The organism is Nonomuraea sp. 10N515B (assembly GCF_052245915.1).
Lineage (GTDB): Bacteria > Actinomycetota > Actinomycetes > Streptosporangiales > Streptosporangiaceae > Nonomuraea.
This window is the reverse complement of the sequence record NZ_JBQQBQ010000001.1, coordinates 454,700-512,221: the sequence shown is the minus strand read 5'-3', so window position 1 is coordinate 512,221 and position 57,522 is coordinate 454,700. Positions and strand designations below refer to the sequence as shown.

Below are 57,522 nucleotides of genomic sequence, written 5' to 3'. Positions count from 1 at the left end.
CCTCAGGGAGGCCGGGCCCCCCCTTCGCCTGCCCGCCGCTCCCTGACCTGCCCGCCGCCCGTCCGCCGCTAGGTCGCACCTGCCCTCAAGCGCCCTCAGCCGGTCCGAGAGGCGAGCTCGTCGGCGACCATAGCCTGACGCCTGCGGTCGCCGGGCGCTCCGCTCGAAGGGCCTCAGCCCGCGCCAGGCGCTCTCCCTCGACGCCTAGCGGAGGGGGGTTGGTGCCTTTGGGGTTTTCGCGGCGGAAAGGTGCAGAGCACCATATAGCCTCTCCTGCATGACCGGATCCCTGCTCGAGGTGATCGCGCTCAACGTGCGTGACGCCGTGGCCGCCGAACAGGGCGGAGCCGACCGGCTGGAGGTCGTCGCCGACATGGCGGCCGACGGGCTGACCCCCTCCCCGGAGACGGTGGCCGCGATCGCCGCGGAATGCCCGCTTCCCCAGATGGTGATGCTCCGCTGTGACGCCAACTTCGCCGCCGACCCCGACGTCTTGACGCGGCTGGGTCGCGACGCCAAGGCGCTGGCGCAGGCCGGGGCGGCAGGGTTCGTGTTCGGATTTCTCGACAGCGCGGGAGCCGTCGATCTCGCGGCCACCGAAGCGCTGATCCACGCCGTGTCCCCCCTGCCGTGGACCTTCCACCGAGCCGTCGATCACGCCGCCGACGTCCAGGCGTCCTGGCGCGCCGTGCGCCTGCTGCCCAACCTCGCCACCGTGCTGACGTCCGGATCACCCACCGGCGTCGGTGAGGGCCTGCCGGTGTTAAAAGCCCGGGCCGAGGCGGGTGACGGCTCGATCATCCTGGCCGGTGGCGGACTGCGGCCGGCGCACGTGCCCGTGCTGCTCGACTACGGCGTCCGGGCCTTCCACGTGGGATCCGCGGTCCGGGCCAGTTGGTCGGACCCGGTCGAGTGGCGACTGGTACGCCAATGGCGGGCGATGGTCGAACGCGACTGACCTACTCGGGCAGGGCGGCATCGGCGCGCCGGAGGGCGGCGGCGAGGGTGCGGATCGTGGCGGGCTCGTCCATGACCCCGCCGCCCGCGTCCCGCTGCTCCTCCCACGCGCTCACCCGCTCCCGGTAGGAGTCGTAGTTGGCCAGGTGGAAGGCGTAGAGGGTGGCGAACCGGCTCACCAGGTGCGACGGGTGCATGTCCCAGCCCTGATAGAAGCCGTTCCGCAGCGAGTGCCGTACGAGCTCGGCGTGTCGCCGCCACAACGCGTGCACGTCGGCCGCGCGGTCGGAGGCGGGGGAGGCGGCGAGCGAGCCGTCGGACAGCTCCACGCCCGTGCCGGCGAACGCGGTCTGCATGACGTGCCGGGCGTGGTCGCAGGCCGGATGGTCCAGCCGCTGCTCGTGCGGCGGCAGCCCGAGCGCGGCCGTGTAGTCGAACACGCCGAAATGCGCCGCCGCCAGCCGCCCGCCCAGGGACTCGGCCAGTTCGGCACGCAGGAACGGCAGCGTTTGCGGAGCCTCCACCTGCATCTCGAACCGGAGCGGCCCGCCGGCCTCGGCCTCCAGCTGCTCCAGCACGCCCGCGAACTGCGACAGGTATTCCTCCATCAGCACCTTCGGGAACGTCACCGTGAACCCGGCGGGCAACTCCCCGGCCCGCGCGATCACCCCCGTGACGAACCCGTGGAGCGTGCGCACCGACCGCCCGGGATCCCCGTCCGCGAACGACTTCACCCGCGGCCCCCACCGCCGCGGCAACGCCCCGGCGGTGTGCAGCGCGGCCAGCGCCTCGGCGGCCTGCTCCACGTGGTCGTCCTCGACCGGGTCGGGCCGCACGCCGTAGCCGTCCTCGAAGTCGACGCGCAGGTCCTCGATCGGCTCGTGCGCGAGCTTACGGAGGATCAGTTCCTGTACGGAGGCGGCGAGCCGCCCGGGCACGCCGAACACCTCAGCCAGCTCGTCAGGACCGCCCAGATGCGCCTTGACCAGGGACAACGCCTGATCGCGCCAGTCGGCCACCGTGCGGGCGGAGAACCGGTCGGCGGGCACGTAGACCGTGTGGACCGGCTGCCACCCCGGCTCCGGCATCGGGAACCGGGCCTGCTGAGCCCGGTAGACCTCCGTGAATCCGGGTGGCACGGCACCCGCACTCGTACGCTCGTCAGACACGGCACGCCCGGAGCATGGCCTCCAGCCCGACGAGCTTGACCCGCTCGCCGCGGCCGAGCGACCTGGCCAGCTCGGCTTCGGCCGCCTCGATCGCCAGCCACTCCTGGTAGGTCACCGGTCGTATCCCCCGCTCCGCCAGCAGCACGTCGATCGACTCGCCGTCATCAACACGTTCGCGCCCTTCCAGATCGGCAAGCAGTGTACGGACCGTCTCGGCGGCGTCGGACTTGTTGGTGCCGATCACCCCGGTGGGCCCGCGTTTGAGCCAGCCTGCCACGTATTCGCGGTCGCGTACCCGCCCGGCCTCGTTCGGCACGGTCATGGTCTGCTCGGAGAACGGCACCCCGGGCAGCGGCACGCTCTGGTAGCCGACCGACCGCAACACCATCCCGACCGGCAGTGTCTCGAACTCGCCCGTGCCCACCACGCGGCCCTCCTCCGACAGCCGGGTGCGTTCGAGCTTGAGCCCCTCCACCCGCTCGGTGCCGAGGATCTCCACGGGCCGCAGCCAGAACCGCACGTCGAGGCGGCGCGCCCGGCCGACGGGCTCGCGCGCGGCCCACGACTGCAGAACCTTGATGTTGCCCTGGACCTGGCGCGGGAAGTCGCCGCCGAGCACCACGGCCTCGTCCGGTCGTACGCAGACGTCGGCGTTGGCCAGATCGCCCAGCTCGCGCAGCTCCTTGAGGGTGAACTTGGCGTGCTCGGGGCCCCGCCGGCCCACCATGTGAATGGCCTTCACCTGGCTTTCCGACAGACGCTGGAGCACGTCGTGCGGCACGTCGGTGGAGCGCAGCTCGTCGGCGGTCTTGGCCAGGACGCGGACGACGTCCACGGCCACGTTCCCGACCCCGATCACCGCGATCTCGGAGGTGTCGAGCGTGAACATGCCGGGGTCGACGTCGGGGTGCCCGCAGTACCAATTGACGAAGTCGGTCGCCGCCACGCTCCCCGGCAGGTCCTCGCCGGGGATGCCGAGCTTCCTGTCGACCATCGCCCCTGTGCAGTAGACCACCGCGTCGTAGCGGCCGAGCAGGTCCTCCACGGACACGTGCGGGCCGAGCGTGACGCCGCCGAGGAAGCGGACCTCCGGCAGCTCCAGCACCTTCCGCAGGTAGTTGGCGATCGACTTGATCGACGTGTGGTCGGGCGCGACGCCGTATCTGACCAGCCCGTACGGGGTCGGCAGTCGTTCGAGCACATCGACCCGCACGGCCTCCGAGGACTGCTTGACCAGTGCCTCGGCCGTGTAGATCCCGGCGGGGCCCGACCCGATGACCGCCACACGCAACGCCACGCCGCCTCCTAAGACACGCGTCCCACCAGATGCAACCGGCCGGTGCGATCGATGTATCCCCGGTCGCCCGTGCGCACGAACCCGTCCTTGGCGAAAACCGTTTGCTCGGTCCTGTTGCCAACGTAGCCGCTCATGACCGCGTCCGAGCGGAGAAGCACCTCTCCGTGCGCGTCATGAGGCAGCAGACGGCCGTCCTCGTCCCGGATGGACACGTCCACCCCGCCGCGCGGCCTGCCTACGCTCACCTCCGCGTCCTCGGGCGGGTCGTCGGGCCGCGTGCCGAGCCCCAGCCCGGCCTCGGTGCAGATGTACCGGTTGCAGACCGGCACGCCGTACCTGTCGCGCAACTGCCTGATCAGTTCGGGCGGGGCGGGCGCGCCGCTGGACAGAATGAGGGTCAGGTCGGGCAGATCACCGCCGCAGGCCAGGATGTGCGAGAGCTGGACCGGGCTGCCCTGCAACACGCCGATCCGGTGCTCGCGCAGCACCCGCATCGCGGCGTCCTCGCTCCACGCGGGCAGGACATGGCAGGTCCGCCCGGTCTGGAGGAATATCGGCAGCCGGGTGGCGAACCCGAGCCGCCCGAGCGGATGCGGCACCAGCCGGGCGTCCTGACCGGTGGCCCATCGATCACCGGCCCCGTGGGCGCGGATCGCCTCGAGCTGGCGGTTGCCGAACAACACGGCCTTGGGCGGCCCGGTCCGCCCTGAGGTGAACGTGATCACCACCGGACGGCCGGGGTCGGGCGGAAACGGCGGCGGGGGCGGCTCCGCCCGGCACAGCCCGCCGAGCCGCGCCGGGTCGTAGGGGTCCCGTCCGCGCTCGCCGCGCTCGGCGGGCAGCGTCACCACGTCGAGCCCGGCCAGCGGCGGCAGCACCCGCGGAACGGTGATGACGATGGCCGGATCCAGCAGGGTCAGCAGCTCCACACGATCGGTCCCGATGCCCGCGGTCACCGCCCCGATCTTCGCGGCGGCGACGTAGCAGATCACGAACTCGGGCCCGTCGGGGAGCGCCAGGGCCACGACGTCGCCGACGCGGGCGCCGCGATGGGCGAGGCCGGCGGCCACCTGATCGGAGAGCCGGTCGAGGTCGGCGAAGGTCAGCGTCGTGGCGCCGGTGACGACGGCCGCGCGCGCCCCGAATGTACGTGCGGCCGCCCCGGCCAGCAGGCGCAACATGGCAGCTCCTGGGGCAGTGGGCGCACTTCCAACCTACTCGCCCGGCGCCTGCTTCGCCCGATCACGGAGAGCCAGCTTGTCGATCTTGCCGTTCACGTTGACCGGCAGGGCGTCCACCACGACGACCCGCTTGGGGACCTTGTAGTTGGACATGTTGGCCCGCGCCCACGCGATCAGGCCGCCGGGGTCGACGCTCGCGCCGGGCCGCGGGACCACGTACGCCACACCGGCCTCGCCGGAGGCCGGGTTGGGCACGCCGACGACCGCCGCCTGGGCGAGCGACCCCTCACGCAGCAGGAGCGACTCCACCTCGGCGGGCGAGACGTTGAAGCCGTTGACGATGTAGAGCTCCTTCTTGCGGTCGACGATCGCGAGGTTGCCCTGCTCGTCCAGCACGCCGACGTCGCCCGTGTGCAGCCAGCCGCCGGTGTCCACGGCCTCGGCCGTCCGCGCGGGCTCGTTCCAGTAGCCCCGCATCACGCCGTACCCGCGCTGGAGGACCTCGCCGCGCTCGCCGGTCGCGACCTCCTTGCCGTCGTCATCGACGATCTTGACCTCGATGCCGGGTACGGGCCTGCCCGTGGTGTTGGCGACGACCTCGATGGGGTCGCCGGCCCTGGTCATGGAGACGACCGTGCCTTCCATCAGCCCGTACGCGTTGATCATCCGCTCCAGGCCGACCCGCTCGACCAGCCGTGTGATCAGCGCCGCAGGCACGGCGGCGGCCCCGCAGATGGCCACGCGCAGCGATGACACGTCCCACGGGCCGCGGTCCAGCTCGTCGAGGATCCGGTGGAACAACGTGGGCGGCCCGGCCAGGATGGTGACGCGCTCGGCCGAGATGAGTGACATGAGAGCGTCCGGAGTGAAGATCGGGATCGGCACCATCGTGGCCCGCCGCATGACACAGGCGATGAGCCCGGCGTTGAGCCCGAAGCCGTGGTTGAACGGGGCGATGACCGGATACCGGTCGTCCTCGTTCAGCGTGACGATCTCCGACCAGTCCCAGTAGCCACGCAGGACCTGGGCATGATCCAGCATGACGCCTTTGGGCGTGCCGGTGGTGCCCGACGTGGACATGATCTCGCACAGGTCTCCGGGACCGACGGCGAGCGCCCGGTCCTCGGCCTCCCGCGCGGAGACCCGCGCGGCGAGGGCGCGTAACTCCGATGCCGGAGGGACGATCGTGTGGCGCAGGCCGGGCAGCGGCGGGAGCAGCCCGGCGAGCGGGACCGCCGTGGGCCCCTCGCCGGTGATCAGCACCTTCGCGCCGGTCTTCTCGATGAGCTGGGCGGCCTCGATGCCCTTGAACCGTGACGACAGCGGCACGACGACCGCTCCCGCGTCCCAGATCCCGAACGCGTGCGCCACCCAGTACGCCGAGTTCAGCCCCCACATCGCCACCCGGTCGCCGGGCTCGACGCCGAGGGCGATGAGGCCGCGGGCGACCTCGGCGGCCTTCGCCCGCAGCTCCGGCAGCGTCACCCGGGTGCCGCCCTCGGCGATCACCGTGGCGTCGGGGTGGTGCGCCGCCTGATCGCGCAGCATGCGGGGGAGCGTCCCCCAGTCCGGCGTCATCGGTCCCCCTCAGGTGATGAGAGCTCGATCCCGGCCGAGGTGGTGGCCGCGCAGGTCGTTCACCGTGCCGGGGCGGGGTGTGTCGGAGACGTCCTGGGCGATCTCCACGCCGATCGACACGGGGGTCAGCGCCTGAACGGCTTGCTGGATCCGCGAGCGCCACATGGGGTTGCCAACCAGGCTCTCCCGGTTGAACGTCACGGTGAGGACGGCCGCGTCCAGCGTCCCCTGCCGGCTGATCGCGAGGTCCCAGCCGGCCACGCCGTCGATCTTCGACAGCGCCTTCTCGATCCGGGGCAGCGCCAGCCACACGCCCCTGACCAGCACGTGCTCGCCCACGGTGTGGTCCGGCGCGGGGATGCCCGCGCCGCCCGGCCTGGCCACCTGCCCGGTGCGGAGCACGGCGTCGCCGAGCGTGGAGTGCCCATACGGGGTGACGACCAGCTCGGCCAGCGCGGTCCCAGCGGCGGGGGCCTCGTCCTTGGCCAGGGCGGCCAGGCCGAGCATGCCGTCCGCGAGCGGCGTGAGCGGGTCCTCCTCGGCCGCCCGCCAGGCCAGGGGCGTGCCCCCGAAGGGGCTGGCGTACACCTCGGTGACCCTCGCCCCGAACTCGTCCGCCAGGTAGCCGATCGTCCGTTTGGAGGCGATCTCGCCGGTCAGCACGATGTTCCTGAGCCCGAGGTCCAGCGGGTCCAGGAGGAACTCCAGGTGCAGGCGGGCCAGCAAGTCCATCGCGCCCGTCGGGGTGGCCACCAGCGTGGTGGCGCGCAGCGCGGACAGCGCGTGGTGCAGCCGCATCCGCCCGCGCGGCCCCACGTCGGCGGCGGCCTGCGCCACGTCGGCCGCGGCGGCGCTCCACAGCGCGCCCGCGGGTTCGGCGAGCGCCACCGCGACCCGGTCCCGCTCACCGACCCCGGCCGCCCGCAGCGCCGCCGCGGTCAGCCCGGCGGCGGCCGCGCGGTCATCCTGGCTCAGCGGGAAGGCGCTCGACACGTCAGGGGAGACGAGCAGGAGCCCTTCGGCGGCACGCGCGGCGGCCCCGAGATCGTCGCGGGTCAGCCAGCGGGCCATCAGCGCACCACCTCGGTCATGAACAGCGTCATCGACTCGCACACCCGCTCGTGCGCCAGCCCGCCGACCTGGGCCTGGATGATGAGATCCGTGGCGCCGGCCTCGGCGATCCTGGCCAGGGCCTTGCGCGAGCCCTCCACGTCGTCGACCACCACCATCAGGTGCTCCCGCAGCGTGGCCATGGCCTCATCGGGCGGCAGCCCGGCCGCGAGCTGGCCGAGCACGCGGTGCGTGGCGTGGCGGGCGTCGTAGTAGTCGGGCGGGGTGACGAGGTTGACCTGGCGGCGGATGTACCACAGGACGGCGTCGGCGGCCGTGGCGTTGGCCTCGTCCCGCGTGGGCGCGACGAACCAGGGGATCATGAGGGCGACGCGGCGGCTCGACGGGTCGAAGCCATGCTCGGCGAGACATTCCCGATATTTCGCGATGTCGGCGGCGACGTCGTCGATGCCCTTGAGCATCGTCATGCCGAGCAGGTTGTATCCGTGCTTGGCCGCCGCCAGATACCCCTCCAGCGAGGTGGACGCCACCCACACCGGTGGATGGGGCTCCTGGACCGGCCGCGGGTAGACGGCCACGTCGGGGATCTCGAAGAACTCGTTCGACCGGCTGATCGGCTCGCCGTCGGCCCGCCAGATGGCCAGTGTGGCCTCCAGCGTGTCCTCCCAGATCTGACGGGACTTCTCGAACGGCCGCTGGAACGCCTGGTACTCCAGCGGCGAGGCCCCGCGCCCGGTCCCGAACTCCACCCGGCCGCCGCTCAGCACGTCCAGCGTGGCGACGCGCTCGGCCGTGCGGATCGGGGACTGGAACGGCAGCAGCACCACCCCGAGCCCGAGGTGGATGCGCTCGGTCCGCTGGGAGATGGCGGCCAGGACCAGGTCGGGGGCGGAGGAGTGGGAGAAGCCCCTGGTGAAGTGGTGCTCGACGAACCAGGCGGTGTCGAAGCCCAGGCGGTCGCCCAGAACGACCTGGTCGACCACGTTGTGGAACGCCTTTTGCTCGACTTCGCGGGTGCGCCCGCGGACCTCCAGTTCGTACCCCAGGCTGATCCGTAGGGACGTCATCGCGCCTCCGGCACAGTAGTAAACCAAGCGCTCGCTTGGTAGAGCGTATCAGCAGCGAACACTTGCGGGAAGGGCGCGGGCGCGATCAGAGTGGATGCCTGTGAAGCGAAAGCACGCGCTGAGGCGGCCGAAGAACGCGGCGGTCCCCGACCACGGCGACGACGGCCTCTCGCTCACGAGTGCCCGCCGGTACGAGGCGTTCGGCCGGGTGATGGCCGCTCTGGCGAGCGAGGCGGACTTCATCGAGTCGTGCCGCGACCTGACCTGGTGGCGGGGGTCCGATCACAGCTGGCACATCGAGTGGCGCGACGGGCCCTACGCGTCGGAGGTGGCCTTACTCCTGGCCGAGCAGGTGCGGGACCCCGACTACGAGGGCTCGCTCGTCACCGAGGCGGGTCCGGGCAGCGGCGGCTCGGCCGTGCTCGACGTGATGGGGGTGCTGTTCGAGTTGCGCGCGATCGACCCGATGGGCCGGGCCACCGTACGCTCCCGGCCGGGCTTCTGGCGCCTGGCCGAGGCCCTCGACACGACCCGCCGCACCAACACCCGCCACCCTTGGGAGGAACTCCTGGGCGGCTGACCCGCTCAGGCCGGTGGCGGGATCAGGCGGGTGGCCCGAAGACGTGCGCCGCCAGCCGGGCGCGGTGGACCTGGGGCGGGCAGAAGAGCTGCGCGTCGGACGTGGCCCGCTTGAGGTAGCGGTGCGCCGGATGCTCCCACGTGATCCCGATCCCGCCGTGGACCTGGATGTTCTCGCCCGCCGCCGCCAGATAGGCCTCCGTGCAGTACGACCCCGCGATCGCCGCGAACACCCCGTCCCGCGCCGCCGCCGAGGCCGCCGACCTGGCCGACTCCACGAGCAGCAGCACGTCGGCAAGCTTGTGCTTGATCGCCTGAAACGACCCGATCGGCCGCCCGAACTGGTGCCGCCGCTTGGCGTGCTCGACCGCCATCTCCAGGCAGCGCTGCGCCCCGCCCACCTGTTCGGCGGCCAGCGCCGCGATGCCCAGGTCCCGCACGCGGGTCCACGCTGAGCCGTCGCCGAGCCGCCGTACCGGCACGCCGTCGAAGACCAGCCGCGCCAACGGCCGGCTCTCGTCCATCGTCGTCGGGTACGGTTCCCGCCGCGTGGGCACGGCCTCGACCAGCAGCCCGTCGACGTAGAGCAGCACCAGCTCGCCCTCCAGCGCGTACGGCACCGTCCCCGTGAGCAGCTCCCCCTCCAGCCGCAGCTCGCCGTCACCCGGCAGCACCACGGTCGCGGTCGAGGCCCCTTCGGCCAGCACCTCCAGCAGGTCGGACGCCCCGCACCCGGCGGCCGCCGCGACGGCCATCACCGCCGACTGCAGGAACGGATGCGGCGACAGAACCCGGCCCAGCTCCTCCGCCACGGCCGCCATTTCGGTCGGCCCGCATCCCGCGCCCCCGTGCTCCTCGGCCACGATCAGCCCCGCGACGCCCACGTCCCGCGCGAACTCCGGCCAGGACGCGCCGGGACGGCCGGCGAGGTAGTCGCGGACAACGGCGCGGAGCTCATCGGGTAGCGACACGGACACATGCTAACCAAGCGATTGCTTGTCCTGGTAAAGTCATGACCGAAATTTGCCTTTTCTGTACGGTCGCATAATCTGAGCCCGGTCATCCCTATAAGTCGCCAGGGGAGGGTTTGACCAGGGAATGGAGATGAACAACACCGCCATCGAGTACGCCGACTTCGCCGAATACGACCGTCGGCTGCGCTGCATCGAACGCCATCTGGTCGCGGCCTTCTCAGGAGGGTTGCTGGTCGGCCTCGTCGGCATGCTCATCTCCGGCCGCGGACCCGAATGGCTCGGCCACGTCTACGAGCCGTACGCGTACCTCGCCCTGTCCTTGGTCGTCGGGGTCACCGCGTCGGGGTTCGGATGGGCGTTGCTGACCACGTTCCTGGCGGCCGTGTCCACGCTGGTCGCCGCCTTGGGAGCCGGGGCGCTCGCCGGCGTTGTGGCCTTCGACGTCATCGGCGGCAGCGCCGCCGGGCTCAACTGGATGCTCGCCCTTCTTGTCGGCCTGGGCCTGCTGGCGTACGTCACCCGCAGGGACGACGTCTGGGGCGACCTGGCGGCAGGCGCGGTCGGCGCGGTGCTGATCGCGGACGTCGTGGACCGGGCGACGCCCGGCTTCATCGACGGCGGGCAGTCGTTCTGGCCGCTGCCCGCGCTGGTCATCGGGCTGCTGTCGGTCGCGCTGGTGTTCGTCTTGCGCAGGAACGCCCGCGCCCGGGTCCGCGCGCTCGCCCTGTCGGCGGTCTTCGCCGGCGTTTTCACGGTCTGCCTGGCCGCCTTCGTCGCCGGCTGGATACCCTTGGCGATCTGACGACGCTGGGGCTGAGGTTTAACACCGAGCGAGCGGCTGCCCCGACTCGATAGCCTGTAAGCCTCCATCCAGGTTCGAACAAGGAGTAGCCGTGTTGCTGCGCATGTCGTCGTTGTTTCTTCGCACCCTGCGGGACGACCCGGCAGACGCGGAAGTGCCGAGCCACAAGCTCCTGGTCCGCGCCGGCTACGTCCGCCGCGTGGCGCCTGGCATCTACTCCTGGCTGCCCCTCGGCAAGCTGGTGCTGGAAAACGTCACCAGGATCGTCCGCGAGGAGATGAACCGGATGGGCGCCCAGGAGGTGCTCTTCCCCGCCCTGCTGCCCCGCGAATATTACGAGGCCACCGGCCGCTGGACCGAATACGGCGACACGCTGTTCAGGCTCCAGGACCGCAAGGGCGCCGACTACCTCCTCGGGCCCACGCACGAGGAGCTCTTCACCGACATGGTCAAGGGCGAATACTCCTCCTACAAGGACTATCCGGTCACCCTTTACCAGATCCAGACGAAATACCGCGACGAGGCGCGGCCGCGGGCCGGCATCCTGCGGGGCCGCGAGTTCCTCATGAAGGACTCCTACTCCTTCGACCTCGACGACGACGGGCTCAAGCGCTCCTACGAGCAGCACCGCGAGGCCTACATCCGGACCTTCGCCCGGCTCGGCATCCGCTACAAGATCGTGTTCGCGCAGTCGGGCGCCATGGGCGGGTCGGCCTCGGAGGAGTTCCTCGCGCCCACGCCGACCGGCGAGGACACCTTCGTCGCCTGCCATTCCTGTGGATACGCGGCCAACGCCGAGGCCGTCACCACGCCCGCCCCGGCCGCCCGCTCCTACGAGGACACGCCGGCCCTGCGGGTCATGGACACTCCGGACACCCCGACCATCGAGTCGCTCGTCTCCTATGTCAACGAGCACCACGGCCTGTCCGTCACCGCCGCCGACACCTTGAAGAACGTCGTCGTCAAGGTCGCCACGCCCGGCTCGGACAAGATCGAGACGCTGGTGATCGGCGTGCCCGGCGACCGCGAGGTGGACTTCAAGCGCCTGGAGGCGACGCTGGCGCCCGGCGAGCCCGCCATCTTCGAGGCCGCCGACTTCGCCAGGCACCCCGGGCTCGTCCGCGGCTACATCGGGCCGCAGGTCCTGCGTGAGCTGGGCATCCGTTATCTCGTCGACCCGCGCGTGGTCACCGGCAGCTCGTGGGTGACCGGCGCCAACGAGCCGGGCAAGCACGCCGCCAACGTGGTCGCAGGCCGCGACTTCACCCCTGACGGCACGATCGAGGCCGCCGAGGTGCGCGCCGGCGACCCCTGCCCTCGCTGCGGCGCGGAGCTGTCCATCGACCGGGGCATCGAGATCGGCCACATCTTCCAGCTCGGCCGCAAATACGCCGACGCCGCCGGCCTCGACGCGCTCGGCCCCGACGGCAAGCCCATCCGCATCACGATGGGCTCCTACGGCATCGGCGTCTCGCGTGCCGTGGCGGTCATCGCCGAGCAGGCCCACGACCCGCTCGGCCTGGTGTGGCCCCGTGAGGTCGCGCCCGCCGACGTGCACATCGTCGGCACCGGCAAGGAAAACCAGGTGGAGGCGGCGCTCGAGCTGGCCGGTGAGCTGGCCTCGCGCGGTGTCCGCGTCCTGGTGGACGACCGGCCGCAGGTGTCGCCTGGCGTCAAGTTCAAGGACGCCGAGCTCCTGGGCGTGCCGACCATCGTGGTGGTCGGGCGCGGGCTGTCGCAGGGCCTGGTCGAGCTGCGGGACCGGGTTTCGGGCGAGAGGTCGGAGATCCCGCTGGCCGAGGCCGCCGACCGCGTCACCGCCGCCATCGCCTGACACCCCTGCCCTGAGCGGGCCCGCTGCCCTTGCCGCGGCACGGGCTCGCTCCGCACGGCGTCTCGCCGACCCGGCGCCATCATGTCCTCCGGCCGTCGTGCCTTCCGTGCCGCCCACCCCGCGTCGGCGAGGTGCGGTGCGGTGACATTCAGCCGGAGGGGGTCGGCGTGGGCGAAGGGGCGGCGGTCGGCATGCCGGGGAACGCGGACGGCTGGGCGGGCCGGAAGGAGTAGGCCCGGGTGACCGCCTCTTGCATGGCCAGCGCGGCGTAGCGGCGCAGCGACACATCCTGCGCGGCCGCCAGCTCCAGATAGGCGGCCGTGACACCGCTCTCCAGATGCGCGGCCAGCTTGGCCGCCAGCGTGGCGTTGGAGGGGAAGAACGGCAGCGCGTAGGACGCGTCGGGCTCGATCGGCCGGCCGCCGCGCGTCGTGATGAACCCCCGCAACTGGTCGCGGCGCGCCCGGTGGGCGTCGAACGCCGCGCTCATCCTGTCCCGCAGCGACCCGGACGTCCGCGCCCCCAATAGCCCGTACGCGAACAGCGCGGCGTGCTCGGCGGCCAGCGCCTTGCGCAACTTCTCGACGTCGCCGGCGTTCACAGGGACCTCGGCAGGGCGGCGGCGTGGGCGGCCTCGCAGGCGCCGATGCTGGCGATGAGCTGGGCCATCCCGGGCGAGACGCTCGCGAGCTGGCGGGCCCGCAGCGCCGCGGCCTTGCGCTCGAGGTCGCGCAGCCGCGACAGCGACGTCTTCGGCGTGGCGGACGGCGTCGCGGAGCCCGAGGCGGACAACCTCGCAGGGGCCGAGGCGGTGGCCTTGACGTGCTTGCGCAGCTCGTCCAGATGGGCCTGGTGGCGGTCCCTGAAGGGAACCAGCTTCTGCGCCCCTCCCGCGATCAGGGAGGAATAGAGGGCGATCGTCCGCTCTTTCTCGGCGATCAAATCTTTCAGCAGGAGCGTCTCGGGGGAGTCCGGAGCCTGGGCGGGTGGCTGCGGCGGGCCGGAGGCGTTGCAGGCGGTGAGAGCGGCCGCTCCGCCCGCCAGCAAGACCCGCCGGGAGAGGTGACGCGGACGCACGGACAGGAACCTCCAGTATTACGGGACCCGGATAGCATCGTACGGGCTCCTGCCCGCGATCGCTGTCGGTGACGCTCGCCATTCGGCCGAGACGAGTGGCGCTCTTTTCGTGCCCTCATACAGATAGGGTGTCAACTGTCGTCGCTGGCTGTGCGGCCAGGCGGCGGAGAGCCAGAGGCGAGGTCCGCCCGGCTGAGACATGACAATAGGGGAGGTCGATATGGGCAGCGCATCACCCCGCGACCACCTGATAAAGCTCCTGGAGCCCGTGGTCAGCGCGGAGGGTCTCGACCTGGAGGACATCACGGTCACCCAGGCAGGCAAGAGACGGCTGCTGCGCGTGATCGTCGATCGCGACGGCGGCGTGAGCCTCGACGACGTGGCCGACGTGAGCCAGGCCGTCTCCGCGGCGTTGGACGACGACAACGCGATGGGCCAGGCGGCTTACACGCTGGAGGTCTCCTCGCCGGGTGTCGACCGCCCTCTCACCGAGCCGCGCCACTGGCGGCGTGCTGCCAAACGCCTGGTGAAGGCCGAGATGCGAGACGGCACCGTGGTGGAGGGCCGGATCACGGCGGCGGACGAGAGCGGCGTCGACCTCGACATCGCGGGCGCCGCACGCCGGCTTGATTACGAAGACCTGACCCGGGGACGGGTGCAGGTGGAGTTCCGCCGGATCGACGACGTCGACGGCGACGAAGGCTAAGGGGGAGCCGCCGTGGACATCGACATGAGCGTCCTGCGCAGCCTGGAACGTGAAAAGGACATCTCCTTCGACCTGGTGGTCAAGGCGATCGAGGACGCGCTGCTGATCGCATACTTCCGGACCGAGGGCGCGGCCTCCAAGGCGCGTGCCGAGCTCGACAGGGGCAGCGGTCACGTGACCATCTGGGCGGCCGAGCTCGACGAGGAGGGCGACGTCGTCAGGGAGTTCGACGACACACCCAACAACTTCAGCAGGATCGCCGCCACCACCGCCAAGCAGGTCATCCTGCAGCAGCTGCGCGACGCCGAAGACGAGATCAACTTCGGTGAGTTCGCCAGCCGGGAGGGCGAGCTGGTCTCCGGCGTCATCCAGCAGGGCAAGGACCCCCGCGTGGTGCTCGTCGACCTGGGCAAGGTCGAGGCCGTGCTGCCGCACGCCGAGCAGGTCCCCGGCGAGGAATACGTGCACGGCGAGCGCATCCGCGCCTACGTGGTGCAGGTGAAGAAGGGCCACAAGGGCCCCTCGATCACCTTGTCGCGCACGCATCCCGGGCTGGTGAAGAAGCTGTTCGCGCTGGAGGTCCCTGAGATCGCCGACGGCACCGTGGAGATCGCCGCGGTGGCGCGTGAGGCCGGGCACCGTACGAAGATCGCCGTCAGGTCGCGCAAGCCCGGCGTCAACGCCAAGGGCGCGTGCATCGGGCCGATGGGCTCGCGCGTGCGCAACGTGATGACGGAGCTTCACGGCGAGAAGATCGACATCATCGACTGGTCGGAGGACCCGGCGGAGTTCGTCGGGAATGCCCTGTCGCCCGCGCGCGTTTCCCACGTCGAGGTTCTCGATTTGGAGGGGCGTGTCGCGAGAGTGACGGTGCCCGACTACCAGCTGTCGCTGGCCATCGGGAAAGAGGGGCAGAATGCCCGGCTTGCCGCACGGCTCACGGGATGGCGGATCGACATCCGGCCCGACACCCAAGCGGAAGATGCCGCCGGTTCCGTAGATGCGTCAACACGGTAAGCTGGAATATGGTGGCCAAGCGGGCCCACAGCGCACCTGTGTGGGCTGCAGGGTTCGCACGGCTAAGTCCGAGCTGCTCCGCCTGGTGAAGGTCGAGGACCATGTGGTCCCTGACCTGCGAGGACGGCTTCCTGGCCGGGGTGCGTCGCTGCATCCGTCCTTGAGCTGTCTGGAGCTCGCCGAGCGGCGCCGGGCGTTTCCACGCGCGTTTCGCGTGCCGGGACCGCTCGACGTCTCGAGCGTGCGGGCACACCTGGAGGGAGAACCACGAAATGTCATGTAGGACGCCGAGTTGATGGGCGGAGTCAGATTGCTATGAGCGCCTGATGAGCACGCGGCGATGAAGACGTCAAGGTAGCGACGGTCCGGACGGCACAGCCAGCCTCCCGGGCCGAGTAAGGGAGTGCAGTGGCGAAGGTCCGGGTATACGAGCTCGCTAAGGAGTTCGGCGTAGAGAGCAAGGTCGTCATGGCCAAGCTCCAAGAGATGGGAGAGTTCGTCCGTTCGGCGTCCTCGACCATCGAAGCGCCGGTGGTCCGCAGGCTCACCGAAGCTCTGGGCGCATCGAAGGGTGGGCCCTCTAGAGGCGGCGGAATGCCGTCCAACAAACCGCAGCCGCCAAGGGCTGCTCCCCGGCCGGCGGACAGCCAGGCCGGCAACGGCGCCCCACAGGCGCCGGTTCCAAGTCCTCCGCGTCCGGCTCCGGGTCCTGGTCCCAGGCCTGGTCCCAGCCCGCGGCCGGGTCCCGCGGGCGGCGCTGAGCCGCGCCCGCCGGTGCCCATGCCGCACCAGCCGCAGCAGCAGCCGGAAGCCGCGCGTGGTGAGACGCCTCAGGCTCCGCAGGCGCGATTCGAGAGCGGGAGCTCCGGTGCGCCCGCTCGGCCGGCTCCTGGTCCGCGTCCGGTCCCGGGCGCTCGCCCGGGACCCAAGCCCGGCCCCAGCCCTCGTCCGGGTGGTCCCGGTGGCGGCGGCTCGGCGCAGGCGCCGCGGCCCGGTGGTCAGCGCGACGGCGGCGCTCCGCGTCCCGGTGGTCAGCGTGACGGCGGCGCTCCGCGTCCCGGCGCGCCCGCCGGTGGCGGCGGTCCGCGCCCTGGTCCAGGGCCGAAGCCGGGTCCGCGTGGCCCGCGTCCTGGCAACAACCCGTTCTCGTCGACGGCCAGCGGCATGGGTCAGGCCCGGCCGCCGCGGCCCGGTGGTCAGCGCGACGGCGGCGGCCCCGGCCAGCGCGAGCGTCGCGACGGTCCGCCGCGTGACGGCCGCGACGGCGCGATGCCGCGTCCGCCGCAGGGTCGTGGCGGCGACAGGCCCACTCCTGGGCCGCGTCCCGGTCCGCCTGCCGGCGGTCCGCGTCCGGGTCCCGGTGCGGGCGGTCCCCGTCCCGGTGGTCCGCGTCCTAACCCGATGATGATGCCTCAGGGTCGTCCCAGCGGTCCGGGCGGCGGCGGCGGTGGCGGCGGTCGTCCCGGTGGGGGCGGCGGCGGTGGCGGTCGTCCCGGTGGGGGCGGCGGCGGTGGCGGTCGTCCCGGTGGGGGCGGCGGCGGTGGCGGTCGTCCCGGCGGCTTCGCCGGTCGTCCCGGTGGCGCCGGCACTGGTGCGGGTCCGCGCACGGGCACCGGTGGTCCCGGTGGCGGTGGCGGCTTCGGCGGCCGTCCGGGCCCCGGCGGTCGTGGCCGTGGCGGCGGCACCGCGGGAGCCTTCGGGCGTCCCGGCGGGCGTCCCGCTCGTGGCCGCAAGTCCAAGCGCCAGAGGCGCCAGGAGTTCGACAACATGTCGGCGCCGGCGATCGGCGGCGTGCAGGTCGCTCGCGGCAACGGCGCGACGATCCGCCTGCCGCGCGGTGCGTCGCTGTCCGACTTCGCCGACCGCATCGGCGCCAACCCCGCCGCGCTCGTGCAGATCATGCTGCACCTCGGCGAGATGGTGACCGCGACTCAGTCGGTCAACGAGGAGACGCTGCAGCTGCTCGGCGCCGAGCTGGACTACAACATCCAGGTCGTCAGCCCGGAGGAGGAGGACCGCGAGCTTCTCGAGGCCTTCGACATCGAGTTCGGCGAGGACGAGGGCGACGAGGCCGACCTGGCCGCGCGTCCGCCGGTCGTGACCGTCATGGGTCACGTCGACCACGGTAAGACCAAGCTGCTCGACGCCATCCGCAAGACCAATGTGGTGGCGCGCGAGGCGGGTGGCATCACCCAGCACATCGGCGCTTACCAGGTGTCCGCCGACCACGAGGGCCAAGACCGGAGGATCACCTTCATCGACACCCCGGGTCACGAGGCGTTCACCGCCATGCGTGCCCGAGGCGCCAAGTCCACCGACATCGCGGTGCTGGTGGTCGCGGCCGACGACGGTGTGAAGCCGCAGACGATCGAGGCGCTCAACCACGCCCAGGCGGCCGACGTGCCGATCGTGGTCGCGGTCAACAAGATCGACAAGGAGGGCGCGGACCCCAACAAGGTGCGGGCCCAGCTCACCGAATACGGTCTGGTGGCCGAGGAATTCGGCGGTTCCACGCTGTTCGCCGACATCTCGGCGAAGAACGGCACCGGAATCGAGGCGCTCCTCGAGTCCATCCTGCTCACCGCCGACGCCGAGCTCGACCTGCGGGCCAACCCGACGATGGACGCCCAGGGCATCGCGATCGAGGCGCACCTCGACAAGGGCCGTGGCCCCGTCGCGACCGTCCTGGTCCAGCGCGGCACGCTCCGGGTCGGCGACTCGATCGTGTGTGGCGAGGCCTTCGGCCGCGTCCGCGCGATGCTCGACGACAACGGCGACGCGGTCGAAGAGGCCACGCCGTCGCGTCCGGTCCTGGTGATGGGTCTGACGGCCGTGCCGAGCGCCGGTGACAACTTCATCGTCGTCACCGACGACCGGATGGCCCGCCAGATCGCCCAGCAGCGCGCGGCGCGCAAGCGCAGCGCCGACATGGCGAAGTCGAGCCGTCGCCGCACCCTCGAGGAGCTGTTCAGCGACCTCGAGAAGGGCCGCGTCGACGAGCTCAAGCTCATCATCAAGGGTGACGTGTCCGGTTCGGTGGAGGCCCTGGAAGACGCCCTGCTCAAGATCGATGTCGGCGACGAGGTCAGGCTCCGTGTCCTGCACCGCGCGGTCGGCGCGATCACCGAGTACGACGTCAACCTGGCCGTCGCCGACGACAACGCGGTCATCATCGGCTTCAACGTCCGCCCCGAGCCTCGGGCGCGCGACCTGGCCGAGCGCGAGGGCGTCGACATCCGCTACTACTCGGTCATCTACCAGGCGATCGAGGAAATCGAAGCGGCGCTCAAGGGCATGCTCAAGCCCGAGTACGAAGAGGTCCAGCTGGGCACCGCGGAGATCCGCGCGATCTTCAAGGTGCCGAAGATCGGCAACATCGCCGGTTCGGTGGTCCGCTCGGGCAGGATCGTGCGCAACAGCAAGGCGCGCCTCATCCGCGAAGGCGTCGTCGTGTCCGACAACCTCACCGTCTCCTCGCTGCGGCGGGAGAAGGACGATGTCACCGAGGTCCGCGAGGGCTTCGAGTGCGGCATCGGTGTCGGCTACAACGACATCAAGGAAGGCGACACCATCGAAACCTTCGAGATGCGGGAGAAGCCGCGAGACTGACAAGCGGCATGGCGCCCGGCGGGACATCCGCCGGGCGCCTCTCGCACGTCCTGGCCTGGTCCCCACCGCAGCAGGCCGCCCGTGCGTTCACCACACCAGGCCAAGCGGTGGTAGACAACGATGTATGTGGGTGCTCTGACCCTGGACATCCTGCTCGGCGACGTGCGTTCGCTGAAGCAGAAGCGCTCTGCCGTCCGGCCTCTGATCGCCGAGTTGCAGCGACGTTATCCCAGCATCGCGGTGGCCGAGACCGGCCATCTCGACCTGCATCGCAGGGCTGAGATCGGCGTCGCGGTGATCTCCGCCTCCGCGGGCAACTGCAAAGAGGTGATGGACGCCTGCGAGCGGATGGTGGCCTTCCGCCCTGAGATCGAGCTGCTGTCGGCCAGGCAGCGGCTCTACACCGACGAAGATTGAACGACAGCACGGCCAGGTCGTGCGTGAGGGGGAGCGAACATGGTGGATGCCGCACGAGCGCGCAAGCTCGCCGACCGCATCCAGCAGATCGTCGCTGAGATGCTGGAGCGCCGGATCAAGGATCCACGTCTGGGCTTCGTCACCGTGACCGACACGCGCATCACCGCTGACCTGCGGGATGCGACGGTCTTCTACACGGTGTTCGGCTCCGAGGCTGAGCGCGCCGACAGCGCGGCCGCCCTGGAGAGCGCCAAGGGGATCCTCCGCTCCGAAGTCGGCCGCCAGACCGGCGTGCGCTTCGCCCCGACGCTCACCTTCAAGCACGACCCGCTGCCCGACAGCGCCCGCCACCTCGACGACCTCATCAACGCCGCCCGGGCGCGGGACGCCGAGGTGGCGCGCCAGGCCAAGGAGGCGGCGTACGCGGGCGACGCGGATCCTTACCGGAAGCCCGACGAGGACGAGGACGAGCCGGCGTGACGCCCGACGTCAGAGACCGGGCCGACCGGCCGGCACGCCTTGAGTCCCGCAACGGCGTCGGCGGCGGCACGATACCGGAGAGCGCCTGGAACCGGGCGCTGCATCTGATCGACCAGGCCGACGAGGTCGCCCTGGTCTGCCACGTGACGCCCGATGGTGACGCGCTCGGCTCGATGCTGGCCGTGGCCTTCGTGCTGCGGTCGATGGGCAAGCGCGTCGCGGCGTCGTTCGGCGATCGGCCGTTCGAGGTGCCGCGGCTGCTGCGGTTCCTGCCCGGGCAGGAGATGCTGGTGCAGCCGGAGGAGTTCCCCGCCGCGCCCCAGCTGGTGATCTCGTTCGACTCCTCGACGTTCGAACGGCTGGGGCCGCTGAGCGACAACACCGCCAGGGCGCGCGAGGTCATCGTGGTGGACCACCACCCGTCCAACGCCGGATTCGGCACGCTCGCGCTCATCGACCCCAAGGCCGCCGCCACCGCGATGCTGGCCGAACAGCTCATCTACCGGCTGGGCGGGCGACTCGACCGGGACATCGCCACGTGCCTGTACGCGGGCCTCGTGACCGACACCGGCTCCTTCCGCCACTCCTCGACCACGCCTGCCGTGCACCAGATGGCGGCCAGGCTCGTGGCGACGGGGCTGCGTACCGACGAGATCGCCCGCGAGCTGTGGGACCGCTCGCCGTTCGGCTACCTCAAGGTGCTGTCGGCCGCGCTGGACCGGGCGATGCTGGAGGGCGGGCTGGTGTGGACGTACGTGACGCGGGTGGACCGGGCCGCGTACGGGCTGCCGTACGCCGAGCTCGAGGGCATCATCGACATCGTGCGGCGCACCGACGAGGCCGAGGTGGCGGTCGTGCTCAAGGAGGACGACCAGGGCGCCTGGCAGGTGTCCACCAGGTCCAAGGGCACCGCCGACGTGGCCGCCGCGTGCGCGGCGCTGGGCGGCGGCGGGCACCACAACGCGGCCGGCTACACCTCGCACGCCACCGTGGAGGAGACCATGGCCGCCTTCAAGCGCGAGCTGGGGATGGCGTGAGGGCAGCCGGACCAGGCGGAATGGCGTTCGGACGAGGGCAGGGGATGGCTTGATGGCCGAGAGCGGTCTGATCATCGTCGACAAGCCGGCCGAGTGGACGTCCCACGACGTGGTGGCCAAGATGCGGCGCATCGCCGGCACCCGCCGTGTGGGGCACGCCGGCACGCTCGACCCTATGGCGACGGGCGTGCTCGTGATCGGCGTCGAGAAGGCGACCAGGCTGCTCGGGCACCTGATGCTGACCGAGAAGGTCTACGAGACCACGATCAGGCTCGGCGTCAGCACGAACACCGACGACGCCGAGGGCGAGGTGACCGCCACCGCCTCGGCGGCCGGCGTGACGGCGGCCGAGATCCACAAGGGCGTCGCCGCGCTGACCGGGGAGATCATGCAGATCCCGCCCCAGGTCAGCGCCATCAAGGTGAACGGGCAGCGGGCCTACAAGATGGCCCGGGCGGGCGAGGCGGTCGAGCTGTCGGCCAGGCCCGTCACCGTGCGGGGGTTCGACGTGCTGGACATCAGGGTCCACGATGACGTGGTGGACGTGGACGCGGTCGTGACCTGCTCCAGCGGCACCTACATCCGCTCGCTGGCCCGCGACCTGGGTGCTTCGCTCGGGGTCGGGGGGCATCTGACGCGGCTGCGGCGTACCCGCGTGGGGCCCTATGACCTGTCGCTGGCCAGGAGCATCGAGCAGCTTGCCGAGGAATGCGTGATCCTGCCGATCGGGGAGGCGGTGGCGGCGGCGTTCCCGCGCAGGGACGTGACGGCCGAGGAGGCCCGTGTCGTCGCGCACGGCGGGCGGCTACCCGCGACCGGTCTCGGAAAAGGGCCGATCGGCGTGTTCGGGCCGGAGGGGGAGTTGCTCGCGCTGGTCGAGGAGCAGGGCAAAACCGCCAAACCCCTCGCCGTCTTCGCCGGCTGAGCCGATTCGCCGGACGGATCGCGCGGCGTCGCGCCGTGAGCGACGACCGCCGCCGGTCGGTGGCGTGTGCGCGCGGCGGCTCGACGACCGCGTATGCGCGGGCGTCCGTGCCCGATGGTGCCCCGTGCCCGATGGTGCCCCGTGCCGTGTGGCGGCGGTGCCGGACGGTCGGCGAGTCTGCCGGCGCTCGGGCGGGTTGCGGGCGCTTGGGCGGGTTTGCGGCGCTCAGGCGGGTTTGCGGGCGACGATGATGTCGCGGACGATCGCCTGGTCCACCCAGTGCTCGAAGTCGGGGTAGTCCATCACCCGGAGACCGGCCGCGGTGAGGATCTCCGCCAGGTCGGAGCTCTTGCCGCCGTAGGTGTTCCAGGCGATGCCCATCGCGCCGCCAGGACGCAGCAGTTCGGCCCACACGGGCACCGCCTGGCGCAACAGCTCCAGAGGGCTGCGGGACAGGCCGGAGCCGCCCTTGCTGCCGTGCTGGACCCCATAGGGAGCGTCGGTCACCAGGACGTCGAACGAGCGGGGCTTGAAGAACTCGCGGCTCTTGTGGGTGTCGGCGTTGACCACGGCCAGGTGCTGCACGTCGCCCGCCTTGACCGCCTCCTTCGACAGCCCGAACGTGACGTTCAGCCGCCGCCCGACCAGGGCCCGCTCGCGGCGCACCGGCACGGTCTCGGCGGTGTGCTTGAGCCGCTTGTTGCGGAGCCAGGTCTTGATGAAGCCGGAGTAGGCCTCGAAGTCCTTGCCGTCGACGTCGATCCCGTAAGCGTCGTAGCCGTACATGAGGGCCTGGTTGAGCGTCGTGCCCCGGCCGCACAGCGGATCGAACACCGACAGCCGCTCGCCCAGCCCCTTGTCCCCGGCCAACGCCGTGACATTGAGCAGCAGTTTGGTGAAGTGCTCGTTGGTCTTTCCCGCGTACTTCTGGATGGTGATCAGGTCGCTGCTCAGCCGGTCGAGCGACTGCATCAGGAGCGGTCTGAGCAGCTCGCCCTCGATGCCAAAAATTGCGTAAACCGAGGAAAGATTTGACAAAAGCGAAATGTCCGGCTGGGTGAGCGGCTCAGCCGTCTCGAACGTCACGTACGGCACGCCGCCGATGGCGGTCTCCGCGCTGTCCAGCACCTCGCACTGAAGGGCCCGCGCGCCGAAGACCGCCAGCTCGCTCTTCGTCAGCCGGACGGAGCTCTCACCGTAGACCCGGTTGAAGGCAGGCAGAATCAGAAGCGCGTATCGAGGCATGATGCTCGATCCTATCCCCCTCGGTTACGGGGAACCGTGACGCGCGTGGCAGGCTTGTGGGGGATTGATCCGCCACGAGCGAATGGGGCCTAGCGTGCAGGGTTCGGGAAGGTCTGTCGTCACCATCGGTGTGTACGACGGGGTCCACCGCGGGCACCAGCGGGTTGTCGAGCGGGCCGTCGCCGTCGCCGGGGAGCGGGGGCTGCCTGCGGTTGCCGTCACGTTCGAGCCGCATCCCGATGAGGTCGTGCGACCCGGGTCGCATCCGCAGCGGCTCACGAGCCTCAGGCGCAGGGCCGAGTTGCTGACCGGGCTGGGGGTGGACGAGATCGACGTGGTGGAGTTCACGCTCGAGGTGTCGCGGACCAGTCCTGCCGACTTCGCGCAATCGGTGCTGGCCGAACGGGAGCGGGCCGCGGTCGTGGTGGTGGGAGAGGATTTCGTGTTCGGCCAGGGTGCGAGCGGCGACGTCGAGACATTGCGGACGCTGGGCGATAAGTACGACTTCGAGGTGGAGGTCGTGCCCAGGCTCGGCGGCGTCTCGTCCACCGGCATCCGCGAGCTCATCGTGGCCGGGGACGTCGTGGGCGCGGCGGCGGCGCTCGGGCGGCCGCACCGGGTGGAAGGCGTGGTCGTCCGCGGCTATCAGCGAGGGCGCCAGCTCGGCTTCCCGACCGCGAACGTGGAGACGCGGCAGCACACCGCGATCCCCGCCGACGGGGTTTACGCGGGCTGGCTGGAGTGCGTGCCCGTGGCCAACCTGCCCGCCCTGTACGCGGGGGAGCGGTGGCCGGCGGCGATTTCGGTCGGCACGAATCCGACGTTCGAGGGGGTGCCGCGGACGGTGGAGGCGTACGCGCTGGACCGGGACGACCTGGAGCTCTACGGGGTGCACGTGGCGGTGGACTTCGCCGCCCGCCTGCGCGGCAACACCCGCTTCGAGTCGATCGACGCGCTGATCGAGCAGATCCATGCCGACGTCGCCGCCACTCGGCGCCTCACAAGCTGAACACCCGAGCACCCGGCCCTAGGTGGTAGTCTTGCATGTCGGCTCTGTAACGGCGGCGCTGCGCGCTGCCCATGACGGCCTTCATGCGGCGACTGTAGGCACGCACGGTCGTTCGCGCATTCGTCACATTAGCGCGTGCCTGTAGATAGAAGGAGAGCCGTGTCCCTCGACACCGCTGCCAAGAAGTCCATCATCGGCGAATACGCCACGACCGAGGGTGACACCGGATCGCCCGAGGTGCAGATCGCACTGCTGAGCAAGCGCATCAGCGAGCTCACTGAGCACCTGAAGACGCACAAGCACGACCACCACAGCCGTCGTGGCCTGCTTCTGCTCGTCGGTCGCCGGCGCCGCCTGCTGAAGTACCTGCAGAAGGTCGACATCCAGCGCTACCGTTCGCTCATCGAGCGGCTCGGCCTGCGCCGATAACATGGAAGGGAGCGGCACCGCGCCGCTCCCTTCTCCATATGGGTAGAGGCTCATATGAGCTCGGGCGCGTGGCGACGTGAAATGGTCCCACCGCCTGACGTACAACTGAAGATTCCGAGACACACAGCCCCCGCGTCCGCTCAGCACCATGCGACCCGCGACGCCTGCGGGCCGGTCCTCGGTAGTGGCTTCCGGTAGCAGTGACAGCATGTCTGACTGTGACATTCAACCGGGCGCTTCGATCGAAGACCGGCGCTGCACCTAACGAGGGTGCCGGTGAGAAAAGGGCGCGGGAGACCGACCACAAGGAGGTCCCCCGTGGAGGGTGTCCACACTGCTGAAGCCGTCATAGACAACGGCTCATTCGGCACGCGCACGATCCGGTTCGAGACCGGACGGCTCGCGCGCCAGGCGGCCGGTTCCGCCGTCGCCTACCTCGACAACGACACGATGGTGCTCTCGGCGACCACCGCGTCGAAGACTCCGAAGGACCAGTTCGACTTCTTCCCGCTGACGGTGGACGTCGAGGAGCGAATGTACGCCGCCGGGCGCATCCCCGGCTCGTTCTTCCGCCGCGAGGGTCGTCCCTCCGAGGACGCCATCCTCACCTGTCGCCTGATCGACCGGCCGCTGCGCCCGTCGTTCGTCAAGGGCCTGCGCAACGAGATCCAGGTTGTGGCCACCATCATGGCGCTCAACCCCGACCACCTCTACGACGTGGTCGCCATCAATGCCGCGTCCCTGTCGACGCAGCTGGCGGGCCTGCCGTTCTCCGGCCCGATCGGCGGCGTGCGGGTGGCGCTGATCGAGGGCCAGTGGGTGGCGTTCCCGACGCACCACGAGCTGGAGTCGGCCACGTTCGACATGGTCGTGGCGGGCCGGGTGCTCGACGACGGCGATGTCGCGATCATGATGGTCGAGGCCGAGTCCACCAGGGACACGCTCAAGCTGGTCGCCGAGGGCGCCGTCGCGCCCACCGAGGAGACCGTCGCGCAGGGTCTGGAGGCCTCCAAGCCCTTCATCAAGGTGCTCTGCGAGGCGCAGTCGCGCATCGCGCAGGTCGCCGCGAAGGAGACGGCCGAATACCCGGTCTTCCTGGAATACCAGGAGGACGCCTTCGCCGCGGTCGAGTACGCGGTGAAGAACGAGCTGGCCGCCGCGCTGACCATCGCCGGCAAGCAAGAGCGCGAGAACGAGGTGGAGAAGGTCAAGGCGCTGGTCGCCGAGAAGCTCCTGCCCGACTTCGAGGGACGCGAGAAGGAGATCAGCGCCGCGTTCCGCTCCGTGATGAAGAAGCTCATGCGTGAGCGGGTCGTCAAGGAGGGCGTGCGCATCGACGGCCGCGGCACCAAGGACATCCGCGCGCTGTCGGCCGAGGTCCACGTGGTGCCGCGGGTGCACGGCTCGGCGTTGTTCGAGCGTGGCGAGACCCAGATCATGGGCATCACGACGCTCAACATGCTGCGCATGGAGCAGAACATCGACACGCTCAACCCTGAGCGGACCAAGCGTTACATGCACAACTACAACTTCCCGCCCTACTCCACCGGCGAGACCGGCCGGGTGGGCTCGCCCAAGCGGCGCGAGATCGGCCACGGCGCGCTGGCCGAGCGGGCGCTGATCCCGGTGCTGCCCACGCGCGAGGAGTTCCCGTACGCCATCCGCCAGGTCTCCGAGGCGCTCGGCTCCAACGGCTCCACCTCGATGGGCTCGGTGTGCGCGTCCACGATGGCGCTGCTCGACGCCGGTGTGCCGCTCAAGGAGATGGTCGCGGGCATCGCGATGGGCCTGATCGGCGAGGGCGACACCTACGTCACGCTGACCGACATCCTCGGCGCCGAGGACGCCATGGGCGACATGGACTTCAAGGTCGCCGGCACCAAGGACGTCATCACCGCCCTGCAGCTCGACACCAAGCTCGACGGCATCCCGGCCTCCGTGCTGGCCGCCGCGCTCAAGCAGGCCAAGGGCGCCCGTCTGGCGATCCTCGACGTGATGCAGGAGGCGATCGCTTCCCCGGCGGAGATGAACCCGACCGCGCCGCGCATCATCACCATCAAGGTCCCGGTCGACAAGATCGGCGAGGTCATCGGCCCGAAGGGCAAGATGATCAACCAGATCCAGGACGACACGGGCGCCGAGATCACCATCGAGGACGACGGCACGATCTACATCGGCGCCACCGACGGCCCGTCCGCCGAGGCCGCGCGGTCGGCGATCAACGCCATCGCCAACCCGCACATGCCGGAGGTCGGCGAGCGCTACCTGGGCACGGTCGTCAAGATCGCCGCCTTCGGCGCGTTCATCTCGCTCATGCCGGGCAAGGACGGCCTGCTGCACGTCTCGCAGATCCGCAAGCTGCACGGCGGCAAGCGCATCGAGAACGTCGAGGACGTGATGAGCGTCGGCGAGAAGATCCAGGTCGAGATCGCCGAGATCGACGGCCGCGGCAAGCTCTCGCTGGTGCCGGTCGAGGTCATCGAGAAGGAGGCCGCCGAGAAGGAGGCGAAGGCCCCCGCGGGCGATGGCGAGACCACCGAGCCCGAGGAGGCCGCCGCGCCGGCCGAGGACAAGTCCGAGCGGCCCCGCCGCACCCGCACGCGCGTCCGCACCCGCAGTAGCAACGGCGGCGGCGAGGGGGACGACCGCAACACGTGAGTACTACCACGCTGCACCCCGGCAAGGACGGAGCCGGGGTGGTAAGGCGCACCGTCCTTCCGGGTGGGCTGCGCGTGGTGACCGAGACCATGCCGACCGTGCGCAGCGTCGCGGTCGGCATGTGGGTCGGCATCGGCTCGCGTGACGAGGCCCCCGAGCACATGGGGGCCACCCACTTCCTCGAACACCTGCTGTTCAAGGGCACTCCGACCCGCGACGCCATGGAGATCTCCGCCTCCATCGAGGGCATCGGCGGTGAGATCAACGCCTTCACCGCCAAGGAATACACCTGCTACTACGCCCGCGTGCTCGACGAGGACCTGCCGATCGCGGTCGACGTGCTCGCCGACGTGGTGACCAGCTCGCTGGTGACCGACGAGGACGTCGAGTCCGAGCGTGGCGTGATCCTCGAGGAGATCGCCATGCACGACGACGACCCCTCGGACGTGGTGCACGAGCAGTTCGCCGCCGAGCTCTACGGTGACTCGCCGATCGGCCGGCCCATCCTGGGCACGGTCGAGTCGATCAACGCGCTCGGGCGCGACCGGATCGCCGAGTACTACCAGCGCTACTACCGGCCCCGCCGTACGGTGGTGTCGGTGGCGGGCAACATACGGCACGAGGAGGTCGTCGAGCTCGTCACCAGGGCGTACGAGCGGGCGGGCGCGCTGAGCGGCCCCGCCGAGTTCGCCGCGCCGCGCACCAGCGGCCCGGGCGCCGGCTCGCGCTCCGGCGTCAGGGTGCTCGACCGGCCCACCGAGCAGGCCAACCTCGTGCTCGGCACGACCGGGCTGTCCCGTACCGACGATCGCAGGTTCGCGCTGGGCGTGCTGAACGCGGCGCTGGGCGGCGGCATGTCGTCCAGGCTCTTCCAGGAGATCAGGGAGAAGCGCGGCCTGGCCTACTCCGCCTACAGCTACACCTCGGCGTACGCCGACACCGGTCAGTTCGGCATCTACGTCGGATGCCTGCCGTCGAAGATCGACGACGTGCTGAAGATCTGCCGGGACGAGCTGATCAGGGTGGTGGACCAAGGGCTGAGCGCAGACGAGATCATGCGTGGCAAGGGGCAGATGCGCGGCGGGCTCGTGCTCGGCCTGGAGGACACGGGCTCGCGCATGTCGCGCATCGGCAAGAACGAGCTGGTCTACGAGGAGCTCATGTCGGTGGACGAGGTGCTGTCCCGCATCGAGGCCGTCACTCCTGACGAGATCTCCGAGATCGCCAGGGACGTGCTCAATCGGCCGCTCACGCTCGCCGTGATCGGCCCGTACGGCGACAAGGACTTCACCGACGCCGTCCGCTGACCCGGCCGTCATCGCGGCGGGCCGCAGGCAGCGGCCTGCCGCCACACTCCACCTCGGGCGGGCCGCGTGCTGCGGTCCGCCTTCCGTCCATGAGCAGGTGCGCGCGTCCAGCCCTTACCAGCGGTCTCCCTGACGGGTGTGCCCTAAGGTGAACATGTGCGCCTGACGTGACGCGGTCTGAGCGACGCGGTCTGAGCGACGCGGTCTGAGCGACGCGGTCTGAGCGACGCGACTGAGCGACGCGATGCGACGCGACCTGGCCTGAGCGACGCGACGCGACCTGAGCGACGCGACGCGACCTGAGCGACGCGACCTGAGCGACGCGACCTGAGCGACGCGACCTGAGCGACGCGGCGTGGCGTGGCGTGGCGTGATGCGACATGACGCGACGTAGTGCGTAAGGCGGTGGCGGGCCCGGGTGGGAAGCACGCGCGAGGGCGGTGGTCTGATGGTCGCGTTTCTGGTTGGGATAGGGTTGGGCGTGTGATCAAGGTAGGTGTGCTCGGCGCCCGCGGCCGCGTGGGATCCGAGGTGTGCAAGGCAGTCGAGGCGGCACCCGACATGGAGCTGGTGGCCGCGCTCGACAAGGACGACTCCATCGAGGGCCTGGAGGGCGCGGAGGTGGTGGTCGACTTCACCCACCCCGACGTGGTCATGCGCAACCTCGAATGGGCCATCGCGCACGGCGTGCATCCGGTGGTGGGCACGACCGGTTTCGACGAGGGCCGGCTGGCGACCATACGCGGGTGGCTGGCGGACTCCCCGGGCACCAACTGCCTGATCGCCCCCAACTTCGGCATCGCTGCCGTGCTCATGATGCACTTCGCGCAGCAGGCGGCGCGTCACTTCGAATCCGTCGAGATCATCGAGCTGCACCACCCCAACAAGGCCGACGCCCCCTCCGGCACCGCCACCCGTACCGCGCAGTTGGTGGCCGAGGCGCGGGCTAAGGCCGGCTCCGCCCCGATGCCCGACGCGACCAGCACCGCGCTGGACGGCGCCCGCGGCGCCGACGTGGGTGGGGTGCATGTGCACTCGGTACGCCTGTCCGGGCTCATCGCCCACCAGGAGGTGCTGCTGGGCGGCGACGGCGAGATCCTCACGATCAGGCACGACACGATGAGCAGGTCGGCGTTCACGCCCGGCGTGCTGCTGGGCGTGCGCAGGGTGCGCGAGCTGCCCGGCCTCACCGTGGGCCTGGAGCCACTGCTCGACCTCTGACGAGGCGCCGCGCTGCGCTGAGGTGGCTCTGTGGCGGCTCTGACCTGGCTGCACGGCGTGCCCACCACCTGGCGGGTCGTGGGCACGTCGTGAGGAGAGGGCCCCGGCTCCGCACAGCCGGGCCTACGATCATCAACACTAATACGAGCGGCGAGATCCGCCCGAAACATGAGATCGTGTCGGCATGGTGCGATGGGCGGTGGCCGGCGAGCTGGCCGGGCTGGTGGCGATCGAGCTGGCCGCGGATCGGCTGTTCGAGCAGGTGGGCATCACGTTTCCGCCCGGGACCACCATGATCGAGGAAGTGGACGACCCCGGGTCCGTCCTGGTCGAGGGGGCGCCGCCGGCCGGGTTCGCGCTGGTCGGATGGGTGGACGGCAACCTGCATCTCGATCAGTTGGCGGTCCATCCTGACTACATGCGCCAGGGCATCGGCGGGCGGCTGGTGGCCGCGGTGATCGACCATGCGGAGGCGGTCGGCGCGCCGCACGTGACGCTGACGACGTATCGGGACGTGCCGTGGAACGCGCCCTGGTATGCGCGCCACGGCTTCACCGTGCTCCCCGAGGAGGAGTGGGGGCCGGAGCTGCGGGCGCTGGTGGAGCACGAGCGGGAGCTGGGCATCGAGGTCGCCCCACGCGTGGTGATGAGCCGCGCCATGCACCGCTAAATCACGACTTAGTAGGGCAAAGCCTGACATTAGGGGTCGATCGCCGCGCGATGTCGCATTGAGATCAGACCATGGCCAGTGGTGATCTGCTAGGTCTGTTTTGTCTGATTACGGTTTTTATTCATTCGGCTGATCATGCGGCGTATTAAGTTTCACCTACGCATCAGATAGCGGCGGTCCTAAACGGGCGCCAGGTGGGTAGTCTCAGGTCTGGTCCCCTATACTTCGACGGGTCGCGACCGGAAAGATCTGGTAAGCAGTCCTATCCCCCCAAGCAAAGAGGCGGGTTGTGTCATGCTCGACCTCGCTCTTGACCGAAAGGTCGGGCCCGAAAAGGTAGGGGGCGTGGACAAACCGGTTGATCGGGTGCACGGCGGTTCGACGCCGTCCGTGCCGAAAAGGGCCAGATTTGCCCTTGTGTGGGCGGGTTCGGCTATTTCCACGGTCGGCACACGGACACTGGGTGTCGCCTATCCCCTCCTTGCCTTGGTGCAGACTGGTTCGCCCACAGCCGCGGGCTGGGCCGGGTTCGCTCTGACGATTCCCATTCTCCTCTTCTACATTCCGGGTGGGCTTCTCGTCGACGTGATCTCCCCCCGCCGCGTCATTCTCTGCGCGGAGTTCGGGCGCATGGTGAGCGTGGTCTCCGTGCTCGCGGTCATGCCGTCCGGAGGCCCGTCCCTCATGCATCTTCTCTTGGCGGCGGCGGCGGAGGGGACGTTGTGGGTGCTCTACACCCTGGCGGAAGCGGCTCTGCTGCCGTCCATCGTGCAGCCCGTCATGATGCACCAGGCGCTGGCGAAGAGCGAAGGCGCGAGCCATCTCGCCTCCATCGCCGGCAGGCCGCTGGGCGGCTACCTCTTCGGGGTCGGGCGCTACGTCCCTTTCATCGTCAATGCTGTGCTCTTCGCCCTCTCCTGCGGTCTGTTCTTCGGGTGGGGGCGCGACACCGTGGAACGTTCGGCCCGGCCTTCGCGGTTGCGGGATCTGTCCAAGGGATTTCACGAGCTCACCCGGCAGCCCTTCCTCGGAAGTTCCATCATGGTGATCACCTTCACCAACCTGATCGTGAACACGCTGATCATGATCTTCGTCGCCGGATCGGAGGGCATGTCCTCGCTCAAGATCGGGATCGTGCTCGCGGCCGGCGGCGTCGGTGGCGTGGTGGGTTCGGTTCTAGCCCTCCTCCTGCCCCCCGTACGTCGGGTGCTGCGGCTGCACATGTGGATCTGGGTCGTGGGGCTGACCCTGGCGGCGGTGGGCGCGGAGCTCGGGCTGCCGTCATACTTCTTCGCCGCCGCCCTTCTCTGCACGGGGATCGGCGGGGCGTTGAGCAATGTGGCGATCAGGTCCGTGGAGATTCACACGATCGATCCGGGGACGCTGGCCCGTGTCATCGGCGTCTCGAGGCTGTCCTCCTACGGTGCGCTCTGCCTGGCCGCGCCTTTGGGCGGCCTCATGGTGACCTGGGGCGGAGTTACGGGCGGCTCCTGGGCCCTGTGGCTGCTCATGCTGCTCGCGGCGGCGTTGACCAGTTGGAAGCCGGCACGTGCGAAACTGACCCCGCTCCTGCCGCCCGGCCTGCCGAGTCCCGATCTGCCGAAGAAGCTGAGCGGCCTGAGCGGCTTGAGCGGCGGCTTGTGCTTCTTCCAGGACCTGGCGACGTCACCCGGCGCTGACGGCTAGCTCCCTTGCGTGGTTGACCAAGTGGCCGGGCAACGCGGGCGCCTTCGCTGAGATCGCCCGCCTGGCCAGATCCGCCGCCGACGTGGTCTTGCCCGCGAGCTTCTCCACCCGCGCCGCGTACAGCAACAGTGGGCCATGCGCCACGGCTGGGTCGTTGTCGGCCGTCTCCGCCAGCGCCTCGACCATTTCCTGCTGCGCCTGCATCACGCTGTCGCTTTGAGCGAGCGCGAGTGCGTGTGCGACCTTGGCGAACGGCCACCGCAACGGTTTGGCGCGATCGAGATCGCGCAGTGCGGCTTCGGCCTTGCCCATGCCGGCCAGGATCTGGCCGCGGATGAGCAGGGCGTCGGTGTTGTCGCCTTCCCTGTCCAGCACGCCGTTGAGCACGCCTATCGCCGCGTCAGGATGACCACCGTGCCAGAGCGCCAAGGCCAGTTCCGTCTGGATCGTGAGGTCCGCGGGAACGCGTACCATCGCGGCGTACAGCTCGCGCACCGCCGTGGCGGGAGAGCCCTGGGCCAGCCGCAACCTTCCGATGGCGGTCAGCAGAGGGCCGACGGCGGCGGCCGCGCCCGCCGTCTCGAAACCTTTGGCGGCCGAGCTGTAGTGCTCGATGGCTCTGTCGAGATCGCCGCCCTCGTGCGCCACGTTGCCGAGCAATGATTCGATCCGCGCGCGTAGCGACAGATCACGCTCCTGCGACCGGCCCAGTGCCTTCTCGCCGAGCGTGGCCGCCAGGAGGAGGTCACCTTCGCGCAGAGCGTTCTCGGCCTCATGGAGGAAGTCCTCTGGCGTCCGGCGGGCCGAAGAGTGGCCGGTCGGCCGGTCGGCCAGTGGGGCGGGCTGGAGCAGCCGGTCGTAGGCCAGCTCGTACGACCCCTCGCCCATGCGCTGGTCGGCCCTGAGGAGATGCCGCTTCACCAGCAGGGCGACCAGGGTATTGCCGATGCCCTTGGTCCTGATCGCGCTCCGGCGCACGGGCTGCCGGTCGGCGAACGTCAGCCGCAGCCACGTCCGCAGCCTGCGCTCGTCGCCGTCGAACCGCTCGGAGGCGATCTCCCTGATCTCCTTGTCGTAGTGCTCGGACAGCGCCGTGTCGACGTGATCGTGCACATGGGCCTTGGTGATCTCGGTGGTTTCCGGCGGCAGGGATCTCCACAGGGCCTCGCAGACCACTTGCAGCTGGACCGGCTCCACTTCCTGGGCCTGCTTCCGGCTGCTCGTGCGTGCCCTGACCTTGATGAGATCGCGCACGACCTGCTCGGCCGTGTCCGCGGCGAACACCCGGCCGGTGCCCTGGAGCGGCTTCTGCACGGCCTCCAGGGCGCCGTCGAAGCTCAACGCCTCCAGGGGGAAGCGTTCCGCATCGATGTCCTCGTCGTCCCGTTCGTCCGAGGCGCTCCTCCGGTCGGCTGCGGCGAGCTCCCATTCGTACGGGAGGAGGTCCATGAGCCGATCGACGCGGATGGACAGCAGCAGCCGCAGGTCGTCGTCCGCGCGTAACGCCTCGGCGAGCTGGCCGAAGAACCAGTCCCGGTAGAGCCGGTGCTGCCGGTCGCCGGTGAAAAGCTCCTCGGCCTGGTCGATGGCCACCAGCCGGGGAACACGGTCGCCGAAGGCGTCGCGTTTGGCCGGCCGGGCGCGGAGGTAGGCGGGGATGCTCATGCCCGCCAGCCGATTGGGCGGCGTCTGCGGAGACCACGACATCAGCAGGGCGAGAACGTATGGATTGTGTGGCGGGAGCGCGGCCCGGGGAAAGGCCGAGCCATAGGAGACCCGGCCAAGGGGCAGCACATCGGCCGTGTGCGAGCCGAGCATCGGTATGACGCCCGCCTGGAGCAGCGAGGTCTTGCCGACCCCGGAGGAGCCGTAAAGCACGGTCAGCCGCTGCGACTGCCACAGGTCGCGTAATTCCCGGGACTCCTCGTCACGTCCGAAGAATCGGTGGCGGTCCTCCCGGTGAAAGGGGCGTAAGCATTGATACGGCCCCTGGGAAGCTTGGTGTGCGTTCATGCCGGAAGTCGCCATGCTGATCCCACCCGCAGTCGCAATTCTCCGGGCGACATTTTCCCATGCACGCTGCGATCAGCACACCTACCCGGGGAGAAAAGGTGCTTTTGAGACATGCCGTCAGCTCACCGCTCGCCGGCGTATGTGACAAGCCTCCCTCAGATGGAGTTGCTGAAGCCTCCGACCCGCTCGTGGTCGTCGGCCAGGCACGAAGCCAGCACCGCTCGAAGTGCGGCGCTCTCCATCGTACGCATCTCGTGCAAGGGAACACCGCTGATGTCGATCAGCGGGCTCGACCCGTGGTGCCCGTCACGCATGTGCACTCCATCCATTTCCGGTCACCCGAATATCGGACGACAAGCAGGCGCTTTTTCGAACACGTTTCTATTTAGCATTCTGTGATAAACAGGGCGACTAATCAACCTCTAGGATGGGGGTCCTACGGGTGCCTTACCTCTTCGGGCGTGCAGCGGAGGACCGACGTGGCTGAAAATACCGTGCCATCGCAGGGGCCGAAGATCTGGGAACGCGTCCCCAAGCGCAATCCCAACTTCACCGGCCGCAAGGATCTTCTCACGGCGCTCAGGAAGAGCATCAACACCGTGACCGCCGTCGTGGCGCAGCCCCAGGCGCTGCAAGGTCTGGGTGGCGTCGGCAAGACTCAGCTGGCGATCGAGTACGCCTGGCAATACCGCGCCCACTACGACCTGGTCTGGTGGGTCTCCGCGGACCAGCCGCTGCTCGTCCCGTCGGTGCTGGCGGGGATGGCGCCGATCCTGGGCCTGCCGCCCGCGACCAGCACCGGCGTGGAGCAAGCCACCCAGGCGGTCCTGCGTGCGCTCGAGAGCGGATCGCCCCACCGGAGCTGGCTGGTGATCTTCGACAACGCCGAGGATCCCGAGTACATCAAGGACTTCATTCCGAGAGGCCCCGGTCACGTCCTCATCACCTCGCGTAACTCGCGCTGGAGCGACCACGAGCCGACGATCCAGGTGGACGTCTTCAGGAGAGAGGAGAGCGTGGCGTTCCTCCGCAAGCGCCTGGGCGACGCGATCAGCTCGGAGGAGGCCGACCAGCTGGCCGACAAGCTCGGTGACCTGCCGCTCGCGCTGGAGCAGGCCGCCGCTCTGCTGGCCAGGACGCTGATGTCGGTGGAGGAATACCTCTCATTGCTCGATGAGCAGACGAGCAAGTTGCTCAGCCTGGAGAAGGCCCCGACCTACCCCCAATCCATGACCGCGGCATGGCAGCTGTCGGTCTCCCAGCTCCAGGACCGCGTCCCCGCGGCCGTGGAGGTGCTGCGCTGCTGCGCCTTCTTCGGCCCCGAGCCCATCCCGCGTGACGTCTTCCGCCGCGGCAACCGAGTCGTCGGCCCGCGGCTCGCGCCCATCCTGTCCGACCCGATCGAGCTCACCAACGCGCTCAGCCACCTGGAACGCCTGGCCCTGGTCAAGGTCGAGCCGACCACCCGCACCCTCCAGGTCCACCGGCTCAACCAGGCGCTGCTTCGCGACGAGACCCCGGAGAAGGACCGCGCCGAGCTCCGTCACGAGGTCCACCTGCTGATGTCGGGCACCGCGCCGGCTGACCCGGACGACACGACCAACTGGGCGCGTTTCGAGGAACTCGCCGCCCACCTGGAGCCGTCGGGCCTGGTCGACTGCAAGGTGTCGGAGGTGCGCAGTTTCGCCCTCGACCTCGTGCGCTACATGTACGTGCGCGGCAGCTACCGGCAGGCGCAGACGCTGCTCAACGAGTACATCGACAGGTGGTCGCAGGCAAGCGGCGCCCAGCACAAGGACGTGCTGGCCGCCCAGGTCCACCTGAGCAACACCTACCTGGAGCTGGCCACGTACGCCGACGCCGAGCGACTCTTCGCGGAGACCTTCGAGCAGATGCGGGACTCTCTCGGTCCCGAGCACTCGGAAACGTTGTGGGCCCAGACCGGCTACGCCGCGGCACTGCGCGCCCGGGGCGACTTCTCCGCGGCGCGGCAACTCGACGCCGAAGCCGCGGAGATCTACAAGCGCCTGCACGGCGACACGCACCAGCTGACCCAGCGAGCCCGCTACAACCTGGCGCTCGACTACACCGTGACGAGCAAATACGACCAGGCTCGCGAGATCCTCCGGGACATCTTCCTGCACCAGAGCAGCGTGGAGGGCATCGGCAGACGCGCCTTGCTGCTGACGTGGATCAACATGAGCCGAGCCGTGCGCCTGAGCGGCCAGTTCCAGGTGGCGACCGACATGGCCGAAGAGGCCTACACCTACGGCGTTGCGCAACTGGGAGACGACCACCCCAACACTCTCCTGGCCGCCAAGGACTTCGCGATCTCCCTGCGCCGCAGCGGCCGGCTCGCGGATGCTCTCCAGCTCATGAGAGACACCCACACCCGGCTGCAGCGGCTCTACGGAGACGGGCACGCCAGCACGATGGCGGCCGCACTGGGCATGGCCAATGCGCTGCGCGCGAACGGCGATCTCGAAGAGGCGCTGGACATGGCCAAGCCGGCGGTCGAGCACTACCCCGATGTGTTCGGCGACGAGCATCCGTTCACCCACGCGGCCAGAATCGACCTGGCATTGCTCCTGCGGCTGAGCGGAGACCCGGCGCTCGCACAGGACATGGACGCGAGCATTCTGACCCGTCTCAGCGACCGGGTCGGCCCCGACCACGACTATGTCCTGAGCTGCGCCATCAATCTGCAGAACGACCTGGCCGCGCTGGGCAGGCACGCTGAGGCCCGCGCCCTGGGCGAGGAGACCCTCCGGCGGATCCGGACGTCCTTCACCCCCGACCACTACCTCGGCCTCGTGTGCGCCGCCAACCTGTGCCTGGACCTGCAGGCGACGGGGGCGGAGGAGGAGGCCAAGCGTCTGTTCGGGGAGACGACTCAGCGCTTCGAGGCGGTCATGGGGCGCGAGCATCCCGAGGCCCTCGCACTGCTCGCCGGCGAGCGGCTCAACTGCGACTTCGACCCGCCACCCATTTAAGGTGCCGCCGCTGATCGACACGCTGCGGCGATCGTGTGTGGCGCGGATCCCTTAGCGCGCTCCTCGCAGCCGCGCCACATCTCGCGCGCATCGTGCGCTGATGTAGCTGATCAGCCGGTACAGGTCGGCACAGTAGATCGACGGCTCGGCGAAGCCGGCAGCCGGGCTGTAGCGGTGGGCGTACTGGCCGCCGCCGCAGGTGGAGACGAGGTCGCAGCGGCGGCAGGTGGGGGAGAGAGCCAGCTCACCTATCTGCCGGGCGACGATCGCCGGATGCAGCAGCGCGCTGTCCAGGGAGTCGCGCAGCACGTGCAGCCGGGTCTCGGGAGCGCCGTGATAGGTGCTCTTGAGGATGTCGGACTGCTCGATGCTGCCATCGGTTTCGATCACGACCATCCGCACCGGGGACAGCCCCACGGCTTCCGCGCGCGAGTGACTGCCCATCAGCAGCCGCATGATCTCCCTGAACAGACGGATCTCGGTCTGCAGGACCGGGCTGTCGTACCAGATGTCGAAGATCTGGATCAGCCAGTCGGCGTACGGCGTCGCGAGGGAGTCCGGCTCTCGGAACGGGGGCGGCGCGGCCCAATTGCCGTGCGGCAGCAGGAAGTCGATCGCCGGTGGGTCGTAGTCCAGCAGCGCCTGGTACGTGCGCACGGGGTCGTTGCGCACGTCGATCGTGCACAGGATGCCGCTGAACAGGTGATGGTACGTCCCCGCGGTCAACCGCCGGAGGGACTCGCTGACCAGGGCGTGGCTGCCGCGTCCGTCGGCGAAGAGACGGTGCCTGTCCTGGGCCTCGGCGTACCCGTCCAGGCTCACGCCGACGCGGATCTCCAAGGATTCGAACAACTGCAGGTACGCCTCGTCGAGCCGGACGCCGTTCGTCTGGATGTGGACGTTGACCTTCGTGCCCGTACCCACCGCGCCGCGCACACCGCAGACCACGCGGGAGATGAGCTCGGGGCCCGCCAGCAGCGGCTCGCCACCGTGCAGGATGACGTCGATCTCGGCCAGGTCGTGGCTGGAGGCGTGCTCGGCGATGCGCTCGACCGCGCGGTCGGCGATGGCGTCGGACATCCTGCGCGGCTGCTCGCGCCAGCTCTGGTCCGCCATCTCGTAGACGTAGCAATGGCGGCAGGCGAGGTCGCAGCGGCTGTGGACCTTCAGGATGAACTGCTGGAAGGCGAACGGCCTCCAGCCCCCCGCCAGCAACGCGTCGACGTCGATAAAGTCAGGGAACCCCCCGGTGCGCAGGGGCTTCGGTTCAGAGCTTGGTAACAACGGCTACCTCTTAGCGTCGTGATACCCCCCGGTCTTTATTTCTCACGATTTCGCTGGCGAGTCAAGATTTCTATCGATAAGAGCGAATTTCCTCTTGGTAATACAGCAACTCCTCGAAATGTAGGTAAAGTTCGTCGATTTCGGGAACAACGGGGAGCCAGTCGTAGGCGCCCAGCCCGTCCGGTTCGAGCGGGGACAGCAGGCGGGCGGCCGCTCTGAGCTCGTTCGGCGGGATCTCGCCCGGAGCGAGCTGCGCCACCCCGCCCCGGTACGCCCGCGCCAGCGGATGATTCGGCCCCCGCACGCCGAGCGCGGCCAGCACCAGCTCGGCGGGCTGCTTGGACGGCGCGCCCGCGGCCAGCTCCAGCCGGTCCGGGTTGGCCAGCGCCACGAGAACGCGCAGCTCCGGCCGCAGGTCCCGGAGCGTGCGCGGCGGTCTCTCCGGATCCGTGTGCTGCTGCCTGCGCGCGAGGAGCAACTGCACCTCGGGAATCCGCTCACGAAGGCCACGCAGCACCTCCTCCACGCACTCGGAGGGGGAGCGCTCGGTCATCGCCAGGCGGCGGCCGATGGCCTGCCGCACGAGCGCCAGCGGCTCCACCAGGATGGCGTTCGCCAGCGCGCGGTATCCGGCGTCCGGGTCCTCCTGGCAGGCGTGGGCGTACCGGATCGCGGGGTCGGCGGCGCGGGATCGGGCGTACGGGCGCAGGTCGCGGCCGAGCTGGTCGAGGTCGGCACGGGCGTCGAGCGACACGCCTGGCCGGAACACCCACGACCTGGCCAGCAGTGTCGCGGGGACGCCGCCGGCCAGCACCACGAGAACGGCGCCGGCGACCAGCTGGGCGGATAGGGATGTTGCGTCGAGTGAAGCACTCAGCATGAGCAGCAGCACGGCTGCGACGGCGGCGCAGATCACCAGCACGACCCGCGTCTTCCACTCCCGTACCACGCGCGCACGGGCCTTGCGGAAGTCGTCCCAGTCCGTCGCGGCCCGCGCTGTCCTGACCTCGGCGATACGGTGGATCAGCTCCGCGCGCCTGGCCGGCCACCCCGACGCCGCCCTGGGCTCGGGCGGCCGGCCCACGTCGCCGAGGTTGCGGCCGAGCGCCGCGGACTCGCCGCGCCGCTGCGACCCCAGCTCTTCCAGATACGCCCTGAGCTCCCGCAACGTCTCGCTCAGCAGCGCCGGATCCGACGCGGGCCGGTCCTTGGCCGCCAGCACGGACGCGGCCCGGGCCACGAGCTCGTCCAGCTCGCGGGAGAACGCCGGGGAGCCGTCGGCGACCAGCACCGTGTGCACCACGCGGCGCAGGGCGGTCAGGACCGGGGGGCTGACGTACCCGGTGACCAGGAGGGCCGTGTAGGCGGACGTGATGTCCCCGCCCGGCGCCACCATGTCGGCCGCGTTGGACACCTCGTCGTCGAAGAAGACCGCCTCGCTCAGCTTGATCACGACCTGCGGCTTGGGCGGCCCGGGCAGCCGGAACGTCGTCGAGGCGTCCTTGCCGGGGACGCGCTCGGCGTCGAGCCCGGCCGCCAGCAGCTTCGACTCCACGAGCATGGCCAGCTCCGGCAGTCCGGGGGCGCGCCGGTAGCGGAGCGCGGCGGTCCCGACCACGTCCGCGTTGATCTCCGCCCCCGCGGTCGCCGCCTCGAAGCTCGCCCAGGCCAGCTGGAGCAGCAGCCGGACATTACCGCCGCTGTGGCGCAGCAGCTCGCGCAGTCCGGCTTCCGCGATCGGCCTGATGTCCTCGCGGGGTGTCCGGCGTACGGCGTCGAGGTAGACCCGCAGCACGAGCCGGGCGTCGTCGGGCACGAGCGGCGTCATGTGGACGGCGCCGGGGCCGATGCGCTGGTGCAGGTCCTGTGGCATGGCCTGCCAGCCGGCCTCGCTCGCCACCAGGAGCAGCAGCCCGCCGGCCCGTGGGACCACCTCGGCCAGGCTCTGCTGCAGCCCGAGGTTCGCCGGCACCGGGACCCCGTCCTCGAGCAGGAACTTCTCGCACTGGTCGAAGACCAGCACGAACGGCCGGCCGCCGCGGGTCACCAGCGTGGCCAGCAGTTGCAGGCCGTAGCGGCAGGTCTGGGGATCGTCGATCTGCTCGCCGACTCCCAGCGCCCTGGCGGCGTCGAGGTCGATCGACCGGCCGCACAACCAGTCGTAGGCGGCGTCGGAGAACTCGGGGCGGATCAGGAACGACAGCGCCCGCTGGAATCGCCGCCCGTCACCGGTCACCGCGGCGATCTCCCTGGCCTGCGCCTCCAGCACCCGGCCCGCCTCGATCAGGTGGGCGTCGAACAGGTCGAACACCCTTGTCGGCTCGGTGTCGAGCGCGGACATGAGCCTGCCCCGATCGGCCGGCACGCCCGCGTTGGCGGCCTGGTCGCCGGCGAGCGTGCCGAGGTAGCGCACGACCAGGTCCGTGAGCAGGCCCTGGGAGAGCTGGGGCACCAGACGGCGGTAGGCGGCGACCAAATCGTCGTCCTGGAAGCGCACGTACAGCTGGACCGTTTCCGGCTCCAGCAGGGCGATCCTGGCCATCATGCGGCGGGCCGCGTGCGTCTTGCCCGCGCCGTGGGCGCCATACAGGCAGCCGAGGCCGCCGTGGCTGGTGGCCTCGTCCTGGAAGCCTTGTACGTACTCCTCGGCCAGGCGCTCGGCCTCGCGTACGCCGGGCAGCGGCGCGGTCGGCGTACGATCCGCCCACTCGCGCAGGACGTCCGGCAGGACCGTCTCCTCGGCGCTGACCGTGCCGCGGGCCGGGAAAGGATTGCGGGCGAGGTGTTCAGCCATGGAAGCCTCCTCTGCGCAGGTTGAGCCGGAGCCAGCTCTCATGGATACGCAGGCCGTCGGTCGGCCACGGCACGTCGCCGTCGTACTGGCGCAGCCGGGTGTCGAGCAGTCTGTGCAGGTGGCGCAGGGCCTGGCCGATGGTGCAGGAATGCTCCTGGAATGCTTCGCACACGCCATCGGAGTCGAAGGGGCAGGGCGGGTGACCGGTCCACCGGTGGTGGGCGAGCGCCGCGATCTGGGCGGGGGACAGCGGGCTCAGATCGGTGATGTGCCCGCGCCTGGCGAACTCCTGCCGGTCCGCCCTCGTGAGCTGTACGGCGGTCGCGTGCCGGTAGTTGTCGACGGTGAACACGACGACCGTGCCCGCGTTCTCGAACACCCTGGTGGCCTGGGTGATGAGCTCCTTGGTCGCCACGCCCTCGTAGCGGACGCCGAAGCCCATGTCGTGCGCGGCGAAGACCGAGGCGGCGTAGTCGGCGATCTCCTGGAGCTCGTAGTCGTCCATGGCCTGCGCACGCGGCCGCTTGCTCAGGTCCGCGAACATCTCGGCCAGCGCCGGCGGGACATCGATCTTGTTGGCGCGCATCTTGGCCCGCAGGGAGAGCAGGGTGGAGCGCAGTGTCCGGTAGGCGTCGTGCGTCATCTCGCCGCGCTCCGCGTAATGCCTGACGAGCCTGAAGAGGGGCAGACGGGCGGTTCTGGCGCTCTGGTAGCGGTACATGACGTGGTTCGCCAGGGAGGTGCGGCCGCTGTTGCCCATGCCGGTGATGAGGAAGAAGGCCGGTGTGTCCGTGGCGGCGGCGCGTTCCACGGTCGCATCGATGGCGGCGAGCCTGACGAAGCCCTCGAGGTCGAGCAGGCGGTGGCGGTCGTCCTCGCAGCCGAGGGGGTCCAGGGGGCGGCTGGCGTAGGGGTTGCCCGACGGCAGCCCGTACAGCTCGTAGCGGGCGTCGGTGACGTGCATCGCTCACCCGCCGATCATGGTCAGGTAGGCGGGCAGCTCGTCCTCGAACGCCTCGAAGTCGGAGTCGGAGAACAGCGGCGCCAGGAAGTCCTGAGCGTTGTAATGCCTGCCCACCAGCTGCATCATGCGGTCGGCCTGCCGCTTGAACCGCACGTTGAATTCCGGCAGGCGGTGCACCAGCTTGTTCTGGTAGATCAACTCGAGCGCCACGAGCAGGGCGGGCGTGCGCACGACGTCCGCGAACAGCTCCGGGGTCTGCACGCGCAGCACCACCAGGCGGATGACCAGGCCCTTGTCCAGGCCGGCCAGGCCGGGGGTGCCCGCGATGATGGCCTCGGTCACGCGGAGCAGGTTGAGCACGCGTTTGATCTTGCGTGGGTTGGCAGAGAGGATCTTCTCCAGCGTCTTCACGTGCGCGCCGGCCAGCTCCCCAGGCTCGGAGTCCAGGATGAAGCGGCCGACCTCGGCGGGGCCGAGCGGGTAAAGGTGCAGGGGGAGCTGGATCATCTTGTCCAGGTATTCGTCGCCCAGGCGGTCCGTGGCGGTGAAGCCGAACGGCTGATACTTGATCGACACGCCCCGGTCCACCACGTCCTTCGCCAGGGCGATCAGTACGAAGACGTGCTCGATGTCCAGGAAGAGCTTGATCGACTCCAGTACGTCGATGATCTGGTCGGGCTCGCACCGGTCGAGGTCGTCGATGAAGAAGATGATTTTTCTGCCTTTTTCGGCCAGGCGGTCGGCCTCTTTTTGCAGGAGCGTACGCAGCCGACCGGTCTGGCTGTCGACCTGGCCGCGCATCTCGGCGTACTGCTGGGCCAGCTTGCCGATCTTCTCCACGCTCGCCGAGCCCAGGTTGATCTTCTTGAGCATCTCGTCGGCGGCCAGATTGAGCATGATCGCGCCGATCCGCTTGGCGGTGTCGGCGAAGCGGCGCTTGGGGTCCTCGTTGAGCTCGGTGTGCAGGGCGTTCAGGAGGGGGAGCAGCATCTGCGGCTCGCGGCGGTGCACCCAGGGGTTGAAATGCACACGGACGAACTCGTCGCCGTGGCGGTCCAGGAGCCGCTCGTCCACCATTTTCAGCAAGGTAGATTTCCCGCTGCCCCAGGCGCCGTAAACACCGATGGTAAACGGCGTCTGCGTACGGGGATTGGTAATGACCGAAACGAGCGGATCGACGTACCGGCGAAACTGGAGCAGATCTCCGTGCCAATTGACCGGCGCGTCAGAGAGCATTGCGATATCGGGCATCGTCCCCCCTTGAGGAAGAGGATGCATCCTCCGGGGCCCAGAAAACCTGCGGTTATCGAACTGTGATAACACGTGCCGGCGCTGATTACGCCCGGTCCGCCTTGCGCGGTGGCGGGTCCTCGAAACGGGAGTGTTGCGGGGGCTCTCCGGTCACCTTCTCCACGATCGTGGCCGCGACCTGGTGCAGCTTGACGTTCTTGTCCTGGGAGACGTGCCGGAGCACCTCGAACGCCTGGTGGGAGGTGCACCGGCGCTGCGCCATGACGATGCCGAGGGCCTGGTCGATGATCGCGCGGGTGATGAGCGCCTCCTTGAGCTGCGCGGCGACCTCCCGCAAGCGGGCCGCGTCGGCCGCCGCGCGGAACAACACGCCGATATGGCCGGCGGTCACGCGTACGGCGACCCAGGTCTCCTCGCTGAAGCCGCCGCACCGGCCCGAATAGAGGGTGAGCACGCCCAGCAGCCTGCCCTCCGATTTCAGCGGCTCCGAGTGCAGGCTGAGCAGGCCGGACTCGGCCGCGAACCGGCGCCAGCGGGAGTCCGCGCCCAGGTCCGTGGCCGTCACCGGCTCTCCCGTGTCCAGCGCGTCGAGACAGGGCCCCTGACCGGCGGCCGACTGCAGCTCATCGAGCACCTCGGCACGCTCGTGCGAGCAGGCGACGGTACGCAGGCCTTGCTCGGCGGGCAGCGCGATACTGACCATCGGGGAGTCGGGCATCGCGCGGGTGGCGATGCTGACGCACTCGGCGAGTGCCCGTTCGAACTCCTCGATGTCCGTGGGCACGCTTGGCCGGTCCAACTAGATCCCTCGCGCTAGGTGCGACGGCGGGCCACTTCTCCGGACCACTGGACTAAAAGACTGCCCCAGTAAGGGGCTCCTACGCTAACGCCTCATGCCGTTCCGCAGCGCCCGCCGGGAGGTACGCGTGCGTCGGGAGATCGGGGCGCTCGTCAGAAGATCGGGGCGCTCGTCAGAAGATGATCGCGAGGCCCACGGCGAACAGCAGGCCGTACGCCATCTGCAGCTTGCCCGTCTGCTGCAGGACCGCGATCAGCGCAGGACCCACGGCCTTGCTCAGCACCGTCCTGATCGGGGTGATCGCCAGCGGCGCGGCCAGCAGCACAAGCGCGGCCCACGGCGTGATCGGCACCATCGCCAGCGCCACCACGAACGGCACCACCTGACACACCACGTACAGCGCCCGGGTGCGCTCGGCCCCCAGCACCACCGCCAGCGTGCGTTTGCCGGCCTGCCCGTCGGTCCCCACGTCACGCAGGTTGTTCACGACGAGCATGGAGCACGACAGCAGCCCCACCGGGATCGAGGCGAGGAAGGCGGCCCAGCTCAGCGACTCTGTCTGGACATACGCGGTCCCGACCACGGGCACGATGCCGAAGAACACGAACACGGCCAGCTCGCCCAGCCCGCGGTAGCCGTACGGGCGTTTGCCGCCGGTGTAGAACCAGGCGGCCGCGATCGCCGCCGCGCCCACCAGCAGCACCCACCAGGCCTGCGTGACCAGCACCAGGACCAGCCCCAGCACCGCCGCGACAGCGAAGCAGCTCAGCGCCGCGATCAGCACCTCCCGAGGCGTGGCCGCACGTGAGCCCACCAGCCGCATCGGGCCGACCCGCTGATCGTCGGTGCCGCGGATGCCATCGCTGTAGTCATTGGCGTAGTTGACGCCGATCTGCAGCGAAAGGGCCACGAACAGCGCCAGGAGCGCCCGCCACCACACGAAGCCGCCCTCGCCGATCGCCACGCCGGTGCCCACCATGACGGGGACGATGGCATTGGGGAGCGTGCGCGGGCGTGCGCCCGCGATCCACTGTGCGGGAGTGGCCATCAGCTGATATCCGTCGTGAGCCGGACCATCCTGATCGGGCGGCCCATGTCCAGGACGCGTTCGGCCATGTCCTCGCCCCAGCCGGCCGACTCGAGGAAGCCGAGCACCGGGTGGTTGTCGGCGAACACCCAGGTGACGATCTGCCGGAAACCGTCGTCGCGCAGGTAGTCGACGGTGGCGTTGAGCAGGCGGCTGCCGTGGCCCCTGCGGACGAAGTCGGGGTCGACCAGCAGCGTCAGCATCTCGGCCACCACGCTGGGGTCGAGGTCGGGATCCTCGGCGGGGGCGTGAGAGGCCAGGCCCACCACGCGCTCGCCGCCGCGAGGGGTGACCAGGGCGGCGCTGCCGCCCGCGCCGAGCGCCGGGAAACCCTCGGTGTCGAGGATGGTCTCCACCGCCACCAGCACGCGATGCATGGGGGTGGGAGGGGCGACGATCGCCTCGTCCCACTGCCGCAGCCACATCTTCTCCGCTGCCGGGCCGGTCATCTGCTCAAGCGGCCCCTCGGGGAGGAAGTCCCGATAGCCGTAGCGCCAGGCGCGAATCTGGCAATTCGCCACCTGGAGCACATCCTCGCGCCGGGCCGCCCGAACGCCTACGTCTGCCATCTCGGCCCGCTCCTTCGCCTGCCGTACGTGCCACAAGGCACGAGTTACACCGTATCGGTGTTTGACACTGGGAGACGACGCGAACCCCGCTTCCTCGCCCGGTAAGCGCGTGTCTTGGTGCGGTTGCCGCATACCCGCATAGAACACCACGAGCGGGAACGGTTCTTCGAAGAGTCGATGAACGCCCACTGACAGGTTCCCTCCGCGCATACCTTGAGCCGGTCCCACCCCGCCCCCACCGTCGCGGCCGCGATCCTGGCCAGACCCCCGGGTACGCCGCTCCGTGCCGGCACCAGCTCCGGGGCGCCGTTCGCCTGGGCGTTCACCTGAAGCGGGAGGGCGGGGAAGTCGGCTCGTTCCCGCCTGAGAGCCGCTCTGAGGGCCTCGCGGAGGGTGTGGGCGGTGTGGAGGTCGTCGTCGGTGGCGCGGTCGCGGGGGGTTATGAGGTCGCGTTCACGCAGCCAGAGGGCCAGGTCGGCGGGGGAGGAGAAGTCGTCGGCGTCGGATTCGACGTCGTAGGTGTTCACGAAGTCTCGGATGAGCTCCGCGGAGAACGACATGCCCGCCACTCTACTGGCACTGTGATCAAGAACTGGTCGGCGCCCCGGGTGGGTCGTCCACAGCCTGGGCGGTCACCGGACCTGCGCGAGGGCCTGCGCGAGGCGGCGTACTCCTTCGTGCAGCTCCGGCAGATGGGTGGCCGCGATGTGCGTCACCCTGATCCGCGGCCCCGGCGGCTCGGACGGGTAGTACATCCTGCCTGGGCTCACCAGCACACCGTTCCGCCGGGCGGCCTCGACGAATGCGTTCTCGTCGACCTCGGCCGGCAGACGTACCCACACGTGCATCCCGCCGATCGGCAGCAGGTGGAGCTCCGCCTCGGGCATGCGTGCGGCGAGCGCTGCCGCGAGCGCGTCGCGCCGCGTCCGGATCTCGGCGTGCACGGCCGTCAGATGCCGCCGCCACACCGGTGACCCGACGAACTCCAGCGCCGTCTCCTGCAGCGGCCGCGCCACGAAGAACGACTCCACGAGCTGGCTGGCCCGCAGCCGGTGCGCGGCCGGTCCGCGAGCGATCACCGCGGCCACCCGCATGCTCGGCGACAGGATCTTCGTCAGCGAGCCCACATTGACGACGGTCCCGTGCTGATCCATGGACGCCATCGACGCAGGCGCGTGCTCGGTCAGATAACGGGCATAGTCGTCCTCGACCACGAACGCCCCGGCCGCCCTTGCCACCTGCAGCACCTGCTCCCTGCGTTCGAGGGGCAGAGTGGCGCCGGTCGGGTTGTGCAGCGTGGGCTGGCAGAAGAACACCCGCGCGCCGGTGACGGCGAACGCCTCGGCCAGCAGCTCCGGCCGTACGCCATCCCTGTCCATGGGTACGGCCGTCGCGCGCAGCCCCGCCGCCTTGGCCGCCGCCAGCGCGCCGGGGTAGGTGGGGGTCTCGACCAACACCGGTGTGCCGGGGGCCGCCAGGGCCCTGAACGCGTGCGTCAGCGCCGCCTGACCGCCGCTGACGATCAACGCGTCGGCCGCGGTCACATCGCCGCCCGTCTGGGCCGCGAACCACCGCCGCAGCTCGGGGAGTCCCGTCAGGGGCGGCTTGGCCCAGGCGTCCGGCCGCCGCACGGCCCGCGCCGCCGCGGCCGCCAGCTGCTTGTCGGGCCGCAGTCCGGGGTGCAGATAGCCGCCGGTCAGCGGCACCACTCCCTCGGGGACCGACGCCAGCAACTCCGCGACCGGACCGTCGTCGACCACCCGGTCCCCGAGCGCGACCGTCTGCCAGGACAGGTCGGCGGTGTCCTGCCCCTTCCCGACCTGGTGCTGCTGCGCGACGAAGGCGCCGCTGCCCGGCTTCGTAACGACCCTGCCCTCGGCCGCCAGCTGGCCGATGGCGCGCGAGACGGTGACGGGGCTGACGTTGTGTCTGCGCATGATCTCCCGGCTGGACGGGAGTCGTGCGCCGGGGCCGAGCCGGGCGGCCTCGTCACGCAGTATCGCGGCGATCTGGGCGATACTGCTATCGTTGTTCATGAAAGATAAGAATAGCGCTATCCTCCCTGAGGGAGTAGCGGTCCCGCCCCATAGCACGCACAACGCCGCCACGCTCCACGACGGTCATGACGTTGAGCACGCAGGCGACGCGCAGTACGGCGACATCCGTCACCGCCCCCACCACAAGCCCCGCCACCGCCAAGGCACGGCCCTGGCCTTCCTCGGTGTCCTGGCCTTCTCCGGCTCCTTCCCCGCGACCGTCTACGCCATGGAAGGCTTCGACCCCTGGCTGGTCGCGATCGGCCGGGCCGCGATCGCCGGTCTGCTGGCTCTGGCCTGCCTGAAAGTCATGGGTAAGCCCCTCCTCCCCGCGAGACCACTCTGGCCGTCCTACGCCCTGATCTCACTCGGGGTGGTGTTCGGCTTCCCTGTCTTCAGCGGCCTGGCGCTGGCGCTGGGTGCGAGCACCGCGCACGCCGCCGTGGTCATCGCACTCCTCCCCGCCGCCACGGCCGTCTGCGCCGTGCTCAGAGCGGGCGAGCGCCCCCGCCCTCTCTTCTGGGCGGCCTGCTCGGCCGGCGCCATCGCCATCACCACGTTCACCTTCACCCAGCACCAGGGCAGCGCATCCTGGCCTGACCTGCTGCTGCTCTGCGCCCTGATCTCGGCCGCGGTCGGTTACACCGAAGGCGGCCGCCTGTCCCGCCGGCAGCCGGGCTGGCAGGTGATCTCCTACGCCGTCGTCCTTTCCCTCCCCCTGACGGCCCCGATCACCATCGTCCTGGCCCTGACCACCGCCACCACCTTCACGCCCCACGCCATCGCCGGTTTCGCGTACGTGGCGGCCATCTCCATGTTCCTGGGCTTCTTCCCCTGGTACGCGGGCCTGGCCAAGGGCGGCATCGCCAGAGCCGGCCAGACCCAGCTCACCCAGCCCCTCCTGACCCTCGTCTGGGCCTGGTTCCTCATGGGCGAGAGATTCGGCCTGGTCACCGTGGCCGCGGCGCTGGCGGTGCTCGTCTGCGTGGCCATCACCCAGCGCGCCCGTACTTGAAAGCCGTGACGCTGCCCCGCAGGATTGGGGGAGGAGGTGTCACAACAATGGCGGACCTCACGATCCCAGAGGGCGGCTTCTGGCCAGCGCCGGAAATCCCGCAGCCCAACATCTATCCCATGGAATGGCGCGTCGAGACGGAGAAGCTCGCCGCCATCTACGAGAAGTCCAAGCGCATGGTCTGGAATCCGGCCGACCTTCCCTGGGACGGCCTGAACGCGGAGGACTTCACCCGGGAGCAGCGCCTCGGGATCATGTACTGGTTCGCGGTCCTGGCCAACTTCGACGCCTCGGGACCGGCCGTCTTCGCCCGTGCCACGATCCAGGCCTTCGAGAAACATGAAGAGGACCCGGTCAGGAAGTGCTTCTTCTCGATCACCCGCGATGAGATGAACCACGAGGAGTGCTGCCAGCGCACCATCGCCAAACTCTGGCCGGGCGGCCCGCTCGACTGGACCCCGTCGGACGACCTCGAATCGGCCGCCCACAACAACATCGGCTGGCTCTACCACAACGGCGGCCGCTACTGGAACGGCTATACCGCGGCCGTGGGCAAATACTCGCTCCCGGTGCTCTTCACCAGTTTCATGATGGGCGAGATGGCCGCCTCCACGCTGTTCAGGGGCATGGCGTCAGGCACCCAGCACCCGGTCTTCAGCGAGATGTTCCACCGCATCGGCCGCGACGAGTCCCGCCACCTCCAGATCTGCATGACCATTCTGGAAAACGAATGGCCGGGTCTCACGGACGAGATCCGCACCCTCATCACCCGCCAGCTCAGAGCCGGCTTCGTCTTCCTCAGCATGATCCTCTGGGAACCCCCGGAAGGCTTCTGGGAACTCCCGCCCTACTTCCTCCCCAACCACCGCGTCCTCATGAACCACGCCAGGGACGCCGGACTGGGGGTGTTGTCGTATGAGGAACAGGCCGAGAACTGGCGCGTCGCCATGGCCAAGATCCGCGCCATCGTGGAACGCTGGGGGATCGCCTTCCCCGCCATTCCCGAACTGGACCTGGAAGGCGTGCCGGTCGAGTTCATCGATCCGGAAGAGATCATCCCGGTCTTCTGACCTCAACGTGGTCCTCGCCGCGAGAAGACTGCCACCGCCGAGCTCCTCGCCCTCGATTACGAGGCGGAGGGGGGAGAAGGCGGAACACGTCCGCGAAAAACTTTGCGTCGTGGACTGTGGTTCCGCGTCGTCGATCACTCCGGCCATCGCTCCTTGGGGGAGACGTAGCTACCGCGGTGGGAAACGGTGTAGATCCACCCTTGATCCCGGAGCAAGGCAATCGCTCGCCGTACGGTTTCCCGTGCGGTGCCGTGCTGTTGCATCAGCGCCGATTCGCTCGGAACCGGACGGGAGGGAGCCAGCTCGCCGGCCACGATGCGCAGACGGACTTCCTCGGAAATATGCCGATATAGCGGCATCCGGCGCTCGCGTGGCTCCGCTTCGCCGGGCGCGCCCACGAAGCTGCCCTTTCCATGACGCGTGTGAATGAGCCCTTCGTTCCGCAGGACCCGCATGGCTCGGCGCGCGGTCGTGCGCGCTACTCCGAACTCCCGCTGGATCTCCGCTTCGCTGATCACGGGATCACCTGGAGAGAGTCCGGCGACAATGCGTGATCTGATGATCTCGCTGATCTGAAGATAGAGGTGGGTGTCACCCTCGCGATCCAGCACTCGGCAAGGATATCTAAAAGATCGGTAAATGCAGGTCGACTATGAGTCCTTGTTGATGGGCCATTTATCGGGCTCATTAACATATGTGCCCCGATAAGGGACGGTGAAGACCCATCCTTGTTCTCTGAGGTACCCAACCGCCTGGCGTACTGTCACCTTTGCGACGCCGTACCGGTGCATCATAACCTTTTCGCCAGGGATGGCCCTATTGGGTGGAATTTCCCCGCGTCGGATGCGTTCCGCGACCTCCTCGGCAATCTTCTGATAGACGGGCATTCTCTTGGGCGAGCGTGGCGTGCCAGGCGGGCCGACGAAAGTTCCCTCGCCCTGAACCGTGTACGCCAGCCCCTGCTCGCGTAGTTCGCGGGCCACGCGTCTGGCCGTCGTACGGGCGATGTCGTAGTGCTTCTCGAGCGCGGCCTCGCTAGGTACGGGATCGCCCGCCTTGAGCTCTCCGCGTTCGATCTGGTCGCGGACCAGGTCGGCGACCTGCTTGTAGACGGGGACGGGGCCTTCGCGATCGAGCACGTTGGCATTGTAGACGAAACCATACATGACTGCGCAAAGCGGACACGCTCATTAGACCAATAGATACGGTATATAGACCAGGACATACATCTGAGCTATAGTGGCGACATGGGATCGAAGGACGGCTGTCAGGGCCAGCATGTATTGGCGCCAGGCTGTGAGTCAGCCATCGCATGGAGGCCTGAGACGCCGCGGTTTGAGCGAGTGCGTGTGCGGGATTACACCTGCGAATGTATGCCGGTGGTCTACGAGCTGTGCGAGGCCGGCGGCGTTGCATTCATTCGGAGAACCCATAGGGAGCGCGGGCGGTTGGCGATCGAAGAGTTCACGGCTCGCCGCACTGAAGTAGTGCGGCTCTGGGAGCAGTTGTTCACCGAAGCCTGATGCGAATGTCGGCCCTATCGGTGGGACCCTGGCCGATGCGGGTGAGCAGACTGCAGGATGGCCGCCTGTGTGACGGATTGATCCGTCGCAACTGTCGCCGCCTGTACGTAGCGAACCGCAATTCCCGATCTTCTCGGCTGACTCCCGGTTCCTTCTGTCACTGCCGAGGCACATCGCATTTCCTGGGATGAGATGTGGCAGGGGGCCCGAATTGGGGCAACTGCGCAGATTTGCCGCATGTGGGCACCCCTGCCAAAGCGCGTGAAGCCGCTGTTCTTCACGTGCTGTGCACTTTCGCGCAACCCCAGGCGAAGCGCCACGGCCAAAGGGAACCGCCGACGCGACCGAAATGCGCCCCGCCTGGAGTCGGCGCGGAAGCGTGGACCTGGCCCCGCGCCTGCCAGCAGGCACAGGACCACGCCACGACGAGTAATGGCCGGCTGACGTCCGTATCGGCCTACCCGCGCCATTAGGTTCTCATGGCCTGCGCTTGGAAAACTGTTGTTCGGCGCTATGCACGGGATCATTCCCTTTGATGGTCGGTGGGTGGGTGGAAGGGGTTTAGATGGGGATCCGTCTCCAGGCGGCGTCTGTGATGATCAGGTGGTCGAGGAGTCGCAGGCCGACAGTTTCCGCGGCCTCGATGAGGCGGGATGTCGCCTCGAGGTCGGCGGCGCTCGGGTCGAGGGAGCCGCTCGGGTGGTTGTGGGCGAGGCCGAAGATCGCGCCGCCCGTGGTGAGCACCTCTGCGATCATCTCTCGGATCGGCAGCGCCGTGTGGTCGGCGCCACCCTCGGTGACGACCGAGCGTTTCAGTATGCGGCCGCCGGTGTCGCACACCACCATGACGAGGCGCTCCTGGGTATGGCCGTGCAGGAGCGGAGCGCAGTGGTTGGCCAGGTCGGTGGTGCTGGTGATGCGCTCTCGCTCGGGCCAGTCCTTCGCGCGCCGCGCGAGGTGGAAGGCCGCGGCGACTCTCGCGGCCTTGGCCGGGCCGACGCCCGGTACGGTCAGCAGCCGATGGGGGTCGGAACGGCCGAGCCCGTCCAGGTCTCCGCAGTGGTCGATCACCTGGGTGGCCAGGTCCAGGGCGCTCGAACCACGGAATCCCGAGCCGAGAATCACGGCCAGCAGCTCGCGGTCGGCCAGGGCGGTCGCGCCGTTGGACATGAGCCGTTCGCGGGGCCGGTCGTGTTTGGACAGGTCTTTGAGTCGCATCGGCAACCTCCGCGACCGTTGTATCAACGCGCACCGACAAACTCTGACCTGCGCGTTCGTTGCATATGGGGTGACGTGACGATTGGCCTTCGGTGGGATGTGGATGATGACCGGGCGCCGATTCCCGAAACGGACGGGGATGGATTTCGCCGTGCGGTGTCGGCGGTCGGTCGAGGCGGGCCGAGCGGAGGCTCCGGGCGGGAGGCGGCCTGCCCGGAGCCTTCCGTTCTAAATGGGCATGCTGTATGTGACCCGGAATCGGTCGCCCGGGATGACGATGTCGCTCGTCTCCACGGGGCGATCGCCCGCCCAGTGTGTGCGTTCGACGTGCAGCACGTGAACGCCCGCCGCCAGGTCCAGCGCATCGCTCTCGCCCGGGCGGGGCACGCGGGTGTGCACGCTCTCGACGATCTCGGTGATCTTTACGCCGTGCGCGTACATCCTGGCGACCAGGCTCCGCCGTTCCTCGTCCGAATGGGGGGCGAACTCCAGTGGCTCATAGGAGGTGGCGAGCTGGAGGGGTCTGCCGTCGGCGCGGAAGACGTAGCGGGTTTTGGTGAGCGGGGTCGACTCCTGGAGACGGAGCCGTCTGGCGATGTCGGGGCCCGCGTCGATCGGCTCGCTGTGCCAGTCCCAGGTCACGCGCCTGCCCTGTGACTGCAGGTCGGCCGCGAACGGGGCGGGGTGATCGAGGTAACGCCATCGGTGCAGTGATGTCAGGTCGGGGCGTTCCCTGACGTAATGGCCCGACCCGACGCGGCCGATGATGAGGCCTTCGCCCGCCAGCACGCGCAGTGCGTGACGGGCGGCGGTCTCGCCGACCTGATACTTGCGGGTCAGCTGCGCGCGCGAGGGAATGGGCGCGCCTGGGGGAAGGCTGCCGTCGGTTATCTGTCGCCGGATGTCTTCGACGACACGCAGGTAGACGGGATCTGAGGTGGCCACTAGTCCATCCCTGGGGGTTCGTGTGAGGCGTTGCCCCATGTTGCCGTATTCGGCAGGTAACCGACCGTCATCGATGACTGTTGGAGCCCCAACTTTGCCATGGCGGAAAATTATCGGAGAAACCCTGTAACGCAGATGTAAGGGGCGCCGATTCTCCGGTAGAGGTCGTCGATGTGTGTACCCCCGAGCACATATCGGCGACCTCTTCCAATGACCGCCCCTTGACCGGCCGGTGCCCGAGGGCCGGCGGTAGCTTGGGCTGGTTCGGCGGTGCGGCGGGCAAGTGGTCAGCCCGGATCGCCGCAGAGTGGCCGTGGTGCGGAGGGCCGTTCTCTCCTAGGTTGTGGCGTCTTGTTCTAGCCGTACGCCCTTCCTGGGGAGGCCCAATGATCACTATCGGCAAACTCCTTCCATCCGATCGGGATGCCTGGGAGCGCCTGTTCCGCGCGTACATCGACTTCTACGAGCGGAGCGAGCCGGACCAGATGTACGACCGGGCATGGGCGGAGTTCCAGGCGGACACCCGGCTGCATGCCCTCGGGGCGAGGCTGGATGGGGGGCTTGTCGGGATCACGCATTTCCTCACTCATGGCAATACGTCGGCACCCGACACCGACGTCTGCTACCTGCAGGATCTGTTCACCGCGCGGGACGTGCGCGGCAGGGGTGTGGGCCAGGCGTTGATCGAAGCCGTGACCGGGTGGGCGCGGGAGCGCGGCTGCTCACGCGTGTACTGGAACACGCATGAGTCGAACAGCACGGCCCGCCGTCTGTACGACAGAGTGAGCGAGAACCGGGGCTTCATCAGATACCAGATCGAACTGCCCGGCTAGGGTGCCGTCGGCCGGCGAAAAGGCCGGCGAAAGCGGTCGAAGAGCGGCTCCAGGCAGGCAAAGCGGGGTGGCGGCGTCCAATGGATTTCCGAATCCAGGTAGCGTTCGCACTATGGCATCGCCAACTGGAACCACGGACGCACCCTTCGGCCGCATGCTGACCGCGATGGTCACGCCGTTCACCTCCGACGGCGAGGTCGATTACGTCGCTGTGCGCCGCCTTGCCATCTATCTGGTGGACGAGCAGCACAACGACGGTTTGATCGTGAACGGGACGACCGGTGAGTCGCCCACCACCTCCGACGAGGAGAAGCAGCGCATCGTCAGCGCCGTCCTCGACGCGGTCGGCGATCGCGCGACCGTGGTGGCAGGCGCGGGCACCAACGACACCCGCCACAGCGTCGAGCTTGCGAAGCAGGCGGCGCGTGCCGGGGCACACGGGCTGCTGGTGGTGACGCCGTATTACAACAAGCCCCCGCAGGAGGGGTTGTACCGGCACTTCTCCGCTGTCGCCGACGCGACCGAGCTTCCCGTGATGCTGTACGACATTCCGGGGCGGAGCGGCGTACCGATCAAGACCGAGACCCTGATCAGGCTCGCGCAACATGAGCGTATCGTGGCCGTGAAGGACGCCAAGGGTGACCTGTTCGCCGGGAGTCAGGTGATGACGGCTACAAATCTCGCCTTCTACTCCGGTGATGACCTGCTCAACCTCGCCTGGCTCTCGCTCGGCGCGGCCGGGTTCGTCAGCGTCGTCGGGCACGTGGTGGGAGCCGAGCTGGCACGCATGATTCGCCTGCACAAGAACGGCGACGTCGCCCAGGCCCTCGCGATTCACGGCCAGGTGACCCCCGTGGTGGACGGGATCATGCTGCGCGCCGGGGGCGCGATCATGGCAAAGGCGGCGCTGAGCATGGTCGGCGTACCGGTCGGTCCGGTACGGCTGCCGCTCGTGGACGCCACAGAGAAGCAAATCGCCGAGCTGCGTGCTTGCCTGGTAGCCGGCGGGGTGAAGTTGACAGACGCATAGGAACGGGGAGGAACCGGGAGTTTTGAGCACACGATTTGACCATGGGGGCCAAGCATGAGCCACCCGCATCCTGAGCTTGGCCCTCCGCCGCCGCTGCCTGATGGCGGCCTGCGCATCGTCGCGCTCGGCGGATTGGGGGAGATCGGCAGAAACATGGCCGTCTTCGAATACGACGGCCGCTTGCTGATCGTCGACTGCGGGGTGTTGTTCCCCGACCCCGAACAGCCGGGCGTCGACCTCATCCTGCCCGACTTCGAATACATCAGGGATCGGCTCGACGACGTCGAGGCCGTGGTGCTGACGCACGCCCACGAGGACCACATCGGGGCGGTGCCGTATCTGCTGCGCTTGCGGCGCGACATCCCGCTCATCGGATCCAGGCTCACGCTGGCCCTGATCGAGGCCAAGCTCACCGAGCACCGGATCCAGCCGACCAAACACGAGGTCGTCGAGGGCGAACGGCACGCCTTCGGGCCTTTCGACTGCGAGTTCCTCGCGGTCAACCACTCGATCCCCGACGCGCTGGCCGTGGCGATCAGAACGCCGGCGGGCATCGTCCTGCACACCGGCGACTTCCGCATGGATCAGCTCCCGAGCGACGGACGCCTCACCGACCTCGGCGGCTTCGCCAGGCTCGGCACCGAGGGCGTCGACCTGCTGATGTCCGACTCCACCAACGCCGAGGTGCCGGGGTTCGTCACCAGCGAGCGGGAGATCGCGCCGGTCATCGACGAGGTGATCCGCACCTCCGAGCAGCGGGTCATCGTGGCCAGCTTCGCCTCGCACGTCCACCGCATCCAACAGGTCATGGACGCTGCCGCCAAGCACCGCCGCAAGGTCGCGCTGGTCGGCCGATCCATGGTGCGCAACATGGGCGTGGCCCGCGACCTGGGCTATCTCAAGGTGCCGCCGGAGCTGATCGTCGACTCCCGCGACATCGAGGAATGGCCGCCGCAGGACGTGGTGCTGATCTGCACCGGCTCGCAGGGCGAGCCGATGGCGGCGCTGTCCAGGATGGCCAACCGCGATCATCCGATCCGCATCGCCCAGGGCGACACCGTGCTGATGGCCTCGTCCCTGGTCCCGGGGAACGAGACCGCGGTCAACAAGGTGATCAACGGGCTGACCAGGTGGGGCGCCCGGGTGGTCCACAAGGGCAACGCCAAGGTGCACGTCTCCGGTCACGCGGCCGCGGGCGAGCTCCTCTACGTCCTCAACCTGACCCGCCCGTCGAACTTCATGCCCGTGCACGGCGAGTGGCGGCACCTGCGCGCCCACGCCAAGCTGGCCGCCCTCACCGGCGTCCCCGACGATCACATCGTGATCGCCGAGGACGGCGTCGTGGTGGACCTGGTCGACGGCAGAGCGAAGATCGTCGGCGCGGTGCACGCGGGGTACGTCTACGTGGACGGCACCTCCGTGGGAGAGATCACCGACACCTCGCTGAAGGATCGCAGGATCCTCGGCGACGAGGGGTTTATCTCGGTGGTGGTCGTGGTGGACTCGAACACGGGCAAGCTCACTGCAGGGCCCGAGATCCATGCTCGCGGGTCCGGTATCGATCCCATGCAGTTCGAGGAGTTCATTCCGCAGATCCAGCGGGCCCTCGAGGAGAAGGCCGCGGACGGTGTGATCGACATTCAGGAGATCCGCCGGGTGGTCCGGCGTACGGTCGGGCGTTGGGTGAGCGACACCTACCGTCGACGGCCGATGATCATCCCCGTGGTGGTCGAGGTCTGAGGCTCCTGACTTCCTGTTGGTGCGGCAGACGTCTCCGTCTGCCGCACCAACGGAAGGCTCGCCACCGATGGAATGGTCGCCCTGGGTTTGGATGTCCTGAACCAGCACAACATTTCAGGCATCTCTCCGGCGTAGCAGCCAGGTGGCGGCCAACAGGAGGAGTGCCGCGTAGGCGATCAGGACCGCGGCGGAAGCAACCGGCGACAGGAGCGAGCCGTACACCGAGGAGGCGTTGCCGTCGCCAGTGATCTGGCGGGGAAGCGCTCCGATCATGATGGAGCCGACGCGCTCGCTCCACGGCTCCGGGATGTTGCCGACGATGATCGGTACGACGTAGACCAGCCCGACGATGACCG

Annotated in this window: 51 protein-coding genes (1 of these 51 running past the window's edge); 25 read left to right on the top strand and 26 right to left on the bottom strand. The window is 69.3% G+C overall.

Annotated elements, in window-relative coordinates; all coding sequences use genetic code 11:
• Window positions 1–277 precede the first annotated feature (277 nt).
• Window positions 278–958, top strand: a complete 681-nt coding sequence (locus ACTWQA_RS02270; protein ID WP_443157614.1) for a copper homeostasis protein CutC — start codon at window positions 278–280, stop codon at window positions 956–958.
• Between the two features lies 1 nt (window position 959).
• On the opposite strand, the gene ACTWQA_RS02265 is transcribed toward ACTWQA_RS02270, so the two are convergent.
• From ACTWQA_RS02265 to ACTWQA_RS02240, 6 genes are read right to left on the bottom strand one after another with little or no spacing between them, the layout of a single operon-like run.
• The gene (locus ACTWQA_RS02265) at window positions 960–2,126 is read right to left on the bottom strand and encodes a DUF6986 family protein (protein ID WP_443157613.1); all 1,167 of its coding nucleotides are present in this window, start codon (window positions 2,124–2,126) and stop codon (window positions 960–962) included.
• Entirely contained in the window at window positions 2,119–3,423 is a 1,305-nt protein-coding gene (locus ACTWQA_RS02260) for an FAD-dependent oxidoreductase (RefSeq protein ID WP_443157612.1), read from the bottom strand. Before ACTWQA_RS02260 ends, ACTWQA_RS02265 begins: the two co-directional genes overlap by 8 nt.
• An 8-nt stretch (window positions 3,424–3,431) precedes the next feature.
• Window positions 3,432–4,604 (bottom strand): class I adenylate-forming enzyme family protein, encoded by a 1,173-nt coding sequence (locus ACTWQA_RS02255; protein ID WP_443157611.1) that lies wholly within the window; start codon window positions 4,602–4,604, stop codon window positions 3,432–3,434.
• Window positions 4,605–4,637: 33 nt separating this feature from the next.
• A complete protein-coding gene (locus ACTWQA_RS02250; protein WP_443157610.1) occupies window positions 4,638–6,182 on the bottom strand; it encodes an AMP-binding protein in 1,545 nt (514 codons plus the stop codon).
• A 9-nt stretch (window positions 6,183–6,191) separates the two neighbouring features.
• Window positions 6,192–7,253 carry a hypothetical protein gene (locus tag ACTWQA_RS02245; RefSeq protein ID WP_443157609.1) on the bottom strand — a complete coding sequence of 354 codons (1,062 nt, stop codon included), beginning with the start codon at window positions 7,251–7,253 and terminating at the stop codon, window positions 6,192–6,194.
• A complete protein-coding gene (locus ACTWQA_RS02240; protein WP_443157608.1) occupies window positions 7,253–8,320 on the bottom strand; it encodes an LLM class flavin-dependent oxidoreductase in 1,068 nt (355 codons plus the stop codon). Before ACTWQA_RS02240 ends, ACTWQA_RS02245 begins: the two co-directional genes overlap by 1 nt.
• A 94-nt stretch (window positions 8,321–8,414) precedes the next feature.
• On the opposite strand from ACTWQA_RS02240, the gene ACTWQA_RS02235 reads away from it, so the two are divergent.
• Window positions 8,415–8,900, top strand: coding sequence for a hypothetical protein (locus tag ACTWQA_RS02235; protein ID WP_443157607.1), 486 nt, complete (start codon window positions 8,415–8,417; stop codon window positions 8,898–8,900).
• Window positions 8,901–8,922: 22 nt separating this feature from the next.
• Here the strand turns inward: ACTWQA_RS02235 and ACTWQA_RS02230 are convergent, their stop codons facing one another.
• Entirely contained in the window at window positions 8,923–9,870 is a 948-nt protein-coding gene (locus ACTWQA_RS02230; RefSeq protein WP_443157606.1) for an acyl-CoA dehydrogenase family protein, read from the bottom strand.
• Window positions 9,871–10,003: 133 nt separating this feature from the next.
• On the opposite strand from ACTWQA_RS02230, the gene ACTWQA_RS02225 reads away from it, so the two are divergent.
• The gene (locus tag ACTWQA_RS02225) at window positions 10,004–10,675 is read left to right on the top strand and encodes a hypothetical protein (RefSeq protein ID WP_443157605.1); all 672 of its coding nucleotides are present in this window, start codon (window positions 10,004–10,006) and stop codon (window positions 10,673–10,675) included.
• Window positions 10,676–10,766: 91 nt separating this feature from the next.
• A complete protein-coding gene (locus ACTWQA_RS02220; RefSeq protein WP_443157604.1) occupies window positions 10,767–12,509 on the top strand; it encodes a proline--tRNA ligase in 1,743 nt (580 codons plus the stop codon).
• A gap of 148 nt (window positions 12,510–12,657) precedes the next feature.
• Here ACTWQA_RS02220 and ACTWQA_RS02215 read toward each other — a convergent pair whose 3' ends face one another.
• Window positions 12,658–13,110: a ferritin-like domain-containing protein gene (locus ACTWQA_RS02215; RefSeq protein ID WP_443157603.1), complete on the bottom strand. Its 453-nt coding sequence runs from the start codon at window positions 13,108–13,110 to the stop codon at window positions 12,658–12,660.
• Entirely contained in the window at window positions 13,107–13,586 is a 480-nt protein-coding gene (locus ACTWQA_RS02210; protein WP_443157602.1) for a hypothetical protein, read from the bottom strand. The genes ACTWQA_RS02215 and ACTWQA_RS02210 overlap by 4 nt, the downstream gene beginning before the upstream one ends.
• A 220-nt stretch (window positions 13,587–13,806) precedes the next feature.
• On the opposite strand from ACTWQA_RS02210, the gene rimP reads away from it, so the two are divergent.
• From rimP to truB, 8 genes are all read left to right on the top strand, one after another.
• Window positions 13,807–14,292 carry a ribosome maturation factor RimP gene (gene rimP, locus ACTWQA_RS02205; protein WP_443157601.1) on the top strand — a complete coding sequence of 162 codons (486 nt, stop codon included), beginning with the start codon at window positions 13,807–13,809 and terminating at the stop codon, window positions 14,290–14,292.
• A gap of 12 nt (window positions 14,293–14,304) precedes the next feature.
• Window positions 14,305–15,309 carry a transcription termination factor NusA gene (gene nusA, locus ACTWQA_RS02200; RefSeq protein ID WP_305923034.1) on the top strand — a complete coding sequence of 335 codons (1,005 nt, stop codon included), beginning with the start codon at window positions 14,305–14,307 and terminating at the stop codon, window positions 15,307–15,309.
• Window positions 15,293–15,592 (top strand): YlxR family protein, encoded by a 300-nt coding sequence (locus ACTWQA_RS02195; protein WP_305923033.1) that lies wholly within the window; start codon window positions 15,293–15,295, stop codon window positions 15,590–15,592. Before nusA ends, ACTWQA_RS02195 begins: the two co-directional genes overlap by 17 nt.
• A gap of 125 nt (window positions 15,593–15,717) precedes the next feature.
• Window positions 15,718–18,918, top strand: coding sequence for a translation initiation factor IF-2 (gene infB / locus ACTWQA_RS02190; RefSeq protein WP_443157600.1), 3,201 nt, complete (start codon window positions 15,718–15,720; stop codon window positions 18,916–18,918).
• A gap of 120 nt (window positions 18,919–19,038) precedes the next feature.
• Window positions 19,039–19,335 (top strand): DUF503 domain-containing protein, encoded by a 297-nt coding sequence (locus tag ACTWQA_RS02185; RefSeq protein ID WP_127930718.1) that lies wholly within the window; start codon window positions 19,039–19,041, stop codon window positions 19,333–19,335.
• 39 nt (window positions 19,336–19,374) lie between these two features.
• Window positions 19,375–19,815, top strand: a complete 441-nt coding sequence (rbfA, locus tag ACTWQA_RS02180) for a 30S ribosome-binding factor RbfA (protein WP_443157599.1) — start codon at window positions 19,375–19,377, stop codon at window positions 19,813–19,815.
• The gene (locus ACTWQA_RS02175; protein ID WP_443157598.1) at window positions 19,812–20,852 is read left to right on the top strand and encodes a DHH family phosphoesterase; all 1,041 of its coding nucleotides are present in this window, start codon (window positions 19,812–19,814) and stop codon (window positions 20,850–20,852) included. Before rbfA ends, ACTWQA_RS02175 begins: the two co-directional genes overlap by 4 nt.
• A 52-nt stretch (window positions 20,853–20,904) precedes the next feature.
• Entirely contained in the window at window positions 20,905–21,777 is an 873-nt protein-coding gene (truB, locus tag ACTWQA_RS02170; protein ID WP_443157597.1) for a tRNA pseudouridine(55) synthase TruB, read from the top strand.
• Window positions 21,778–22,002: 225 nt separating this feature from the next.
• On the opposite strand, the gene ACTWQA_RS02165 is transcribed toward truB, so the two are convergent.
• Window positions 22,003–23,022: a TRM11 family SAM-dependent methyltransferase gene (locus ACTWQA_RS02165; protein ID WP_443157596.1), complete on the bottom strand. Its 1,020-nt coding sequence runs from the start codon at window positions 23,020–23,022 to the stop codon at window positions 22,003–22,005.
• A gap of 82 nt (window positions 23,023–23,104) precedes the next feature.
• Here ACTWQA_RS02165 and ACTWQA_RS02160 point away from each other — a divergent pair, with 82 nt between their 5' ends.
• From ACTWQA_RS02160 to ACTWQA_RS02130, 7 genes are all read left to right on the top strand, one after another.
• On the top strand, window positions 23,105–24,031 hold the full coding sequence (locus ACTWQA_RS02160) for a bifunctional riboflavin kinase/FAD synthetase (protein ID WP_443157595.1): 927 nt from the start codon (window positions 23,105–23,107) through the stop codon (window positions 24,029–24,031).
• A gap of 159 nt (window positions 24,032–24,190) precedes the next feature.
• Entirely contained in the window at window positions 24,191–24,460 is a 270-nt protein-coding gene (rpsO, locus tag ACTWQA_RS02155) for a 30S ribosomal protein S15 (protein ID WP_127930725.1), read from the top strand.
• Between the two features lie 318 nt (window positions 24,461–24,778).
• Complete coding sequence (locus ACTWQA_RS02150) at window positions 24,779–27,118, top strand: polyribonucleotide nucleotidyltransferase (protein ID WP_443157594.1); 2,340 nt, start codon at window positions 24,779–24,781, stop codon at window positions 27,116–27,118.
• Entirely contained in the window at window positions 27,115–28,425 is a 1,311-nt protein-coding gene (locus tag ACTWQA_RS02145; protein ID WP_443157593.1) for a M16 family metallopeptidase, read from the top strand. The genes ACTWQA_RS02150 and ACTWQA_RS02145 overlap by 4 nt, the downstream gene beginning before the upstream one ends.
• A 483-nt stretch (window positions 28,426–28,908) precedes the next feature.
• Complete coding sequence (dapB, locus tag ACTWQA_RS02140) at window positions 28,909–29,646, top strand: 4-hydroxy-tetrahydrodipicolinate reductase (protein WP_443157592.1); 738 nt, start codon at window positions 28,909–28,911, stop codon at window positions 29,644–29,646.
• A gap of 184 nt (window positions 29,647–29,830) precedes the next feature.
• On the top strand, window positions 29,831–30,316 hold the full coding sequence (locus ACTWQA_RS02135) for a GNAT family N-acetyltransferase (RefSeq protein ID WP_443157591.1): 486 nt from the start codon (window positions 29,831–29,833) through the stop codon (window positions 30,314–30,316).
• A 294-nt stretch (window positions 30,317–30,610) separates the two neighbouring features.
• Window positions 30,611–32,002 carry an MFS transporter gene (locus tag ACTWQA_RS02130; protein WP_443157590.1) on the top strand — a complete coding sequence of 464 codons (1,392 nt, stop codon included), beginning with the start codon at window positions 30,611–30,613 and terminating at the stop codon, window positions 32,000–32,002.
• On the opposite strand, the gene ACTWQA_RS02125 is transcribed toward ACTWQA_RS02130, so the two are convergent.
• Both ACTWQA_RS02125 and ACTWQA_RS02120 read right to left on the bottom strand, forming a co-directional pair.
• Window positions 31,982–34,015 carry an nSTAND1 domain-containing NTPase gene (locus ACTWQA_RS02125; protein ID WP_443157589.1) on the bottom strand — a complete coding sequence of 678 codons (2,034 nt, stop codon included), beginning with the start codon at window positions 34,013–34,015 and terminating at the stop codon, window positions 31,982–31,984. The two genes, ACTWQA_RS02130 and ACTWQA_RS02125, sit on opposite strands and share 21 nt — an antisense overlap.
• Before the next feature lie 155 nt (window positions 34,016–34,170).
• Complete coding sequence (locus ACTWQA_RS02120; RefSeq protein WP_443157588.1) at window positions 34,171–34,329, bottom strand: hypothetical protein; 159 nt, start codon at window positions 34,327–34,329, stop codon at window positions 34,171–34,173.
• Between the two features lie 165 nt (window positions 34,330–34,494).
• Here ACTWQA_RS02120 and fxsT point away from each other — a divergent pair, with 165 nt between their 5' ends.
• Window positions 34,495–37,008, top strand: a complete 2,514-nt coding sequence (fxsT, locus tag ACTWQA_RS02115) for an FxSxx-COOH system tetratricopeptide repeat protein (RefSeq protein WP_443157587.1) — start codon at window positions 34,495–34,497, stop codon at window positions 37,006–37,008.
• A gap of 51 nt (window positions 37,009–37,059) precedes the next feature.
• On the opposite strand, the gene ACTWQA_RS02110 is transcribed toward fxsT, so the two are convergent.
• From ACTWQA_RS02110 to ACTWQA_RS02070, 9 genes are all read right to left on the bottom strand, one after another.
• On the bottom strand, window positions 37,060–38,223 hold the full coding sequence (locus tag ACTWQA_RS02110) for an FxsB family cyclophane-forming radical SAM/SPASM peptide maturase (RefSeq protein WP_443157586.1): 1,164 nt from the start codon (window positions 38,221–38,223) through the stop codon (window positions 37,060–37,062).
• Between the two features lie 139 nt (window positions 38,224–38,362).
• The gene (locus ACTWQA_RS02105; protein WP_443157585.1) at window positions 38,363–41,086 is read right to left on the bottom strand and encodes a hypothetical protein; all 2,724 of its coding nucleotides are present in this window, start codon (window positions 41,084–41,086) and stop codon (window positions 38,363–38,365) included.
• Window positions 41,079–42,050: a hypothetical protein gene (locus ACTWQA_RS02100; RefSeq protein WP_443157584.1), complete on the bottom strand. Its 972-nt coding sequence runs from the start codon at window positions 42,048–42,050 to the stop codon at window positions 41,079–41,081. The genes ACTWQA_RS02105 and ACTWQA_RS02100 overlap by 8 nt, the downstream gene beginning before the upstream one ends.
• 3 nt (window positions 42,051–42,053) lie before the next feature.
• Window positions 42,054–43,286, bottom strand: coding sequence for a KAP family P-loop NTPase fold protein (locus ACTWQA_RS02095; RefSeq protein WP_443157652.1), 1,233 nt, complete (start codon window positions 43,284–43,286; stop codon window positions 42,054–42,056).
• Window positions 43,287–43,386: 100 nt separating this feature from the next.
• Complete coding sequence (locus ACTWQA_RS02090) at window positions 43,387–44,085, bottom strand: GAF and ANTAR domain-containing protein (protein ID WP_443157583.1); 699 nt, start codon at window positions 44,083–44,085, stop codon at window positions 43,387–43,389.
• A gap of 187 nt (window positions 44,086–44,272) precedes the next feature.
• Entirely contained in the window at window positions 44,273–45,148 is an 876-nt protein-coding gene (locus ACTWQA_RS02085; RefSeq protein WP_443157582.1) for a 1,4-dihydroxy-2-naphthoate polyprenyltransferase, read from the bottom strand.
• Complete coding sequence (locus ACTWQA_RS02080) at window positions 45,148–45,756, bottom strand: GNAT family N-acetyltransferase (protein WP_305923013.1); 609 nt, start codon at window positions 45,754–45,756, stop codon at window positions 45,148–45,150. Before ACTWQA_RS02080 ends, ACTWQA_RS02085 begins: the two co-directional genes overlap by 1 nt.
• A 44-nt stretch (window positions 45,757–45,800) precedes the next feature.
• A complete protein-coding gene (locus ACTWQA_RS02075; RefSeq protein ID WP_443157581.1) occupies window positions 45,801–46,316 on the bottom strand; it encodes a CGNR zinc finger domain-containing protein in 516 nt (171 codons plus the stop codon).
• A gap of 72 nt (window positions 46,317–46,388) precedes the next feature.
• Window positions 46,389–47,792, bottom strand: a complete 1,404-nt coding sequence (locus ACTWQA_RS02070) for an aminotransferase-like domain-containing protein (RefSeq protein ID WP_443157580.1) — start codon at window positions 47,790–47,792, stop codon at window positions 46,389–46,391.
• Here ACTWQA_RS02070 and ACTWQA_RS02065 point away from each other — a divergent pair.
• The gene (locus tag ACTWQA_RS02065; protein WP_443157579.1) at window positions 47,791–48,807 is read left to right on the top strand and encodes a DMT family transporter; all 1,017 of its coding nucleotides are present in this window, start codon (window positions 47,791–47,793) and stop codon (window positions 48,805–48,807) included. The genes ACTWQA_RS02070 and ACTWQA_RS02065 overlap by 2 nt on opposite strands.
• A gap of 119 nt (window positions 48,808–48,926) precedes the next feature.
• Window positions 48,927–49,877 (top strand): hypothetical protein, encoded by a 951-nt coding sequence (locus ACTWQA_RS02060; RefSeq protein ID WP_443157578.1) that lies wholly within the window; start codon window positions 48,927–48,929, stop codon window positions 49,875–49,877.
• Window positions 49,878–50,011: 134 nt separating this feature from the next.
• On the opposite strand, the gene ACTWQA_RS02055 is transcribed toward ACTWQA_RS02060, so the two are convergent.
• From ACTWQA_RS02055 to ACTWQA_RS02040, 4 genes are all read right to left on the bottom strand, one after another.
• Window positions 50,012–50,488 (bottom strand): GntR family transcriptional regulator, encoded by a 477-nt coding sequence (locus tag ACTWQA_RS02055; RefSeq protein WP_443157577.1) that lies wholly within the window; start codon window positions 50,486–50,488, stop codon window positions 50,012–50,014.
• Window positions 50,489–50,527: 39 nt separating this feature from the next.
• Window positions 50,528–51,043 (bottom strand): GntR family transcriptional regulator, encoded by a 516-nt coding sequence (locus ACTWQA_RS02050; protein WP_443157576.1) that lies wholly within the window; start codon window positions 51,041–51,043, stop codon window positions 50,528–50,530.
• Between the two features lie 918 nt (window positions 51,044–51,961).
• Window positions 51,962–52,618 (bottom strand): JAB domain-containing protein, encoded by a 657-nt coding sequence (locus tag ACTWQA_RS02045; protein WP_443157575.1) that lies wholly within the window; start codon window positions 52,616–52,618, stop codon window positions 51,962–51,964.
• Between the two features lie 228 nt (window positions 52,619–52,846).
• Entirely contained in the window at window positions 52,847–53,563 is a 717-nt protein-coding gene (locus ACTWQA_RS02040) for a GntR family transcriptional regulator (protein ID WP_327584520.1), read from the bottom strand.
• A 386-nt stretch (window positions 53,564–53,949) separates the two neighbouring features.
• On the opposite strand from ACTWQA_RS02040, the gene ACTWQA_RS02035 reads away from it, so the two are divergent.
• The 3 genes from ACTWQA_RS02035 to ACTWQA_RS02025 all read left to right on the top strand — a co-directional run bounded on the left by ACTWQA_RS02035 (window position 53,950) and on the right by ACTWQA_RS02025 (window position 57,166).
• Window positions 53,950–54,396 (top strand): GNAT family N-acetyltransferase, encoded by a 447-nt coding sequence (locus tag ACTWQA_RS02035; protein ID WP_443157574.1) that lies wholly within the window; start codon window positions 53,950–53,952, stop codon window positions 54,394–54,396.
• 112 nt (window positions 54,397–54,508) lie between these two features.
• Window positions 54,509–55,426, top strand: a complete 918-nt coding sequence (gene dapA, locus ACTWQA_RS02030) for a 4-hydroxy-tetrahydrodipicolinate synthase (RefSeq protein ID WP_443157573.1) — start codon at window positions 54,509–54,511, stop codon at window positions 55,424–55,426.
• 54 nt (window positions 55,427–55,480) lie between these two features.
• Window positions 55,481–57,166, top strand: coding sequence for a ribonuclease J (locus ACTWQA_RS02025; protein WP_305923002.1), 1,686 nt, complete (start codon window positions 55,481–55,483; stop codon window positions 57,164–57,166).
• A gap of 114 nt (window positions 57,167–57,280) precedes the next feature.
• On the opposite strand, the gene ACTWQA_RS02020 is transcribed toward ACTWQA_RS02025, so the two are convergent.
• Window positions 57,281–57,522 carry the end of an ABC transporter permease gene (locus ACTWQA_RS02020; protein ID WP_443157572.1) on the bottom strand. It continues 535 nt past the right edge of the window, so the window shows 242 of its 777 coding nt (coding positions 536–777); its start codon lies beyond the right edge, outside the window — the gene reads right to left on this strand; its stop codon occupies window positions 57,281–57,283.

Bases quoted from the DNA above. Each gene is read 5' to 3' on its own strand.
- ACTWQA_RS02050 (WP_443157576.1), bottom strand. From the start codon at position 51,043: ATGTATGGTTTCGTCTACAATGCCAACGTGCTCGATCGCGAAGGCCCC.
- ACTWQA_RS02105 (WP_443157585.1), bottom strand. From the start codon at position 41,086: ATGGCTGAACACCTCGCCCGCAATCCTTTCCCGGCCCGCGGCACGGTC.
- dapA (WP_443157573.1), top strand. From the start codon at position 54,509: ATGGCATCGCCAACTGGAACCACGGACGCACCCTTCGGCCGCATGCTG.
- ACTWQA_RS02270 (WP_443157614.1), top strand. From the start codon at position 278: ATGACCGGATCCCTGCTCGAGGTGATCGCGCTCAACGTGCGTGACGCC.
- rimP (WP_443157601.1), top strand. From the start codon at position 13,807: ATGGGCAGCGCATCACCCCGCGACCACCTGATAAAGCTCCTGGAGCCC.
- ACTWQA_RS02100 (WP_443157584.1), bottom strand. From the start codon at position 42,050: ATGCACGTCACCGACGCCCGCTACGAGCTGTACGGGCTGCCGTCGGGC.
- ACTWQA_RS02025 (WP_305923002.1), top strand. From the start codon at position 55,481: ATGAGCCACCCGCATCCTGAGCTTGGCCCTCCGCCGCCGCTGCCTGAT.
- ACTWQA_RS02065 (WP_443157579.1), top strand. From the start codon at position 47,791: ATGAAAGATAAGAATAGCGCTATCCTCCCTGAGGGAGTAGCGGTCCCG.
- ACTWQA_RS02240 (WP_443157608.1), bottom strand. From the start codon at position 8,320: ATGACGTCCCTACGGATCAGCCTGGGGTACGAACTGGAGGTCCGCGGG.
- ACTWQA_RS02135 (WP_443157591.1), top strand. From the start codon at position 29,831: ATGGTGCGATGGGCGGTGGCCGGCGAGCTGGCCGGGCTGGTGGCGATC.
- truB (WP_443157597.1), top strand. From the start codon at position 20,905: ATGGCCGAGAGCGGTCTGATCATCGTCGACAAGCCGGCCGAGTGGACG.
- ACTWQA_RS02035 (WP_443157574.1), top strand. From the start codon at position 53,950: ATGATCACTATCGGCAAACTCCTTCCATCCGATCGGGATGCCTGGGAG.
- ACTWQA_RS02120 (WP_443157588.1), bottom strand. From the start codon at position 34,329: ATGCGTGACGGGCACCACGGGTCGAGCCCGCTGATCGACATCAGCGGT.
- ACTWQA_RS02165 (WP_443157596.1), bottom strand. From the start codon at position 23,022: ATGCCTCGATACGCGCTTCTGATTCTGCCTGCCTTCAACCGGGTCTAC.
- ACTWQA_RS02160 (WP_443157595.1), top strand. From the start codon at position 23,105: ATGGGGCCTAGCGTGCAGGGTTCGGGAAGGTCTGTCGTCACCATCGGT.
- ACTWQA_RS02075 (WP_443157581.1), bottom strand. From the start codon at position 46,316: ATGTCGTTCTCCGCGGAGCTCATCCGAGACTTCGTGAACACCTACGAC.
- ACTWQA_RS02085 (WP_443157582.1), bottom strand. From the start codon at position 45,148: ATGGCCACTCCCGCACAGTGGATCGCGGGCGCACGCCCGCGCACGCTC.
- ACTWQA_RS02255 (WP_443157611.1), bottom strand. From the start codon at position 4,604: ATGTTGCGCCTGCTGGCCGGGGCGGCCGCACGTACATTCGGGGCGCGC.
- ACTWQA_RS02070 (WP_443157580.1), bottom strand. From the start codon at position 47,792: ATGAACAACGATAGCAGTATCGCCCAGATCGCCGCGATACTGCGTGAC.
- ACTWQA_RS02125 (WP_443157589.1), bottom strand. From the start codon at position 34,015: ATGAACGCACACCAAGCTTCCCAGGGGCCGTATCAATGCTTACGCCCC.
- ACTWQA_RS02195 (WP_305923033.1), top strand. From the start codon at position 15,293: ATGCGTCAACACGGTAAGCTGGAATATGGTGGCCAAGCGGGCCCACAG.
- rbfA (WP_443157599.1), top strand. From the start codon at position 19,375: ATGGTGGATGCCGCACGAGCGCGCAAGCTCGCCGACCGCATCCAGCAG.
- ACTWQA_RS02225 (WP_443157605.1), top strand. From the start codon at position 10,004: ATGAACAACACCGCCATCGAGTACGCCGACTTCGCCGAATACGACCGT.
- ACTWQA_RS02250 (WP_443157610.1), bottom strand. From the start codon at position 6,182: ATGACGCCGGACTGGGGGACGCTCCCCCGCATGCTGCGCGATCAGGCG.
- ACTWQA_RS02095 (WP_443157652.1), bottom strand. From the start codon at position 43,286: ATGCTCTCTGACGCGCCGGTCAATTGGCACGGAGATCTGCTCCAGTTT.
- ACTWQA_RS02130 (WP_443157590.1), top strand. From the start codon at position 30,611: ATGCTCGACCTCGCTCTTGACCGAAAGGTCGGGCCCGAAAAGGTAGGG.
- ACTWQA_RS02060 (WP_443157578.1), top strand. From the start codon at position 48,927: ATGGAATGGCGCGTCGAGACGGAGAAGCTCGCCGCCATCTACGAGAAG.
- ACTWQA_RS02245 (WP_443157609.1), bottom strand. From the start codon at position 7,253: ATGGCCCGCTGGCTGACCCGCGACGATCTCGGGGCCGCCGCGCGTGCC.
- ACTWQA_RS02045 (WP_443157575.1), bottom strand. From the start codon at position 52,618: ATGCGACTCAAAGACCTGTCCAAACACGACCGGCCCCGCGAACGGCTC.
- ACTWQA_RS02185 (WP_127930718.1), top strand. From the start codon at position 19,039: ATGTATGTGGGTGCTCTGACCCTGGACATCCTGCTCGGCGACGTGCGT.
- ACTWQA_RS02080 (WP_305923013.1), bottom strand. From the start codon at position 45,756: ATGGCAGACGTAGGCGTTCGGGCGGCCCGGCGCGAGGATGTGCTCCAG.
- ACTWQA_RS02235 (WP_443157607.1), top strand. From the start codon at position 8,415: ATGCCTGTGAAGCGAAAGCACGCGCTGAGGCGGCCGAAGAACGCGGCG.